This window comes from Mycobacterium sp. SMC-21, from assembly GCF_045310825.1.
Classification (GTDB): Bacteria; Actinomycetota; Actinomycetes; order Mycobacteriales; family Mycobacteriaceae; genus Mycobacterium.
The window spans coordinates 1-55,445 of sequence record NZ_JBJIAO010000034.1; the positions used below are offsets into that span (position 1 = coordinate 1).

Consider the following 55,445-nt stretch of genomic DNA (forward strand, 5'->3'; position numbering starts at 1 on the left):
CGCACCCTCCGGCGGGCCTCCTCCCGGCTGATCCGCAACCGCACATGCAACACCTCAGGCCAATCCTTGGCCCCGATGTCTTTGGCCGTGGCCTGGGTCTGTGCGGCCGCCAAAATTTGGTGATCGACGGCCTCGGCCGCACACCTCAACGTTTCCCGGCGGGACTGCAACTCCAACAATGTCGGCACATCCAGACCGGTGTAGTCCAAGGCCGCGAGCCGCGCATGCGCCGCCTCGTAGGCGGCGTACGCCTCCTCGACAGCGGCCGGATCGGTCAATCCCATACATCGAACACTAGTTCGAATCACCGACAAGTTTCCGCAGTTTGGGACGCCTGTGCCGAAAGTGACCAATGAGGTCAAACATCTTGCCCAGCAAGGTGTTCCACCAGCCGCAACGACTCCGGAGTTACCGCGCGATCTTCAGTCCTCGTGAAAGCCGGGCACCCACTTGTCGACGATCTCGGCGTAGTTGATGGTCGCGTCCAGCTGTGCGGCAATCCCGAGTAGACCGCCGAGCACCCGGAACATCATCAGATAGTTGGGCGGCAGATTCAGCTGGCGGCTGGTCTTGAAAGTGGCGGCGAACTGCTCGCTGCGGATGTCCGCGGCGGTGGCGGCGATGCCCTGCAGCCATCTGCGGCTGAAGTGGAAGCTCTCGTGGCGCAACGGCTCGATGTACGGCAGCAGATAAGCGTTGATCTCTTCGTGCGAGACGGTGGCCCCGGCGGGGATGAAGCCTTCCTCGCGCAGATACGCCGTCATCTCCTCCCACTTCTCGTCGCGCGCGAGCCGCAGGATGGGGCCGGTCGCGCGCGGCAGACCGCCTTCGTGAACCGCAACGGCACCGAAGTCCATGACACCGAACCGGCCGTCGTCGAGCAGCATGAAATTGCCGGGATGGGTGTCCACGTGGAGCAGCCCGCAGCGGTACGGAGCACTGATGGTGACCTCCAGCAGCAGGTGCGCGCACCGGTTGCGTTCGTCTTCCGTGCCACCCGCGATGATCTCGGAGAGCTTGCGGCCCTCCATCCATTCGGTGATGACGACCTTCGGTGACGACGCGACGACCGCCGGGACGTAGAACTGCGGGTCCCCCGCGAAGGCCTTGGCGAACGCCCGCTGATAGTCCGCCTCGATGCGGTAGTTCAGTTCCTCCTCGGTGCGCTCGATGAGCTCGTCGATGATGCTCTTGACGTCGGCGCCCGGAACCACCTGCTTGAACAGTGTGGTCAGCATGCGCAGCGTCTTGAGGTCGGCGCGCACGGCCTCATCGGCGCCCGGATACTGCACCTTGACCGCAACGCGGCGGCCGTCGCTCCACACCGCGCTGTGCACCTGCCCGATGCTGGCGGAGGCGACGGGCGTGTCGTCGAACGACTGGAAACGCTCACGCCACTTGGTGCCCAGCTGGGCATCGAGCACGCGGTGCACCTTTTCGGCGGGCAGCGGCGGGGCGTCGCTCTGGAGCTTGGTCAGGGCCTCGCGGTAGGGCTCGGCATACGCCGGCGGGATCGCGGCCTCCATGACCGAAAGTGCTTGCCCCAGCTTCATGGCCGCGCCCTTGAGCTCCCCCAGCACCTGAAAGAGCTGTTCGGCGGCCTTCTCGACGAGCTCGGCGTTGACGTCCTCTTTCGACTTGCCGGCCATGCGCTTGCCGACGCCCAGGACGGCGCGGCCCGCGATCCCGGCAGGAAGGGTTGCCAGCTTGGCGGCACGTCCCGTGCGGCCACGGCGGATTTCAGCCATGGCCTCGATCTTGGCTTTCTTAGCCGATCTTGACAACAGCCCGCTACGAAACCGGGACAACCACCAGATCGTGCGGCCGGTTGTTCATCGACACACAGCCGTCGTCGGTGACGACGACGATGTCCTCGATCCGGGCGCCCCAGTGCCCGGCGAAGTACACACCGGGCTCGACGCTGAACGCCATGCCGGGCTCGAGCGGCAATGCGTTGCCCGCCACGATGTACGGCTCCTCGTGGACCGAAAGGCCGATGCCGTGACCGGTGCGGTGGACGAACACCTCGGCCAGCCCTTCGGCGGCCAGCACGTCGCGGGCCGCGGCGTCGATCTGCTCGGCCGTCATCCCGGGCCGGACCGCGGCCACCGCCGCGGCCTGCGCCCGCTGCAGCACCGAATACTGTTGTGCCACCGCGGGATCGGGCTCGCCGATGCTGTAGGTCCTGGTGCAGTCCGAGTTGTAGCCGGGCTCGACGGGCCCGCCGATGTCGACGACGACGATGTCCCCCACCTGCAATTCACGGTCCGAGCATTCATGGTGCGGGTCGGCACCGTTCGGTCCGGAGCCGACGATGATGAATGCCACCTCCGAATGCCCTTCGGCGACAATCGCTTCGGCGATGTCCGCGGCGACGTCGGCCTCGGTGCGGCCCGGCTTCAGGAATTCGGGCACCCGCGCGTGGACGCGGTCGATGGCTGCGCCCGCCTTCGTCAGGGCGTCGATCTCACTGGCGTCCTTGATCATTCGCAACTGCCGCAGCACGTCGGTGGCGAGTACCGGCACCGCGCCGAGCACCGATGCCAGCGGCAGCAGGTGCAGCGCGGGCATCGCGTCGGTCACCGCGACGGCACTGCCCGGCAGCGCCGCGGCGACCAGCGCGTAGGGGTCGTCGCCGTCGACCCAATCCTGCACCGCCAGGCCCAGTTCCAGGATCGCCGACTCCTTCAGCGACGCCAGTTCCAGCCGCGGCACCACGACCGTCGGCGTCGAACCGTCGGCGGGCACCACGAGTGCCGTCAACCGCTCGAATGTCTGCGCCCGCGACCCCACCAGATACCGGAGGTCGTACCCCGGGGTGATGACGAGTCCCGCCAGGCCGGCGGCCTGGGCGGCCGCGGCGGCCGAGCGCAGACGCGCGGCATAGACGTCGGTGTTGAATCGACCTGCTGTCACATTCCCCGTCACTTCGCTCGCCCGCATAGCAATAGGCTAGTGCGATGCCGACCGACATCCGCGACAGGCGGGCCTGAGCATGAACCAGCCGATCCTCCTGCTCGACGGAGCCAGCATGTGGTTCCGGTCGTACTTCGGGGTGCCGTCCTCGATCACCGCGCCGGACGGCCGCCCCGTCAACGCGGTCCGCGGCTTCATCGACAACATCGCGGCCCTGGTCACCCAGCACCGTCCCGGCCGCCTGGTGGTGTGCCTGGATCTGGATTGGCGGCCGCAGTGGCGCGTCGACCTGATCCCGTCCTACAAGGCGCACCGCGTGCTCGAGGAGAACCCGGACGGCGAGCCCGATATCGAGGAGGTGCCCGACGATCTGACACCCCAGGTCGCCGTGATCATGGAGCTGCTCGACGCTTTCGGCATCGCCACCGCGGGCGCACCAGGTTTCGAGGCGGACGACGTGCTGGGCACGCTGGCGACCCGGGAACAGACCGACCCCGCGATCGTGGTGAGCGGTGACCGCGACCTGCTGCAGCTGGCCAGTGATGACGGACCTGGAATCAGGGTGTTCTATATCGGCCGCGGCCTGGCCAAGGCGGTGCTGTACGGGCCTGCCGAGGTCGCCGGGACCTACGGCGTCCCGCTGGATCGCGCGGGCGCGGCATACGCCGAACTCGCCCTGATGCGCGGCGACGCGTCCGACGGTCTGCCGGGCGTCGCCGGCATCGGCGAGAAGACGGCGGCAACCCTGCTGCAGACCTACGGTTCACTGGCCGCCATCGAGGCGGCCGCCCAGGACCCGACCTCCAAAATGGCTGCGGCGCAACGCAAGAAAATCCTGGCCGCGGCGGACTACATCACGGCCGCGCTGCCCGTCGTCCTCGTCGCGACCGATGCGCCGGTGTCCCTGTCGACGGAGTCCGACGCCCTGCCGCTCGCGGCCCGCGACCCGCAGCGCGTGGCCGACCTGGCCGGAAAGTACGGCATCACCAATTCCATCGCGCGGCTGCAGAAGGCGCTCGACAAGCTGTAATCCGCCGGTTCATGCGACGAGTGTGCCGTCAGATCGCAGATCTGCTCGGTGGGGCGATCCAGCCGCACGCTCGACGGCGTAAACGACTCAGGCCGGAACCCTCGTGTCACATATGACGTAGAGGTTCCGGCCTGGGCCTGGTGAGAGTTGAGTGGAACTACTTCGGGCGGCCGACCTCGTAGGTGCCCTTGTCGTCCTTGAAGGTGACCTTGACGGTGCGCTTGGTGCCGTCGATGTTCACGTCGCAGTCGAACGTCTGCCCGGACTTGACCTCAGGGTCGGTGCCATTGTTGCACTTGACGTCCTTGACGTTCTTGGCGCCGTAGCCGTTGGTCTCGTCGGTCAGAATCTTCTGCACGCCCGACTGCGCGGCGTTGATGTCGAGCTTGGTGGTGACGAAGAAGCCCGGCCACAGGAAACCGAGGACACCGACGACCGCGACGACAACCGCGGCCACGACCCCACCGATGATCATCAGCGTCTTGCTGCTGGCCTTCTTGGCAGCCGGGGCGCCGAACTGCTGGTCGAACTGCTGACCCGCGGCACCCTCACCGAACTGCGGCTGGCCGTACTGACCCGGCTGGCCGTACTGGGGCTGACCGTACTGACCCGGCTGGCCGTACTGCGGCTGACCGTAGGCGCCCTGCTGCGGGTAACCCTGCTGCGGGTAACCGGGGTACTGCTGCTGGGGGTAGCCCGGAACCTGCTGTGCCCCAGGCTGCGCGGCGCCCGGCTGCACCGCCGGGTACTGCTGCTGGTACTGCTCCGGGTTGTAGGCCGGCTGCTGCCCCCACGCCGGGGCGGCAGTGGTCGGCTGCTCGGCGCCGGACGCCGGCTGACCCCAAGCGGGCTGCTGACCTTGCCACTGCTGTGACGGATCAGTTCCCTCTGGACCGCTCATCGTCTCTCCCTCGGTGCTCTACTGCCCGGACGTCATCCGAGCTGCTGGTCAACCACACTACCGGTGTCACCGTTCCTGGATGACCCGCACGCGGGGCGCGTGTCTGGGCATCACCTGGCACGGCCGGCCTTAGTCTCGCGGTATGACGGACCGAATCCGGCTCGGCAACGCCGTCTTGACGCGCGTCGCGGAAACCCAGGTGCAAATCCCCACCACGCTGTGGCCGTCGACACCGCCGGAGGCCTGGCACGCCGAGGCCGAGCTGCTGGCGCCGCGATTCTGGAACCCCGAGACCGACCTGTTCCGGATCGCGATCCAGAGCTGGGTGCTGCAGGTGGACGGGCTGACCATCGTCATCGACACCGGCGCGGGCAATGACCGGCACCGGCCGCACATGCTGCCGCTCGACCACCTCGACACGCCATTCCTCGACAACATGCGGGCCGCGGGCATCGACCCGGCCGACGTCGACGTCGTCCTCAACACGCACCTGCACACCGATCACGTCGGCTGGAACACCCAACTGGTCGACGGCGCCTGGGTGCCCACCTTCCCCAACGCCCGCTACCTGATGCCGGAGGCCGACTACCGGTTCTTCGCGCCCGACAACCCCGAGACCACCGACGAGATGCGAACGGTGTTCGAGGACAGCGTCATCCCGGTGGCCGACCAGACCGTGCAGTTCTCCGGCGACCATCAGCTGAGTGACTCGGTGTGGCTGCGCCCGGCCCCCGGCCACACGCCCGGATCGTCGGTGCTGTGGCTCGATGCCGGCAAGCCGGCGGTGTTCGTCGGCGACCTGACGCACTGTCCGATCCAGATTCCCCGGCCGGATGATCCGTGCGCTTTCGACGTCGACGCGGCCGAGGCGACCGTCACCCGCAAGCGGGTGTTCACCGAGGCATCGCGGCGCCGGGCGGCCGTGGTGCCGGCGCACTACGCCGGCCATGGCGGCGCCACCATCGTGGCGCGCGGCGACCGGTTCATGGTCGACGACTGGCTGGATCTCGGCCTGGCCTGAGGCGCGGCAGGTCACATGGTGTCGATGGCGACGACGCCGCGACGCACGGCCCCGATGGCACGTTTGGCCGTGACCCTCAGCTGCGGCGCCGGCGCAGCGAGCCGCACCTGGTCCAGCAGGTCCAGCACCTGACGGCACCACCGCACGAAATCACCTGCGGGAAGCGCATTTCCGTTGCCGTTGTCGGACATCAACAGCGCCGCGGTCAGGTCGCCATAGGTCGCCCAGCTGTACATCGCCGCGGCGAACCCGGCGTCGGGTTCCCTGCTGAACGGCAACCGGTGCCGGCGCTCGTCGCCCCGGATGTCGGTCCACAACCTGCGGGTCTTGGCCAGTGCCCGTCGCACCTCGTCGGTGACCTGCTCGGAGCCCGGCGGTACCGACGGGCCGTCACCGCGCGATTCGAACAGCACCGCCGAGACGACGGCAGCCAGTTCGGCAGGGTTCAGGTCATCCCACACCCCGCCGCGCAGGCATTCGGCGACCAGAAGGTCACTCTCGCTGTAGATCCGGGCCAGCAGCCGTCCGTCTTCGGTCACCGCCGGCTCGCCTTCGGCGCCTTCGATGAAGCCCCGCTCGCTCAACAGCGACACGATGCGGTCGAAGGTGCGGGCCAGGGAGTTGGTGGCCGCCGCGACCTTCTGCTGGGTCTGGTCGTTGTCGCGTTCGATGCGCAGGTAGCGCTCGGCGGCGCGCACTCTGGCCTCGCGGTCGGGCAGTTGGTGCGCGGGGTGACGGCGCATCTGTTCCCGCAGGCCGGCCAGCTCCGGGTCGATGTCCGGCGTCGCCTCGGCGGATCCGCGACTGCGCCGCACCGACGGCACGTCGAGCGCTTCGGCCGCCGACAGCAGGGCCGACGCCAGGTCACGGCGCACCTTGGGTTGCCGGTGTTCCACCCGCTTGGGCAGCGACATGCTGCCCAGGCGCTGCGACGTCCCCGCGTAGTCGGCCGCGGAAATCCTTCCCGCCCAACGGTGTTCGGTCAGCACCAGCGGGCGGGGATCGTCTGCGTCGTACGCCGGCTCCAGCACCACGGCCAGCCCGCTGCGGCGGCCCAGGCCGATGGCGATGACGTCGCCACGCTTCAGCGCGGCCAGCGCGTCGTTGATGCCCTTGCGCCGCGTCAGGCGACCGGCCCGGGATTGCGCCCGTTCGCGTTCGGTGATGCGCGCCCGCAGCCGGGCGTACTCGAGCACCGACTCCCAGTCGTCCCCCTGCTCGGCTGCGATCTCGGCGAGCATCCGCTCACCGCGCCTGATGCCGCGCACCAGCCCGGTGACCGACCGGTCGGCCTGGTACTGCGCGAACGACTGCTCGAGCAGCCGGTGCGCCGCAGCCGGCGTCATGTGCTGCACCAGGTTGATAGTCATGTTGTACGACGGCGCAAAGGAACTGCGCAGCGGGAACGTTCGGGTCGACGCCAGGCCGGCGACCTGGGCCGGATCGGCCATCTCGTCGGTGGCGTGCCACAGCACCACGGCGTGGCCCTCGACGTCGATGCCGCGGCGCCCGGCGCGGCCGGTCAGCTGCGTGTACTCCCCCGGCGTCAACGGGGCATGCTGCTCGCCGTTGTACTTGACCAGCCGTTCCAGCACCACGGTGCGGGCGGGCATGTTGATGCCCAAAGCCAGTGTCTCCGTGGCGAAGACGGCCTTCACCAGGCCGGCCGTGAACAGCTCCTCGACGGTGTGCCGGAACACCGGCAGCAAGCCGGCGTGGTGGGCAGCCAGGCCGCGCAGCAGGCCTTCGCGCCACTCGTGGTAGTCGAGCACCGCCAGATCGGACTCGGCCAGATCGGCGCAGCGCCGGTCGACGATCTCGGCGATCCGCTCGCGCTCGGCCTTGTTGGTCAGCCGCACCGCGGACCGCAGACACTGTTTGACCGCGGCGTCGCACCCGGCGCGGGAGAACACGAACGTGATGGCCGGCAGCAGGCCGGCCTGGTCGAGCGTGCCGATGACGTCGGGACGGCTCGGTGGCCGGTACATGGCAGGCCGGCCCCGGTGCCCGTCGCGGCCGCGCCCGCGGGGCTGCCAGTCCATCAGCCGGTCCGCCTCGCGGCGATGCGCGATGTGCCGCAACAACTCCGGGTCGACGCGCGCCTTGCCCTTGGCTCCCGATGTCCCCTTCGACAGGTCGAACAGATCGAACAGCCGCTTGCCGACGAGCATGTGCTGCCACAGCGGCACCGGGCGGTGTTCGTCGACGACGACGGTCGTGTCACCGCGAACCGTCTGAATCCAGCCGCCGAACTCCTCGGCGTTGCTCACGGTCGCCGACAGGCTGACCAGCCGGACCTCGTCGGGCAGGTGCAGGATCACTTCCTCCCACACCGCGCCGCGCATGCGGTCGGCCAGGAAGTGGACCTCGTCCATCACGACGTACGCCAGGCCGTGCAGCGCGTGCGAATCGGCGTACAGCATGTTGCGCAGCACTTCGGTGGTCATCACGACGATGTCGGCGTCACCGTTGATCGCCTGGTCACCGGTGAGCAGGCCGATACGTTCGGCGCCGTAGCGGGCCACGAGATCGTTGTGCTTCTGGTTGCTCAGCGCCTTGATCGGGGTGGTGTAGAAGCACTTGCGCCCGGCCGCCAGCGCCAGATGTACCGCGAATTCGCCGACGACGGTCTTGCCGGCGCCGGTCGGGGCGCACACCAGGACGCCGCGCCCGTTCTCGAGCGCCACGCAGGCCTCGGTCTGGAACGGGTCAAGCGTGAACGACAGACCGGCGGCGAAGTCGCGGAGCTGTGGCCCCGGTTCGGCCGGAGTCACGTCCTGCGGGTCAGGTGGCGTCGTCATCGATGGTCAGCCGGGTCGGGGTGGGCACGGCAGCCGGCGCATCGATGGGCTCGACCGACCCGATCGGGGCGGCCTCGTCGTCGGGAACGGCCTGGGCTTCGAGCTCGGCCTCGCGCCGGGCCTTGCGCCGGTCGTGCAGCCGCGCCACCTGGATCGACATCTCCAGCAGCACGGTGAGCGCGAGCGACAGTGCCAGCATCGAGAACGGATCGGAGCCGGGCGTCACGAACGCCGCGAACACGAACAGGCCGAAGATCAGCCCGCGGCGCCAGGCCTTGAGCTTCTCGTAGGTGAGCACCCCGACCAGGTTCAGCATGATGATCAGCAGCGGGAACTCGAAGCTGATGCCGAACACGATCAGCAGGTTGATCAGGAAGCCGAAGTACTGCTCACCGGACAGCGCGGTGATCTGTACGTCGCTGCCGACGGTCAACAGGAACGACAGGGCCGTGGACAGCACCACGTAGGCCAAGATCGAACCGGACACGAACAGCAGCGCGCCGACGCCGACGAACAACGACGCGAAGCGCCGTTCCTTCTTGTAGAGGCCCGGGGTGATGAACGCCCAGATCTGGTAGAGCCACACCGGGCAGGCCAGGATGATGCCCGCCGCCATACCGACCTTCAGACGCAGCATGAACTGGTCGAAGGGCGCGGTGGCCAACAGCCGGCACTCCCCGTCCGGCGCAATGGATGCCCGCGACGACGCCGGCAGCGAGCAGTACGGGCCGCGCAGCCAGTCACCGAGGCTGGGGAATCCGAAGAAGCTGTGGCCGTACCAGAGAAAGCCGACGACGGTCGTCAACAGGACCGCGATGACCGCGATCAGCAGCCGGGTCCGGAGCTCCTCGAGGTGATCGACGAGCGACATGGTGCCGTCAGGATTGACCCGCGACCGTCGGCGGCGCGGGTCGAGCTTTCGGAAAATTGCGGTTACTGGCACGTGAGTGTGAAAGACGCCGACCGCCGCGTGCGCTGGGCCCGCGGCGGGATCACGGCAAAGGTCAGGCCGGGTGCTTGTCCGCGGCGTCCGGCGCCGCCTGCGGTGCGGGTGCCGGGTTCTCGACGCGCTCAGCAGTGATGGGACGCGGCGCAGGCTGCTGCTCCGTCGTACCGTCCGACTGCATCTCCTTCAACTCGGACTTGAAGATGCGCATCGACTTACCGAGCGAACGCGCGGCGTCCGGCAGCTTCTTCGCGCCGAAGAGCAGCACGAACACCGCGATGACGATCAACCAGTGCCACGGTTGCAAACCGCCCAATTTGGGTCACCTCCAGAAGTTGAGGCCGAGTCTACTCGCCAGGGCCGGGTTCATACGCCGCCAGCGCCGCTACCGCGGACTCCCGCACGCGGTCGGCGAGTTCGGGCGGGTCCAGCACGCGGACCGCCGAACCGAAACCGAGGACGAACCGGGCCATCCAGTCGGTCGACGCGTAACTCATGGTGGCTTCCCAGCTGCCGTCGGGAATCTCGCGCTGCACCGCCAGCGGGTAGTAGTCGAACATCCACGCCGCGGACTCGTCGATCAGCAGCGTCGCCACCGGGAGTGTCGGGTCCGCGGTCTCCGCGGAGAACAGCGACGTGTCCGGTCCGGCCTGCACCGCGGGTGCCGGCGGCGCGGCGGGTTCGTCCAGCGCGGTGGCGTCGACGACGCGGTCGAAGCGGAACAGCCGCACCCCCTCGGCGGTGCGGCACCACGCCTCGAGGTAGCTGTGGTCACCGATCAGGGCCACCCGGATCGGGTCGACGACGCGCTGCGAGACGGTGTCGTGCGAAGCGGAGTAGTACTCGAGGGACAACGCCCGCTTGTCGCGCACCGCGGCCCGCACCGTCGCCGTCGCCTTGTTCTCGACGTCGCCGGTGACGTCCGGGGCCGGCACCGCCGCGGCCGTCGCGCCGGCGGTCCCGGCAGCGGCCTCGATCTTGGCGATCACGCTGCGCGCCACGTCGGGATCCACCACACCGGGTACGTCGACCAGCGCGCGCAGCGCCATCAGCACACCGGTGGCCTCCGGCGACGTCAGCCGCAGTGCGCGGTCCATGCCCGCGGAAAAGATCACCTCGATGGTGTCGCCCTCGAAGTCGAGGTCGATCAGTTCCCCGGGGCCTCCGCCGGGCAGCCCGCAGACGAACAGCTGCCAGAGGTCGGCTTCCAGCTGCTTGCGTGTCACGCCCAGATCAGCGGCGGCCTTGGTGTGGCTGACCCGCGGATTGGCCTGGAAATACGGGACCATGTTCAACAGCCGCACGAGGCGGGTGGATACGTTGCTCACTTGTGAAGGCTCTCCCCCGCCTGCGCACGCAACCGTCCGATCACGTTGTCCCGCAAAGATTTCGGCTCCAGCGCGACCGCGTCGGCGCCGTAGCCGGCGATCTCCCGGGCCAGCCGGTCGACCATGCCGATGTCGACGACGATCTCGTCGCCGCTGCGCCCGCCGCGCGTGCTGGGTGAGGAGCTGACGGCCTGCCGGCGCAACGCCGTCGCCCGCCCCTCGGCGACCCAGATCCGGGCCTGCTCGCCGGCCGGCCACTCGGAGACCGCACGGTGCACGATGTCCCGCAGGTTGACGCCCTCGGGCCGGGTGACGGCGTGGTCGGGTCCGACGGCGCGCACCTCACCGGCGATGCGCGACACCCGGAAGGTGCGCGCGTCGTTGCGGTCGCGGTCGTGACCGACGACGTACCACCGGCCGCGGTAGGTGACCACGCCCCAGGGCTCGAGGGTGCGGTCGACGTACGGCGAACTCCGATTGGGACGGTGCGCGAACTGCACGGCACGGCCGGAGTCGATGGCCGACAACAGAATTCCCAGGGCCTCCTCGGAACCGCGCAGCCCCTGCGTGGTTCCGGTGGTGATCGCGACGCCCGCGTCGGGCGCGTCGACGTCCACGCCCGCGGCCCGCAGCTTGAGCAGCGCGCTCTGCGTGGCGGTGACCATCTCCTGCGATTCCCACAGCTGGGTGGCGATCGCGACGACGGCGCGCTCGTCGCCCGTCAGCTCGACGGGCGGCAGCTCGTAGGCGGTGCGGTTGATGCGGTAGCCGTCATTGACGTCCATCATCGAGGCGCGCCCGGTCTCCAGTGGGATGCCGAGGTCGCGCAGCTCGTTCTTGTCGCGCTCAAACATCCGGGAGAACGCCTCGTCGGTCGGCGGGTCCTGGTAGCCCGTGACGTTGGCCCGGATCTGCTCTGCGGACAGGTAGCTACGGGTGGACAGGAGCGCAATGACGAGGTTCATCAACCGCTCAACCTTGGACGTCGCCACGTCCAACAGACTAAGTGGTTGCTGTGCGCCACCCGGTTACCGGCGCGCCCGCGGTGACGGACGCGCCCGTCACATGCTGGCGATCAGCCGGTTCACCCGCTCGTCGACCGACCGGAACGGGTCCTTGCAGAGCACCGTGCGTTGCGCCTGGTCGTTGAGCTTCAGGTGCACCCAGTCGACGGTGAAGTCGCGCCCGGCTTCCTGTGCGGCGGTGATGAATTCGCCGCGCAGCTTGGCCCGGGTGGTTTGCGGCGGGGTGTTGACCGCCGCGTCGATCTCCTCGTCGGTGGTGACGCGGGCGGCCAGGCCCTTGCGCTGCAACAGATCGAACACGCCGCGTCCGCGCTTGATGTCGTGGTAGGCCAGGTCCAGCTGCGCGATCTTGGGGTCGGACAGCTCCATGCTGTAGCGATCCTGGTAGCGCTGGAACAACTTCCGCTTGATCACCCAGTCGATCTCGGTGTCGACCTTGGCGAAGTCCTGGCTCTCGACGGCGTCGAGCTGGCGGCCCCACAGGTCGACGACCTGCTCGAGCTGCACGTTGGGCTCGCGGGTCTGCAGGTAATCGACGGCGCGCGAATGGTATTCGCGCTGGATGTCCAGCGCCGAGGCCTGCCGCCCGCCCGCCAGCCGCACGGCGCGCCGGCCGGTCAGGTCATGGCTGACCTCACGGATGGCCCGGATCGGGTTGTCCAGCGAGAAGTCCCGGAACGGCACGCCCGCCTCGATCATCTCCAGCACCAGCGAGGCGCTGCCCACCTTGAGCATGGTGGTGGACTCGCACATGTTGGAGTCGCCGACGATGACGTGCAACCGGCGGTACTTCTCGGCGTCGGCGTGCGGCTCGTCGCGGGTGTTGATGATGGGCCGTGACCTGGTGGTCGCGCTGGAGACACCCTCCCAGATGTGCTCGGCGCGCTGGCTCAGACAGAACGTCGCGGCCTTCGGCGTCTGCAGCACCTTGCCCGCGCCGCAGATCAGCTGGCGGGTGACCAGGAACGGCAACAGCACGTCCGAAATCCGGGAGAACTCCCCGGCCCGCACGATCAGGTAGTTCTCGTGGCAGCCGTAGGAGTTGCCCGCCGAGTCGGTGTTGTTCTTGAACAGGTAGATGTCGCCGCCGATGCCCTCGTCGGCGAGCCGCTGCTCGGCGTCGACCAGCAGATCTTCGAGCACGCGCTCACCCGCGCGATCGTGGGTGACCAGCTGCGCGAGGTTGTCGCATTCGGCGGTCGCGTACTCGGGGTGGCTGCCCACATCGAGGTACAGGCGTGCACCGTTTCGCAAGAAGACGTTGGAACTGCGGCCCCACGACACCACTCGCCGGAACAGATACCGCGCTACCTCGTCAGGGCTGAGCCGGCGGTGACCATGAAAAGTGCAGGTCACGCCAAACTCGGTCTCGATTCCCATGATCCGTCGCTGCACACAATCGAGCTTACGGGTTGGGCATGGGTATTAGGTGGGCAACAGGCCGCGCATCACCGAGAGATACCCGCGGCCTGCCGGGCGGCCCGGACGAAGGCGGTCTGGGTCGAGTCGATTCCGTCGAGGTATCCGCCGACCAGCGCGGCGTCCCGCAGCAGCACGAGCGATGCCGCGACCTGCTCGGCGTCGTCGCAAGCGCCGGCCGCGTCCTGCAGCGCACCGCGAAACCAGTTGCGGTGCCGGGCGATGAGTTGCCGCACCGGACTGTCCGGCGCGGGGTACTCGGCGGCGGCGTTGATGAACGGACAACCGCGGGTGTGGTACCTCGCGATGTCTTCGGCGATGCCGTCGATCACCAGCTCGAGCATGTCGGCATCCGGGCCGGCGGTGGCCGCGGCGTCGCGGAAGTAGCCGCGGATGGTCTCGTCCTCGAGCCCGAGGTACGCCTCGACGAGCCCTTCCTTGCCCTTGAAGTGGCGGTACATGGTGGCGCGCGTGACGCCCGCCGCGGCGAGTATCCGGTCGACGCCGACGGCGTGGATTCCTTCGCGATAGAACAGCTCCGCCGCGACCCGCAGCAGCCGCTCGCGTGGTCGCAGAGCCGCTTCGGCACTGTCCATGACCCCAGCGTACTCGCGAGCTAGAACGTTCTTTCTGATTTCGGGAACACATCCCGCGCGTCGCCGGTTACAGAGGCAGAACGACCGTTCTTTCTACTTTGAGGAGACGCCATGACCATCACCCGGACCGAACAGGCCGACATCGACCGCGCCAACCGCACCGGACGGCAGCCCGTCGTGTTCGTACACGGCCTGTGGCTGCTGCCGAACAGCTGGGACAGCTGGCGGACGTTGTTCGAGGAACAGGGTTTCGTGACCCTCGCCCCCGGTTGGCCCGACGATCCGGCGACAGTGGAGGACGCCCGTCGCGATCCGTCGGTGTTCGCCCGCAAGAGCATCGGTGACATCACGCAGCACTACGTCGACGTCATCGGCGCACTCGACCGCAAGCCGATCGTCATCGGCCACTCGTTCGGCGGATTGATCACCCAGAAGCTGGCGGGCCTCGGCCTGGCCAAGGTCGCGGTCGCGATCGATCCCGCGCCGTTCCGCGGCGTGCTGCCGCTGCCGATCGCGGCCCTGCGCTCGGCGTTCCCCGTCCTCGGCAACCCGCTCAACCGTGACCGCGCGGTCGCCTTGACCCCCAAGCAGTTCCGGTTCGGGTTCGGCAATGCCGTGTCCGAAGAGGAGTCGGCAAAGCTGTACGAGAACTACTCGGTCGCCGGCTCGGGCCTGCCGCTGTTCCAGGCCGCCACCGCCAACTTCCATTCGAGCACCGAGGCCAAGGTCGACACCCGGAATCCGGAACGTGGTCCGCTGCTGATCATCTCGGGCGAGAAGGACCACACCGTGCCGTGGGCCATCGCCAACGCGTCGTACAAGCGGCAGCAGAAGAACCCGAACGTCACCGAGATCGTCGAAATCCCGGGACGCGGCCACTCCCTCGTCATCGACAGTGGGTGGCGCGACGTCGCCGCCACCGCACTGGATTTCGTCCGGCGCTTCTGACACATCCAGAAACGGCTCCGTCCGCCACCCGAGGTGGGTGGCGGACGGAGCCGTGCCGGTTCGGCGGGGATCAGAACGACGTATCCAGGTAGCCGGCGCTCTGGTTGGCCTCGTCATGGTTGGAGAAGTGCTCGCCCAACACGTACGACGAGTGCGGGTCGGTTCCGTTGGGGATCAGCGGATCGGTGTCGGCGCTGGCGATCGGCGCCAGCAGGAGGGCACCGGCAATACCGGCCACGGCCATTGCGGGAGCGATGAACTTGATCGGGTTCTTCATGATCGGTGCGCTTTCTGTCGAAGGGCTCGTCCGCTTTCGGACTGCCTCAATCGTCGGCCCTGACCAGGCAAAAGTCGCTACCGCAGGCATCAATTCCGTATTGCAGCCAGCAGGAAGACGCGGTTGGGTGCCAGCGCTGACGACAACGGCCCGGACGCCGGTGAATCTGTCCACATGATGATCAATCGACGGACGATGCTCGGCGGTGCGGGCGCAGTCGGGGTTGCGGCGATCGCCGGCGCCGGCGCCGACCGCGCGTTCTCAACCCCTCTGCCCCGCAAGGAAACTCAGGAAAACACCATGACCGACAACGCCGCCCGGTTCGGCAACCCGCGCATCCCGGCCGAGCTGAACACGGCACAGCCGCACATGTTCCACCTCGGCGCCCTGGCGCCCACCCAGTTCGAGGGCGGCACGCTGCGCCAAGCCTACGAAGGCAATTGGCCGATACTCACCGGACAGGAAGCCAGCGTGGTGATGGTCACCCTGGAGCCCGGTGGCATCCGGGAACCGCACTGGCACCCCAGCGCCTGGGAGATCAATGTCATCACCAGCGGTGTGGCGACCTGGACCCTGCTCGATCCGATGGGGCACTCCGAGCAGTTCGAGGCCAACGTCGGCGACGTGGTGTTCGCGCCGCAGGGCTCACTGCACTACTTCGAGAACAAGGGCACCCAGAATCTGAGTCTGCTGATCGTGTTCAACGCCAGCACCCAGGAGGGCGAAGACGACATCGGCATCGGAGCGTCCATCAGCAAGCTGCCGCCCGATGTTCTCGGCGCCGTGTTCGGCGTTCCCGCAGACACTTTCACCAAGTTCAAGAAGATCGACCAGTCGCTCACCATCATCAAGCGGCCGGCCCACTGAGCCGGCCTCACGCCAGCGACAGGAACAGCTTCTCCAACTCGGCCTCGGTCATCGGGTCACGGCCCTCCGCGGCGTTGCCGGCCAGGCACTCGCGGAGGCCCGTGGCGACGATCTTGAATCCCGCCCGGTCGAGTGCCTTCGACACCGCCGCGAGCTGCGTGACGATGTCCTTGCATTCGCGGCCCTGCTCGATCATCGAGATGACACCGGCCAGCTGTCCCTGCGCGCGGCGCAACCGGGCCAGAACGGCGGCCATGGCCTCTTCATCGCCGACCATGTCGCACCTGCCTTTCCTTGGTTCACGGTCCGAGCCCGCTATACCCCTCAGGGTATCAGCGGCCGGCCGGGACGGCAGCGCGCTCCCACAGCGCCCGCCACTCGTTCTCTTCGGTCTGCTTGTCGCGGTGGAGCAGTTCGGACGGCTCGGTCAGATGGATCGTCGGGTGCGGCGTCGCAAAGAAGTTGCCCTTGCCCTGCGCCGAGACATGGCCGCCGACGTCGATGTAGCAGTAGCCCTCGCCCGACATCGCCGCACCGTCGCCGACCCGCCCGAGGTAGCGCAGCGCGTTGCGGGCCGCCGCCCTCGCCCCGTTCTTCGCGAAGATCGCCGCCTTGGGCAGCGGTCGCCCCGACTCGGCGGTCACGGCGGCCGCGTCACCGATGGCGAAGATGCCCGGGTACCCGGTGGCCATCTCGGCGTCGACGGTGATCCAACCCGCGCCGTCGATCGTCACGGCCGGCTCGTGGGGCGGGACGAACACCAGGAGATCGAACTCGGTGGCGGTGCCGTCGGCGAAGTGGATCACCTTGTGCTCGGCGTCGATGCGCTCGACGGCATGCTCGCCATGGAAGCCGATGTCGTTGGCGCCCAGCATCTCCACCAGTTCCAGCCCGGCGTACGGCCCTGCCGAGGGCATGGGCTGCTTCTCCGGGGTGTACACCGCGATGTCGGTGGCCTCCCGGTGACCGTTGTCCCGCAACAGGTCCGCGGCCAGCAGCGCACCCTCGTAGGGGGCGACCGGACAGCGGTACGGCAACGAGGTGACCAGGAAGACGAGCCTGCCACCGGAGAACTGCTGCAACGCGGCGTGCGCGGCCGCGGCAGCCTCGGCGCTGTAGTAGTGCACAGCGGACCCGGCATCGACGGAATCACGCAGCCCCGGCACCTTGTCGATGACGTTGCGGGCACCGGTGGCGATGATCAATGCGTCGAACCCGATCTCGTCGCCGTCGGCCAGCGTCACGACGCGAGCCGAATGATCGATGTCGGCAACGGTCCCGGTGACGGTGTTGACGCCGCGCAGGGCGGAGACCGTGGGCTCGATGGGCACGCTGCCCTCCTCGCGCCAACCGCGCAGTACCCAGGGCAGGGTGAAGCCTAGGAAGTGCGAGAAGTCCTCGTCGACGATGGTCAGGTCGAGATCGTCAAGGGCCACTCCGGATTCGGCGAGTTCCTTGATGACCGACAGACCGCCGATACCGGCGCCGAGGATGACGAGCTTCGTGTCTTTCACGTTCCTACCTCCAGAACTTCATGCGGGACGGTCGATCGGATTTGGGGTGCCCGTCGCACCACTGGCCGGCGGGTACCGTGGCCTTGACGGCGTCGACGTGCATCCCACAGCCCGACCAGGTGGTCTTGCCGCATTGCGAACAACGCTTGGCCTGGCACATGATTCACTCCCTCCGGTGGCCGCGCGGATGATCGAGCCGGTGAGCCATGTTGTGCTCCTTGGCGATTCGATCCGATCAGGCTCTCCGCCGCGGCTCGTACCATTCCTTCATAGCATGCCCCCTGGGGTATGCGCCAACGAACTTGTCGGAGATCTCACACTGACAGCCATACCCTAGGGGGTATGGTACGTTTGGCTTGATTCAATACCCCGAGGGGTATCGCATATTGCGCGTCCACGGGCTACAGCCTGCGTCGTGCGCTGTGAGGGGAGACAACGATGCCACCTGTCCTGGCGAGAATCTGGGTGCCTGCGGTGACCGTGGTCGCCGTCGCGCTGGGCGCGACGGCAGTCACGCAACTGCGCGGCGCGTTCGGCTCCGAACCGATCTTCACCGCCACCGGCCGCACTGCCGAGCCACTCGAGCCGACGCATGTCAAGCATGTGGTCTATGAGGTTTTCGGCCCCACCGGCACCGCGGGCAGCGTCAACTACCTCGATGAGAACGCCCAGCCGGTGCAGGCAAGTTTCGCCGCCCTGCCGTGGACCGTGGAGATCACCACGACCGCACCGGCGACGATCGCGAGCATCGTCGCGCAGGGCGACGGCGACCGGCTCGGATGTCGTATCACCGTGGATGGCGAGGCCCGCCAGGAGCAGTCCGCCCTCGGGCGTGATGCCCAGACCTCGTGTCTGGTCAAGAACGCATGAGCGCCAACAACAGTGACCACGACACCCGCCCGGCGTACATGCGATTCATCCGGCGGTTCGCCTGGCCCATCGTCATCGGCTGGCTGCTGCTCACCGTCGCCCTGAATGTCCTTGTGCCACAGATCGAGTCGGTGGCCCGCGAACACGCGGTGACGATGTCGCCGCAGGACGCCCCGGCTTTGATCGCCGCCAAGAAGATCGGTGCGACGTACCGCGAGTCGGATTCCGACAGCATCGCAATGGTCATCCTCGAAAGCGACGAGAAACTCGGCGACGAGGCCCACCGCTTCTACGACGGCCTGGTGCGGGCGCTGCGGGCCGATTCCGCGCACGTACAACACGTGCAGGACGTCTGGGGCGACCCGCTGACCTCCGCGGGCGTGCAGAGCCGCGACGGCAAGGCGGCGTACGTCCAGCTGAATCTCGCCGGCGACCAGGGCAGCACGCTGGGTAATGAATCGGTCGACCGCGTGCGGGAGATCGTCGAGCGGCAGACGCCGCCCCCGGGGCTGAAGGTCTACGTGACGGGGCCGGCGCCACTGACCACCGACATGAACGAGGCCGCCGACAAGAGCATGCTCACGATGATGGGCGTCACAGGCGTCGTGATCATCATCATGCTGGCCGTGGCCTACCGCTCCGCGAGCACTGTCGCGCTCGTGCTGGTGATGGTCGGTTTCGAGATGGGCACCGCAAGGGGCCTGGTCGCGCTGCTCGGCGACCACGGTCTGCTGAGCTTCTCGACATTCGTGGTCGCCATGCTGTCCTCGCTGGCCATCGCCGCGGGAACCGACTACGCCATATTCCTGGTGGGCCGCTACCACGAGGCCCGCCAAGCCGGACAGACCCCGGAAGCCGCCTACTACACCATGTTTCGCGGCACCGCCCACATCATCCTGGGTTCCGGCCTGACCATCGCCGGCGCGACGCTCTGCCTGCACCTGGCACGGCTGTCGTACTTCAAGGCGCTGGGCATCCCCTCCGCCCTGGGGCTCGTCGTGGTCGTTGCGGGCGCGTTGACCGCGGCGCCGGCCGTGGTGGCCGTCGCCACCCGCCGCGGCCTGCTCGAACCGAAACGGATGACCAAGACCACGGGCTGGCGACGCATCGGCACCGCCACCGTCCGCTGGCCGGCGCCGATCTTCGTCGCGTCCCTACTGGTCGCGCTCGTCGGAATCATGTTCATGCCCAGCATGAAACTGAGCTTCGACGACCGCTTCTACATCCCTCGCGACCTGCCGTCGAACGTCGGATACGACGCCGCCGAGCGCCACTTCAGCGCTGCCACGATGAATCCCGACATCCTGATGGTCGAGACGGATCACGACATGCGCAACAGCGCCGACATGATCATCCTGGACAAGCTGGCCAAGGACATCTTCAAGTTGCCCGGAATCGCGATGGTGCAGAGCATCACTCGCCCGTTCGGCGGGCCGACCGAACACACCTCCATCCCCTTCCAGGTCAGCGCCCAGTCCATCCCGATCCAGCAGAACCTCCGGATCATGAAAGACCGGATGGGCGACATCCTGAAGATGAGTGACGACCTAGGCGGCCTGATCGGACCGATGAAGCGCCTGCAGGCGTTGGTGGACCAGATGAGTGGCGCCACGGGGCACCTGGCGACGGACGTGCACGAAATGCACATCACCATGGGCGAACTGCGCGACCATCTGGCGGACTTCGATGACTTCGCCCGGCCGCTGCGCAACTACTTCTACTGGGAGCAGCACTGCAGCGACATCCCGGTCTGCGCGGCAACCAGATCGGTCTTCGACGCCATCGACAACGTCGACACGTTCAGTTCGGACATGGCCGCACTGGGCACCGACATGGACAGCACGGTCGCGCTGTTGCCACAGATGAGGGCCCAGTTCCCGCCCATGATCGCGACGGTGGAGTCCATGCGCGGCACGCTGCTCACATTGCACAGCAGCTTCTCCGGGCTGATCACCCAGATGTCCGCAATGACCGACACCGCCGGCGCCATGGGCCAGGCCTTCGACGCGTCCCGCAGTGGCGACTACTTCTACCTGCCACCGGAAGCCTTTGCCAATGCGGACTTTCAGCGCGGCCTCAAGCTGTTCCTGTCCCCCGACGGCAAGGCCGCGCGCTTCATCATCACGCACGCCGAAGATCCGGCCACCCCGGACGGCATCGCCGCGGTCCTGCCGACGCTCGAGACCGCGCATCAATCGGTGAAGGGATCGGCCCTCACCGGTGCCAAGTTCTACCTCGCCGGCACCGCCGCGATCTATCGAGACATCCAGTCGGGCTCGCAGTACGACCTGCTGATCGTCGGCACCGCCGCACTGACCCTGATCTTCGTCGTCATGCTGCTCATCACGCGGGCGCTGGTCGCATCGCTGGTCATCGTCGGCACCGTGCTGCTGTCCCTCGGTGCGGCGTTCGGACTCTCGGTGCTGGTGTGGCAGAACCTGTTGGGCCTCGAGTTGAACTGGATCGCACCGGTTTTCGGCCTGATCATCCTGCTGGCGGTCGGCTCCGACTACAACCTGCTGCTGGTCTCCCGGTTCCAGGAGGAAATCGGCGCCGGACTGAAAACCGGCATCATCCGCTCGATGGGCGAGACCGGCAGTGTCGTGACCACAGCCGGCCTGGTGTTCGCCTTCACCATGATGTCGATGGCCGCCAGCGATCTGAGCTCCATCGGTCAGGCCGGCACGACCATCGGACTCGGATTGTTGTTCGACACCTTGATCGTTCGGTCATTGATGACGCCGTCCGTCGCGGCGCTCCTCGGCCGGTGGTTCTGGTGGCCGCTGCGGCCCCGCCGCACGGCGGCGGCAACCGAGCAGCACTCCCCTGCGCCGGTGGGCTGATCAGTCGCCCGGCGTCCGCGCCAGGATCGCCAGCAGCAGTTCGGCGCGGACCCGGGCGATCGCGAGGTCGACGCCGAGCAGCGCCTCGGCGGTCTCGATGCGCTTGCGCATGGTGTGCCGATGCACGCCGACGGCCGCGGCCGCGGATTCCCAGTGGCCGTTGGCTTCCAGGAATGCACGCAGCGAGGTGAGCAATCCCGAACCGAACTCGGCGTCGTGGTCGAGGACCGGAGTCAGTACCGCCGCGCCGAGGGCAACCAGCACGTCGCGACTCTCCCCGAATGCCAGCAGCGCGCTGCCGGCCAGCGCCGAGAATTCGAGCGGAGGCCGGCCGCATTCGGCGACGGAGGCCGCCAACCGGGCGTTGTCGACGGCCTCGGCGAGCTTGGCCAGCGGCTGAATTCCGCTGAGCCCCAGGCGGATGGTCCGGCGCAACGACGCATCGATCCGGGACACCAGGGCAGCGGCGATCTCCTCGGCCTCCGCTCCCGGCAACAGCACCGCGAGCCACGTGTCGGCGCCGTGCACGAATGCGGGTTGACCCGCCTGGTCCAACTGCTCATGGATCGCCGCGCTCACCTTCTTGAGCAGGTTGGCGGTGTCGGCGTCGGCGTTCGTGTCCGAGTCCGCCTGCGCGACCAGCACCCTGATCCGGCCCCGGTGATCGGCGGCCTGCGACAGTTGCGCCCAGGCCGGTTCCAGGTTGGCCTCACCGGTGAGGATGAGGCCGAGCGCCTGCTCGTTGAGCCGCTGCTGCGCCTCCTTCAAGCGCACCGGTTTCTCGAAATCCAAGGCGAGCAACGAGTTTGCGTGGCCCAACAGCACCTGATCGACCGGACTCAATGCCGTTTCACTGACCACGCCGAGCACCCCGTGTGAACGGCCGCCGACGCGGATGGACTGCTGCGCGACGGTGACACCTTCGGCCAGCACCGCGACGGCCGACGCGGCCCCGGGCTCGATGGCATCACGCACCAGGTTGACCGTGGTGACGTTGAGATTGCGCGGGTGGGAAGCGATCACCGTGCCGGACGGATCCAGCACCACCACGCTGGCGCGCAGCGCTCGCCCCAGTTCGGCGGCAACCTCTTGCGGGCCACCACTGACGACAGCCCGGGTGATTCGCGGCTGTGCGCGGGACGCCCGCAGCACCGCGTCGTACTGCAGTGCCGCGATACGCGAGCTGACCCGCTGCACGACGGCCGCGAACGGCGTCCGCAGCGGAATCTCCAGCAGCGGCAGCCCCAACTCCTCCGCGGCGGACACCAGTTCTTCCGGCACCTCGTCGAAGGTCAGCCCGATACCGAATCCCACACCGGCGACGCCACTTTCGTGGAGGCGGCGGAGGTAGTCCCGCCGGTCGGCAGACGCCGGCGGCAGACTGATCCCGGTGGTCAGCACCAGCTCACCACCGGACAGCCATTTGGCCGGGTCGGCCAACTCGGTGGTCAGGACCAGACTGATCTCACCACCGACGCCGACGGCGCCGCCACGCAGCCGGATCCGCAGATCAGCTTGGTCCAGCACCCATCGCACCGGAACAGTCACCGCCTGAATGTACAGAATGTCGAAAAACTCCGCCGAAAATCCCCGGATTGTCCGATGCTGAGGGGTGTGTCCTGGCGCACACTAAGGCCGCCAGACACTTCTGAACTTCACGAGAGAGCGGCGGTACGAGATGCCCGACGGCCTACTGCAGAACTACATCGACGGCCAGTTCGTCGAATCGTCATCGTCGGAGACCATCGACCTGATCAGCCCCGTCGACGGCTCGGTGGTCGGGCAGGCTCCGGTATCGAACCGCGCCGACGTAGACGCCGCAGTGGCCGCCGCTGAGCGGGCCTTCGCCACCTGGGGCCGCACCACGCCCAGCGTGCGTCAGCAGGCACTGCTCAAGCTCGCGGACGCGATCGAGGCGCACAGTGACGAGATCGTCGAGGCACAGTGCCGCAACACGGGCCAACTCAAGTCGATGATCGCCGCCGAGGAAGTCGCCGTCAGTGCCGACCAGGTGCGATTCTTCGCGGGCGCCGCACGCATGGTCGAAGGGCTGTCCGCCGGCGAGTACCTGGAGGGCTTCACCTCCTACGTGCGGCGCGAGCCGATCGGCGTCGTGGGTCAGGTGACGCCGTGGAATTACCCGTTCATGATGGCGATCTGGAAGATCTGTCCGGCCCTGGCCACCGGCAACACCGTCGTCCTCAAGCCCAGCGACACCACCCCGGAGAGCACCTTGGTGCTGGCCCGCATCAGCAAGGGCATCCTGCCCGACGGCGTGTTCAACGTCGTCCTGGGCACCGGTGCGACGGGCGCCGAGTTGGTCGACCATCCGGCCATCGGACTGGTCTCCATCACGGGCTCGGTCCGCGCCGGCATCGCCGTGGCCTCGGCAGCCGCCCAGCAGCTCAAGCGCAGCCACCTCGAACTCGGCGGCAAGGCGCCCGCGGTGGTGTTCGGCGACGTCGACATCAAGAAGGCCGCAACGGGAATCGCCCAGGCCGCCTTCTTCAACGCCGGGCAGGACTGCACCGCGGCCACCCGCGCGATCGTCCACGAGTCCATCCACGACCAGTTCGTCGACGCCCTGGTCGAGGCCGCGCAGACGCTGCGCCCGGGCCTGCCCGATGACGCCGACGCGTTCTACGGGCCGCTGAACAACGTCAACCACTTCACGGCGGTCAGCCAGAAGATCGCCGCGCTGCCGGACCACGCCACCATCGTCACCGGCGGAAAGCAGCTGGGCGACAAGGGCTTCTATTTCGAACCGACCGTGATCACCGGCGTGCGCCAGGACGACCCCATCGTCCAGGACGAGACTTTCGGCCCCATCCTCACCGTGCAGTCGTTCAGCACCGACGAGGAGGCCATCGACTACGCGAACGACGTGCGCTACGCCCTGGCCTCGAGCGTGTGGACCAAGGACCACGCGACTGCGGAAAAGTTCAGCCGCGCACTTGATTTCGGTGCCGTGTGGATCAACTGCCACATCCCACTGGTGGCCGAGATGCCCCACGGCGGCTTCAAGTACTCCGGCTACGGCAAGGACCTGTCGATCTACGGCGTCGAGGACTACACCCGGATCAAGCACGTCATGAGCGCCCACGACTGATCCGTCTTCCCCCTCTTTTCACCCCACCGACTCGACCCGTGCCGACAGGAGTTGCACCGATGCCCGACACCTTCCACCCCCTCGACCCACTGACCGCAGCCGAATTCACCAAGGTCGCCGAGATTCTCGCGGCGGCGCACGGCGTCGGGGACGGCTGGCGGTACACCTCCGTCGAGATGATCGAACCCGCCAAGGCCGAGGTGGCCGCATTCGACGCCACCGGCGCCAAGCCGGACCGGCGTGCGCTGGCGACGCTGCTCGACACCGCGAACAACCGCACCTACAAGAGCGTGGTGTCGCTGACCGACGAATCGGTGCTGTCGTGGGACCACATCCCGGGCGTGCAGCCGAACTTCACCGTCGACGAATGGGAAGAGGCCGACGAGGTGCTGCGCAAGCACCCGGATGTCATTGCGGCCCTGGCGAAGCGCGGCATCACCGACATGGACCTGGTGTTCATGGACACCTGGACCTACGGCGACGTCGTGATGCCGGAGCAGTACAAGGACCGCCGCCTGGGCTGGACCGACACCTGGGTGCGGGCCGCCGACGGCGCGAACCCCTACGCCGGCCCCGTCAACGGATTCCACTGTGTCATCGACATGAACACCATGGAACTGCTGGAGATCGAGGACACCTTCACCGTCGATCGGCCGGACATGATGGGTGAGTATGTGCCGCAGCACATTCCCGAACGCATCCGCAATGTGGGCACCCGGGAGCCGCTGCAGCCGCTGAACATCACTCAGCCCGAAGGCGTTTCGTTCACCCTCGAGGGCAATCTGCTGAAGTGGCAGAACTGGTCGCTGCGCGTCGGGTTCAACTACCGCGAGGGCATGACGCTGCACGCGGTGAGCTACAACGACAACGGCAACGTGCGGTCGGTGGCCAACCGGATGTCGTTCGCCGAGATGATGGTCCCCTACCGCGACCACTGCACCGACCATTACCGCCGAACGGCTTTCGACATCGGCGAGTGGGGCATCGGCTTCATGACCACCTCATTGGAGCTGGGCTGTGACTGTCTCGGCGAGATCCGGTACCTGGACGCCGTGCTGCACAACAGCAAGGGCGAGCCCTACACCATCAAGAACGCCATCTGCATCCACGAAGAAGACAACGCCGTGCTGTGGAAGCACGTCGACCACCACCACGGCGCCGAGGTGCGCCGCATGCGCCGGCTCACGGTGTCGTTCCACGTCACCGTCGCCAACTACGAGTACCTCACCTACTGGCGGTTCTACCAGGACGGCAACATCGAATGCGAGGTCCGCGCAACGGGAATCATGGTGGTGAGCAACTTCCCGGAGGGCCAGGCCCACCCCCACGGCACGCTGGTCGACAACCGCACCTATGCGCCGTACCACCAGCACTTCCTCGTCGCCCGGCTCGACCTCGACATCGACGGCACCGAGAACACGGTGTACGCCAGCGAGACCGAGATCGAACCGATGGGACCGGACAATCCCTACGGACTGTCGCTGCGGCAGCGCAACACCCCGCTGCGCACCGAGGCCGAGGGCAAGCAGAACATGAACTTCCAGACCCAACGGGCATGGAAGGTCGTCAACGACAACGTCCGCAACGGCATCGGAACCCCACCGGCGTACAAGCTGGTGCCCGGCGGCGCCTTCCCCGCCATGTTCGATCCGAACTCCCCGGTTCTGGCACGCTGCCGCGCCATCGAGCACACCGTGTGGGTCACCCCCAACTCTCCCGAAGAGCGTTGGCCCGCGGGTGAATTCGTCACACAGAGCAAGGAAGACACCGGCCTGCCGATGTGGACCGAGGCGAACCGCTCGATCGAGAACACCGACGTGGTGCTGTGGTACGTGTTCGGCATCCACCACATCACCCGGCCGGAAGACTGGCCGATCATGCCGGTCGACACCGTCAACTTCTGGCTCAAGCCCGTCGGCTTCTTCGATCGCAACCCGTCGATCGACGTCGCACCGACGCCGCCGAAGGCCTGCCACATGTCCTCCAACTGCGAAGAAGGCTGAGCCGTGACCACTCCGCGAATCGCCGTCGCGTATCTCGCGACACCCGGCGGTGACGACGCCGTCGCCGTCGGCGAGCAGATCGCCCGCACCCTCGGCGCCGAGATCGACCTGTGCATGGTGCTGCCCAGCGACCGGTCGGCGCTGGCCACCACGCCCGGCGGCATCCTGCAGCGCGAAGCCGAAAGTTGGCTCGCCGCAGCCGCGGCCGGCGTCCCCAGCGATCTCAAGGTGACGACCCATCTGAGCTTCGACGAGTCCAGCACGGCGGGCCTGATCGCGGCCGCCGAAGCGGCCGGAGCCGAGGCCCTGGTGGTCGGCGGCGCCGGTGGCGGTATCGCCGGCTCGCTGTCGCTCGGGTCGGTGGTCAACGATCTGGTGCACGCATCGCCGATTCCGGTGGTCATCGCACCGCGTGGCGCCCGCCTGAAGCGCGACGAACGGATCCGTGAAGTCACGTGCGCCGTCGGAACCCGGCCGGGCGCCAAGCTGCTGTTGGATGCCGTGCTGCGGCTGTGCCGGGACACCGGGACACCGCTGCGCCTGGTGTCGCTGGTCGCCGTCGACGACGCCGACGACCTGGAACTGGCCCAGCAGCACGCACAGAAGGCCCTCGACCAAGCGAAAGCATTTCTGCCGGAAGGCATTCCGGTCAGCTCGCGCGTGGCCACCGGCGCCGGTGTCGAGGACGCCGTCAACAAGCTCGGCTGGCATGACGGCGACGTGATCATGGTCGGGTCCAGCCGGCTCGCACAGCCCCGCCGGCTCTTCCTGGGATCGACCGCGGCCAAGATGCTGCGCGTCCTGCAGGTCCCCATGATCGTGGTTCCGAAAGCTGAAGGGGCTGATAATGACTGAACAACTGGCCGATTCCGACCTCGCTCGTGTAGAGCGGGAAGAAGGCCTCGTCGCCAAGGGCCTCGCCGCAGGCAGAATCGGCACCATCACCGGGGCAATCCTCGGTATCTCGACCGTGGCGCCCGGCTACACGCTCACGGCCAGCATCGGGCTGATCGTCGCGGCGGTCGGGCTGAAGATGCCGGCCATCCTGATCGCCGGCTTCATCCCGATGTTCCTGACCGCCTACGCGTACCGCGAACTCAACTCGCGGGCACCCGACTGCGGCGCATCGTTCACCTGGTCCACCAAGGCTTTCGGCCCGTATGTCGGCTGGATGTGTGGCTGGGGCATGGTGATCGCCACCATCATCGTGCTGTCCAATCTCGCCTCGATCGGCGTCCAGTTCGGCTACGAATTCCTGGGCAGCGTGCTGCACAACCAGAAGCTCGCCACGCTCTCGGCCGACAACGTCTGGATCAACATCGGGTCCACCGTCGCGCTGCTGGCCATCGCCACCTACATCTCGTGCCGTGGCATCACGACCAGCGAGAAGGTGCAGTACGTGCTGGTCGGCTTCCAGATGATCGTGCTCATCACGTTCTCGATCGTCGCGATCGTGCGGTCCGGCGGGGCCGAAGGGCACCTGAGCTTCGATATCGATTGGTTCGACCCGTTCACCGGACTCACCATGAGCGCCTTCGTGATCGGGCTCATCGGCTCCATCTTCGCGTTCTGGGGCTGGGACACCTGTCTGACCCTCGGTGAGGAATGCAAGGACCCCACCAAGGTGCCCGGCCGTGCCGGATTGCTCTGCGTCCTGTCGATCCTGCTGACGTACCTCCTGGTCGCAGTCGCCGTGATGATGTATGCCGGGATCGGCGACACCGGCCTCGGACTGGGCAACAAGGACAACGCGGCCAACGTCTTCGGCGCGCTGGCCTATCCGGTCCTCGGCGAATGGGGCGGGCCGCTGCTCCTGCTGGCGGTGTTCGCCTCGTCGATCGCCAGCCTGCAGACCACCGTGCTGCCGGCCGCCCGCACCATGCTGGCCATGGGCACCTACGGGGCCTTCCCCAAGCGGTTCGCCAGTGTCAGCCCGCGCACCCTGTCGCCGGTGTACAGCACCGTCGTCGCCGGCGTGGTGACCGCCGCGTTCTACACCATCGTGACGCTGCTGTCCGAACGCACGCTGCTGGATACCATTGCCGCCCTTGGCATCATGATCTGCTGGTACTACGGCATCACGGCGTTCGCCTGTGTCTGGTTCTTCCGCAAGGAACTGTTCCTCAACGCGCACAACGTGATCTACAAGTTGGTGTTCCCCCTGCTCGGTGGCATCATGCTGCTGTCCGTGTTCGTCAAATCGGTGCTCGTCAGCATGGATCCGACGGCCAGCGGCAGCGGCGCGGAGATCGGCGGCATCGGCCTCGTGTTCTATCTGGGCTTCGGCATCCTGATCTTCGGCGCGGTGCTGATGCTCGTGATGCGCGCGTCCCAGCCGGCGTTCTTCCGCGGTGAGACGCTGACGATGGACACGCCCCCGCTGCCCTGAGGCGGCTCGATCTGACGCGCCCCGTCACGCTTCGGCGTGGCGGGGCGCTTCTCTTTTGGCCGGCCAATTGCCCTGTGCCGGTTGACTCTGCGGTCTGGGCGGGGATTGTCGAGTAGCCATGTGCGTAGACGCAGAGTCAACGCCCGGGCCGAGCATGCCCCTGTTGACCCTGCAACCTGGGCGCGAATTGCCGAGTAAGCGTGTACGTAGGCGCGGGATCAACGCCATCCGACGTTCACCCTGCAACCTGGGCGCGAATTGTCGAGTAACCATGTGCCAGGGTGCAGAGTCGACGCCCAGGCCGAGCATGCCCCTGTTGACCCTGCAACCTGGGCGCGAATTGCCGAGTAACCATGTACGTAGGCGCAGGATCAACGCCCAGGCCGGCGCGAAACCGGCCAGACAAGTACCCGGTCAGCCGTCGTAGTCGACCGACACCGTCGGGCTGGTCGGATGTGACTGGCAGGTGAGGATGTAGCCGGCGTCGAGGTCGTTGCACCCGAGGGCGAAGTTCTGGTCCATCTCGACCGTGCCGCCAAGCAGTTTGGCCCGGCAGGTGCCGCACGCACCACCCATGCACGAGTAGGGCGCGCCAATTCCCGCCTGCAGTGCGCTTTCCAGGATCGTGTCGCCGGCGGCGAGACCGAAAGTCTGCTTCTTTCCGGATAATTGGACGGTGACGGTGGCCGACTGGTGGTCGCGCACAGGCGCGTCGCCGCGGTCGAAGCCGGTGAACAATTCCAGATGGATCCGCTCGGGTTCGACGCCACCCTCGATCAGCATCTCGCGCGCACCGGTGGACATCGCGGCCGGGCCGCACAGGAACCACTCGTCCACGCTCTCGGGATGAAGGTCGCCCGTGAGCCAGTGGGCCAAGCGTTGCGCATCGATGCGGCCGGACAGCTCCGGGGTATGCCGCGGCTCGGCCGACAACACGTGCCGGATTTCGAGGCGGTCGGCATAGCGGGATTCGAGACGGTCGAGTTCGGCGCGGAACATCGTCGACTCTTTGGTGCGGTTGCCGTAAATGAGCGTGAACCGGCTCTCGGTTTCGAGCTCCATGACGGTCGCCAGGATCGACAGCACCGGGGTGATGCCGCTGCCGGCCACCAGCCCGACGTAATGCTTGCGGTGCAGCGGATGCAGGGCAGAGCTGAAGCTGCCGGCCGGGGTCATCACCTCCAGGACGTCGCCGGCCCTGAGGTGCTCGGCCACGAATCCCGAGAATGTCCCTCCCGGAATGTGTTTCACCGCGATCCGCAGCTGGGCCCGCGTGGCCGGCGCGCAGATCGAATAGCTGCGGCGCACGCCCTCGCCCCCCAGGTCGGTGCGCACCGAGACGTGCTGGCCGGGTTCGAACCGGAACTGGTCCTGCAGTGCCTCGGGAACGGCGAAGGTCACCAATGTGCTGTCTGCGGTGATCGGGTCGACCGCGGCCACCGGGATCCGGTGGAACACCGCGTGCGATGAACTCGAGCGCGCCGGCATCCGCACCGGCAGCAGCCGACCGAGCTTGCCGTTCAGTTGCTTCCACTCCCGGAATTCGCCGGAGTCGAGCCCCTGCCCGAACACCGTGGAGATCGCGGCGTTCCGGTCCAGGTAGGCCTCCTCGTTGCGGCGCCAGGTCTTGGTATAGCGGTAGAACGGCACCGACGGGTGCAGGTGGTGCACCAGGTGGTAGTTCTGCGACAGCATCAACGGGGTGTAGAGCCACTCCATCCCCACGCGGGTTCTGGTCGCCCGGTAGCGGTCACTGCGTTGAGTGTCCGCCAACCCGTGGTGCGGCATCCAGTCGAACCACCACGCCAAGACGACCACCGCGATGCGCTGCGGAATGACGAAGACGACGGCCAGCGTCCAGAAGTGGCCCGACATGATCGCGACGATCAACCCGGCCACCGAAATGGCCACGCATGCCAGGGTTTCAGCGACCTCGGCCTTGGGACGACCGCGAACCTTGCGGATCAGATAAGTGCCGTACGAAACGTCGAGTACGGCCCAGCGGAACGGCAGTTGCCACGCCGGCCCATGGGAGGCGAAGGTGTCCGGATCGTTCTCGTCGTCGTTCGAATGCCGGTGGTGCTCAATGTGAATGAACCCGAACGAGGGGAACGAGATCAGCGGCTGGACGAACGGCACAGCCAGCCGTCCGAACAAGCCGTTGACCCAGCGCGTCGAGCTGATGGCATAGTGCACGGCGTCGTGGACGACGGTGAACATCGTGAAGGTCACCACCGCGTTGACCACGATGGGCACCCACATCGGAGCGGCGCCGCCCAGATAAGCGACGGTCGACGTGACGAATGCCGCGGCGCCCGCGAGAAACAGCGCGACAGTCGGCCATGCCAACTTCGGCACCTGCTCGCCCGGATCGGGCAACGCCGTTCGCGCGGCGGGTTGGCTTTCTGCCCGGTCGGCCACTTCGACTGACGACATTCGACACTCCGTCTTTCGGGCAACCCTCGTTGGTTGCGTCTGCCGAAAAACGCTACGGACGGGGCCGACGCGACTGAATGTTCCAACGGGACGTTGATTTGGTATTTTCGGACAGTGGGAATGGCCCCGGTCTGGGCGGTGCCGCGGGGCACCGAAGGCGTCCGCATCATGGTGCAGGGCGCCATCGCGCATGGGATGACAGCCGCCGAATGTCTGGCAGGTAGCGGACTGACCGAAGCCGACCTGGACGACGAGAACGCCGAAATCTGGGCGCATCAGGAATTCGACGTCATCCGCAATCTCATTGCGGGACTTGGCGACAGACCGGGTGTCGGCATCGAGGTGGGAGTGCACTCCACCCTGGGACGGGCCGGCTTGCTCGGGTTCCTGATCCTGGCCAGCCCCAATCTCCGACAGGGGGTCGAACTGATCCTGCCTTATCTCGCGCTGTCCCCCACGCACCTGCGGTTCTCGGTGGAGACCGACGACCAGTACGGATACCTCGTCGCCGACGACAGCGAATTACCCACGGATGTCAGGGCGTTCATCGTCGAGCGGGACCTCGCCGGATTCGTCGCCGCGACACAGGGCGCCAACCTGGCGCTGACACCGGCGTGGGCGGACACGACACTCGATGCCGCTCGCGCCGAGAAGCTCGCCGAACTGTGGGGGCTTCCGGTATCCGCTGTACGTTCCGGCCAGTGCACCAACCGAATCGCCGCCACCCACGAAGTATTGGAGATGCCGTCGCCGCTCGCCGACGCCAATACGGCGCGCAAGATCGAGCAGCAATGCCGGGACCTGCTCGAGCGCAGGCTCTCTCGCGTCGGCGTGGCGGGCCAGGTTCGGAGCCGGCTGCTGCACAACCCCGGCGAACTGCCGTCGATGCCGACCATCGCCGACGAATTGCACATCGACCAGCGCACGCTGCGCCGTCGGCTCGCTGCCGAGGGCACCTCCTACCGCGCGTTGCTCGACGAGGTCCGCCGCCAGCTGGCCCTCGAGCTGCTCCAACAGGACCTTTCGGTCGAGGAGATCTCCCGGCACCTGGGGTACGCCGAAACGGCCAATTTCACCCACGCTTTCAAGCGCTGGGAAGGCACGGCACCGAGCTACTTCCGCAGGCCGCGTTAGCCCCGCTCTGGTCGGCTTCCGCAAGCGCTCGTACCCCACGACAAAATGGTGTGCTTGATGCGCTCGAAATCGACAAAGTGGACATAGTTATCCGCGCCACAACCGCAGAGAATCAGCAGTACACAAGCCGTTCGATCACCAGGAGCAACCGATGACCGACATCACCTATCGACTGGCGCAGAAGCGCAACATCGTCACCGCGCTGCCCGGTCCGCGATCGGCCGAGATGTCGGCGCGCCGCCAGGCCGCGGTGGCGGGTGGCGTCAGCTCGTCGGCACCGGTCTACGCCGCGGACGCCGACGGCGGCGTCATCGTCGACATCGACGGCAATTCGCTGATCGACCTGGGTTCGGGCATCGCCGTCACCAGCGTCGGCGCATCGCACCCCGGTGTCGCCGCGGCAGTGGCCCAGCAGGCCGCCCGCTTCACGCACACCTGTTTCATGATCACCCCGTACGAGGGCTACGTGGAGCTCGCCGAGCGGCTCAACGCCATGACCCCCGGCGATCACGAGAAGCGCACCGCATTCTTCAACTCGGGCTCCGAAGCCGTCGAGAACGCGGTCAAGGTCGCGCGGCTGGCCACCGGCCGGCAGGCCGTCGTCGCCTTCGACCACGCCTACCACGGCCGCACCAACATGACCATGGCCCTGACCGCCAAGGCCATGCCCTACAAGACGCAGTTCGGTCCGTTCGCGCCCGAGATCTACCGCATGCCCGCGTCGTACCCGTACCGCGATGGCCTGACCGGCGAGGCCGCCGCCAAGGCCGCCATCAGCCGCATCGAGACCCAGATCGGCGCCGCGTCGCTCGCCGCGGTCATCATCGAGCCCATCCAGGGTGAGGGCGGTTTCATCGTGCCCGCGCCGGGATTCCTTGCCACCCTTGTCGATTGGTGCAAGGCAAACGGCGTCGTGTTCATCGCCGACGAGGTGCAGACGGGCTTCGCCCGTACCGGATCGTGGTTCGCCTCCGAGCACGACGGCATCGTCCCCGACATCATCACCATGGCCAAGGGCATCGCCGGCGGCATGCCGCTGGCCGCCATCACCGGCCGGTCCGACCTGCTCGACGCCGTGCACCCCGGTGGCCTGGGTGGCACCTACGGCGGTAACCCCGTCGCCTGCGCCGCGGCCCTCGCCACGCTCGACGCCATGGCCGAGATGGACCTGCCTGCCCGCGCCCGCGCCATCGAAACCGCGGTCGTGCCCAAGCTGCAGGCCCTGACCGACACCGGAGTGATCGGTGACGTCCGTGGCCGCGGCGCCATGCTGGCCATCGAGATCGTCAAACCGGGTACCAATGAGCCGAATCCGGTTCTCACGAAAGCCATTGCGGCAGAGGCCTTCAAGCGCGGCGTCATCCTTCTGACCTGCGGCTCGTACGGAAACATCATCCGCCTGCTCCCGCCGCTGGTCATCAGCGACGAGCTGCTCGACGAGGGCATCGCCGTCCTGGCCGACATCGTGCGCGAAATGGCGGCAGCCCGATGATCGACCGCACCACGCTGCTGGAGTCCATGCCCACCGAGCTGTGGCTCGGCGGCCTGCAGGTCCCCGCGTCCACCGGAGCCCGCTTCGCCGTGCACGACCCGGCCACGGACGCCGTGCTCATCGAGGTCGCCGACGCCTCGCCCACCGACGGTGCCCGCGCCCTCGACGACGCGGTCGCCGCGCAGGCGTCGTGGGCCGCCACCCCGGCCCGGGAACGTGCCGAAATCCTGCGCCGCGCTTGGGAACTGGTCATGGAGCGTCGCGACGTCTTCGCCCTGACCATGACCCTCGAGATGGGCAAGCCCCTGGCCGAGAGCCAGGGTGAGGTCAACTACGGCGGCGAGTTCCTGCGCTGGTTCGCCGAAGAAGCGGTGCGGATCAACGGCCGCTACACGCAGTCGCCCACCGGCACCGGCCGCATCCTGGTCACCAAGCAGCCCGTCGGCCCGACCCTCGCCATCACACCGTGGAACTTCCCGCTGGCCATGGGCACCCGCAAGATCGGCCCGGCGCTGGCTGCCGGTTGCACCATGATCGTCAAGCCCGCAGCCGAGACCCCGCTGACCATGCTGCTGCTGGGCCAGGTGTTCGCCGACGCCGGCCTGCCCGCCGGCGTGCTGTCGATCCTGCCGACCACCGATGCCGCCGGTCTGACCGGCCCGCTGCTGACGGACCCGCGGCTGCGCAAGCTGACGTTCACCGGCTCCACCGGTGTCGGACGAAAGCTGTTGGCACAGTCCGCAGACCGGGTGCTGCGCACCTCGATGGAACTCGGCGGCAACGCCCCGTTCGTGGTGTTCGACGACGCCGATCTGGACGCCGCGGTCGACGGTGCCATGGCCGCCAAGATGCGCAACATGGGTGAGGCATGTACCGCCGCCAACCGCATCCACGTCGACAACGCGGTCCGTGCCGAGTTCACCGAGAAGCTCGCCGCCCGCATGGCGGCACTGGCCACCGGCCCGGGCGACCAGGCGGGCAGCCAGGTCGGTCCGCTGATCACCGCCAAGCAGCGGGCGACGGTCGACGAGCTGGTGCAGGACGCCGTCAACAAGGGCGCGACGGTGGCCACCGGCGGCAAACCCGTTGAAGGCGAAGGCTTCTTCTACCCGCCGACGGTGCTCGCCGACGTGTCGGCCGATGCCCGCCTCCTGCGTGAGGAGATCTTCGGACCGGTCGCCGCGATCATCGGATTCGACGGCGAACAGGCCGGCATCGATGCCGCCAACGACACCGAATACGGCCTGGCCGCGTACGTCTACACGCAAGGCCTGGACCGGGCACTGCGGGTCGCCGAGGCAGTCGAGGCCGGCATGGTGGGCGTCAACCGCGGCGTCATCTCCGATGTGGCCGCGCCGTTCGGCGGCATCAAGGAGTCCGGCATCGGGCGTGAAGCCGGCAGCGAGGGCATCGAGGAGTACCTCGAGACCAAGTACATCGCCCTTCAGTAATTGCGCCGCAACAACTTTCCCCTCTCCCTCCACACACAGACATCCAAGTAAATAGACCGGAGTAGTCCTCCCATGCAGAATTCCGCTGCCCGGGTGTCTTTCGACGCCGACGGGCTGAACAACCACGCCCAAATCCAGTGGCCCGGGCATCCGCCGTTCCTGGCCGACGTCTGCGCGATGTTCGAGTCCTTCGGCCTGCGCGTCGCCTCGTACCACCACTCCGACGATGCCGGGCACTGCTACGAGTTCGGCGATCTCTCGCTGTCCGAGGCGACACGTGACCTGGTCGCGCAGGCCTGTGAGGCCGCCATCGCGGGGCGCTGGAGCGTCGACCGGTACGCGATGCTCATCGTCGCGGCCGGCATCGACTGGCGCCGCGCGGTGCTGATCCGCGCGGCGTGCCGGTTCCTCCGGCAGACGGGCCTGGGATTCTCCGAGGACTACATCATCGAATCCCTGGTCGCCGCACCCGGTTTCGTGAACGCATTGCTGGCGCTGTTCGACGCCCGGTTCAACCCGGACGCCACCGCTGACGTCGAGCAGGCGGATCGAGAGGTCGCCGGTCTCGTGGATGCCGCCACCTCGCTGGACGACGACCGGATCCGGCGGGCACTGCACGCCTTCGTGGCGGCGACACTGCGCACCAACTGGTTCCAGGTCGGCGTCGACGGCCTACCCAAGGACTACGTGTCGTTCAAGATCGACTCGGCGCGCCTGTCGATCACCGGACCTGTTGTGCCCTACCGCGAAATCTTCGTGCACTCCGACACCGTCGAGGGTGTGCATCTGCGCAGCGGCGCGATCGCCCGCGGCGGCCTGCGCTGGTCCAACCGGGCCGAGGACTTCCGTACCGAGGTCATGGGCCTGATGAAGACGCAGGCCGTGAAGAACGCCCCGATCGTGCCGACCGGCGCCAAGGGCGCCTTCGTCTTGCGTTCTGCCACTGTCGATCCCGCGGACGGCTACCGCACCTTCATCCGCGGCCTGCTCGACGTCACCGACAACATCGTCGACGGCACCATCCGCCATCCCGACCGCACCGTGTGCCCCGACGGCGACGACGCCTATCTCGTCGTGGCCGCCGACAAGGGCACCGCCACGTTCTCGGACCTGGCCAATTCCATTGCCGCCGAATACGACTTCTGGCTGGGCGACGCCTTTGCCTCGGGCGGGTCGGCCGGGTACGACCACAAGGCCATGGGCATCACCGCCCGCGGCGCGTGGCTGTCGGTACGGCGGCACTTCGCCGAGGCCGGCCATGACATCGACGCCGAACCGTTCACCGTCGCCGGCATCGGCGACATGTCGGGTGATGTGTTCGGCAACGGAATGCTACTGTCCCGCAACATCAAACTGGTCGCCGCGTTCGACCACCGGCACATCTTCCTGGATCCGAATCCGGATACGGAGACCTCGTACGCCGAGCGCGAGCGCCTCTTCCGGCTCCCCCGATCCAGCTGGCAGGACTACGACCCGGCGCTGATCTCGTCGGGCGGCGGCGTGTGGTCACGCACCGCCAAGTCGATTCCGCTGTCGGATCAGGTCCGGGCCCGCCTGGGCATCACAGCCGCCGAATGCACGCCCGACGAGCTGATCAGCGCGGTGCTGCGGGCACCGGTCGACCTGCTGTGGAACGGCGGCGTCGGCACGTATGTCCGCGCCGACGACGAGACCGACGCCGACGCCCAGGACAAGGCGAACGACCGCGTACGGGTCACCGCATCGCAGTTGCGCTGCAAGGTGATCGGCGAGGGCGGCAACCTCGGGCTGACGCAACAGGCCCGGATCGCGTTCGCGCTTCGCGGCGGCCGGGTCAACGCCGACTTCATCGACAACGCCGCCGGGGTCGCCACCTCCGACCTCGAGGTCAACCTCAAGATCGCACTGGACTCCGGCACCATCGCCACCGCCCGACGCAATGCGCTGCTCGCCGGTGCCACCGACGACGTCGCCGCACGGGTCCTGGCCGACAACGCCGACCAGATCCTCGCGATCAGCATGGCTGCCGCCGAGGCCGGCTCGCTGTTGGAGCGGCACGTCCGGCTCATCGGCAACCTGCAGGACGTGGCCGGCGTCGACCCCGATGTCGAGGGGCTGCCGTCGAAGCAGGAACTGGATCGCCGCCGGCTCGTCGGACTCGGACTCACCCGCCCCGAAATCGCGGTGCTGCTGGCGCAATCCAAGAACCTGGTGTCGCAGGAGCTGTTGGCCTCCGGCGTTCCGGATCACGAGATGTTCGTCGGCCGCCTGGAGCAGTACTTCCCGGCCACCATCGCCGAGCAGGCGCGCGCCGAGATCGCGAACCATCCACTCCGCCGCGAGATCGTCGCGACCTCGGTCGCCGGTGAGCTGATCAACCGCGTCGGTCCCGGCACGATCTACCGTATGCAGGAGCGACTGTCGGTGAGTACGGCCGACGTGGCGATGGCGTACGCGACGGTGCGCGACATCCTCGATCTCGACAACCTGTGGTCCGAGGTGCTGACCGGTAAGACCGATGAGAGCGGGCGCATCCAGGCGCTGCTGGAGATCCGGGAACTGCTCGAGCACCTGACGTCGTGGGTGGTGCGCAACGGCGCGGGCAACCGCGACCGGGTGAGCGCCGCGGTCAGCCGGTTGATGGCGGTCAGCTCTTCTTGAGCTCCTCGGCGAGCATCACGATGATGCCGCTGGGCCCACGGACATACGTGAGCTTGTAGATGTCTTCGTAGGTCGCCACGCCGCGCAGCGGATGGCAGCCGTGCCGCGCGGCGATCTCGAGGGCAGCGTCGATGTCGTCGACCGAGAACGCGACGCGGTGCATGCCGATGACGTTGGGGCGGGTGGGCCCCGACTCGATGGCCTCGGGATGGATGTACTCGAAGAGCTCGATGCGGCCGTGACCGCCCGGCGTCTCGAGCATCGCGATGTTGGCGTGGTTACCGTCGAGACCCACCGCGGTTTCGGTCCATTCGCCGCTGACCGTGGCACGGCCGACCACCGTCAGCCCCAGGTCGGTAAAGAACGCGATGGTCGCGTCGAGATCGCGCACGGCGATGCCGACGTTCTCGAGTTTGATGGCCATGCGGACGATGGTACCGAGTCGGACCGAGCCTCACCGGTCGGCTTCTAGCCCGTGACCCTGCCCTTGCACTGCTCGTCACGCCAGTTCTGCCAGAGCACGTTGGCAATGGTCGGAGGACCAGCCATGAATCTCATGGTGATGAATTCATCGGTTCCGGGCTTGATCCATGAGTACGGGCCGCCGGTGTAAATGGTGCACTGCTGCCATCCTTTACGCAGCAGACCGCCATCGGCCACCGCAAATATCGTGTTTCGGATCGGGATGTCTTTCCGCGAGTCCAGGCGGTCGCCCTTGTAGCCCCATGCCTCACGTGACGAGGTCTTGCTGTAGCTGCTCTGAACTAGCCAGGTAGCCGCCGGCATGTCGATCCCGAGCAACTTCGACTTGTTGTCCCGGGTGGTGGTCGTCGGGGTCGATGACGCCGACCGCCGTTTCTCCAGATTCTCACGAACCGTTTCGCTGGCGATCCGGTCGGTCTCCACGACACAGCCCGTCAGCACCACGGGGCCGACGATGGCGGCCAAAGCGAGTGCAGCAAAGCGACTCTTGATGGCTCCTCCTGACGTAGGTGACTGAATCAAGAGGTTAGGAGCAAATCTTGCCGATGGGAAGGGGCACCAACAGGGCTGCTACTCGCCCATCGCCGCCGGCTGGTGCTGCGTGATGCAGTGGATGCCGCCGCCGCGCTCGAACAGCGGCCGCGCGTCGACGCTGACCACGCGCCGGCCGGGATACTGCTCGGCCAGGATCGCCGCCGCGTCGGCGTCGCGCGGATCACCGAACGCGCACGCGATGACGCCGCCGTTGACCACCAGGTGGTTGATGTAGCTGTAGTCGACGTAGCCCTCGGCATCGGTCAGCAGGTCCGGTGCGGGAAGTTCGATGATCTCCCACGGCCGGCCCGCGGCGTCACAGGTCTCGGCGAGGGCCTCGCGAATCTCCTTGCACACCAGGTGGTCCGGATGCACATCGGAGCGCTGCGCATGCAGCAGCAGGCGCCCCGGTGACGTGATGGCCGCGACGATGTCGACGTGTCCGCGGGTGCCGAAGCGCTCCGAGTCGCGTGTCAGACCACGCGGCAACCACACGGCGTGGGTGGCGCCGAGGGTGCGGGCCAGTTCGGCCTCGATGTCGGCCTTGGTGGCGCCGGGATTGCGGCCGGGGTCGAGTTGGACGGTCTCGGTGACCAGCACCGTGCCCTGCCCGTCGACCTGGATACCGCCGCCCTCGTTGACCAACGCCGAACTGATCACCGGAACGCCGGCCCAACCAGCCACGGCGGCACCGATTTTCGCGTCACGATCCCAGCGTGCCCAGTCCTGGCCGCCCCAGCCGTTGAACACCCAGTCCACCGCGGCCACCGAACCGTCGGCGGCGTGCACGAAGGTCGGGCCGATGTCGCGCATCCAGGCGTCGTTGAGCGGCGCCTCGACGATGTCGACCTCGGCGGACAGATACCGCCGCGCGGCAGCCGTCTCCGCGGGGTCAACCACGACGGTCACCGGCTCGAACTCCAGCACCGCGTGGGCCACGGCAGCCCATGTCGAGCGCGCCTCGTGGTGTTCGGTTTCGTTGTCCCCCAAGGAATATCCTTCGGACGGGAACGCCATCCACACCCGGTCCTGTGGTGCACTCTCCGCAGGCATCACGTAGTTCGTCATTTCACCACCGCGGTGGCCTCGTGGCCGGCGCCGTACGGACGTTGCGCGTCGACCGGTGCGGTCAGCGCGCCGTAGCTCTCGGGCCGGCGGGTCAGCAGGAACGGGAACAGCTCCAGCCAGTCGCGGCGCTGGTCGAGGTCCAGATCGGCGACCAGCACCGCCTCCTCGTCGCGCGGCGCCTGCACCAGCACCCGGCCATAGGGGTCGGAGATGAACGACGAGCCGTAGAAGGTCACGGTGCCCTCGTCGCCAATTCGGTTGGGCACCACCATGAAAAGGCCGCTGTTGATGCCGTTGGCGACGATGACCTGCTGCCACAGCGGCTGCGTGTCGAACGCCGGGAAGACCGGTTCGGATCCGATGGCCGTCGGGTAGACGACGATCTCCGCACCGCCGAGCGAGTAGTTGCGAGCCACCTCGGGGAACCATTCGTCCCAGCACGTCGGCATTCCGAGCTTGGCGCCGAGTCCCTCCGGCTCGTAGACCGGGTACGGGTTGCCCTCGGCAGGACCGGCCCGGAAGTAGGTGTCCTCGTAGTAGCCCGCCGAGATCGGGATGTGCATCTTGCGGGTCCGGCCGGCGAGCTCGCCCGACGGGGAGACCAGGATCGCCGTGTTGAAGCCCAAACCGTCTGCCGCCGGCGACTTTTCGTAAAGCGACGCGTGCACGAAGATGCCGTTGGCGCGGGCCGCCTCGGCGGCGAGTGCGAACGTCGGTCCGTCGAGGAGATCTTCGGCGGTATCCCCCGGGTTCGGGCCGGCCGGGGTGTCGGCGGGATACCGCAGCAGGGTGATCTCCGGCAGGCAGACCAGCGCGGCGCCCTCTCCGGCCGCGCGGTCGATGCCGTCACGCAGCACCTTGGCGAGCTCATCGGCATCGGGACGCCAGCGGTGCTGCACCAGGCCGACCCGCACCGGCGGGCGCGTCGACTCGGTGCTGCGGGACAGCGACTCGGGTGCGGTGGCGGTCAGGGTGATCATCAGCTGGACTCCTAAAACGAATTTGATTCGTTTTATTGTGACCCCACTTACCCCCGGTTGTAAAGAGGTAGTAGACATATGCCATGGGCCGACCTTCCAAACCGCTGCTTTCGACGGATCGCATCGCCAGCGCAGCAATGGATTTGGTCAACAAGACCGGCGGCTTCACCGTGCCGGAACTGGCCCGGGCCCTCAAGGTCAGCCCGTCATCGCTGTACAACCACGTCGCGGGACGTGAACAGATCGTCGAGCTGCTGCGCGAACGGGCGATGTCCGACGTCGCGCTGCCCGCCGACGACCCGCAGCGGCCGTGGACCGACGTCGTCGCCGACATCATGCGGTCCTACCGCCAGAGCTATGCCCGCTACCCGCGGCTCATTCCCCTACTGACCTCGCACGCGGTGAACAGCGACCACGCCCTCACCATGTACAACGTGCTGGCCGTCGCGTTCGACCGGGCCGGGTTCGATCCCGCGGACACGTTGCGGGCCATCACCCTGATCGACTCGTTCGTGCTGGGCTCGGCGCTCGATGTCGCCGCGCCCGACGAACCGTGGCAGGCGGGCGCCGATGTCGCACCGGAATTCGCGGCCGCACTGGCCACCGGCACCACCAAACCCGAACGCGCCGATGACGCCTTCGAATTCGGCGTCAGAGTGCTACTCCGCGGACTGGCGGCGGTCCCGTCGGCCGAGTGATTACTCGGCCGCGTCGCCCTCGGGCTTGCTCTCGCCGTCGGTGGCCTTGTCCCCGTCCTCAGCTTCCGCCTCGGTCTTCGGCAGAACCGCATCCAGCGCCGCACCGGTGATCCGGCGGAACGCGCGGCGCGGCTTCTTGGCGTCGAGGATCGCGACCTCGAGCGTCGCTGCCCCCAGCACGCGATCGCCGGCCCCGGCGTGCAGCGCGTCGACGGCGATCTTCACCGCGTCGGCCAGGCTCGCGTTCTCCTGGTAGGAGTCGTTGAGCGCGGCGATGATCGGCTCGGTCGTACCACCCATGACGACGAAATGCGGCTCGTCGGCGATCGACCCGTCGTAGGTGATCCGGTACAGCTCAGGAGCTTTCGTCTCGCCGTGATGCGCGACCTCGGCGACACACAGCTCGACCTCGTAGGGCTTGGCCTGCTCGGTGAAGATGGTGCCGAGGGTCTGGGCGTAGACGTTGGCCAACTGGCGGCCGGTGACGTCGCGCCGGTCGTAGGCGTAGCCACGGGTGTCGGCGAACTGGATGCCGCCGCGACGCAGGTTGTCGAACTCGTTGAACCGGCCGACCGCCGCGAAACCGACGCGGTCATACAGCTCGCTGACCTTCTGGAGCGAGCGCGACGGGTTCTCCGCCACGAACAGCACGCCCCCGTCGTAAGCCAGGACAACCACGCTGCGACCCCGCGAAATGCCTTTGCGCGCAAGCTCGGAACGTTCCCGCATCGCCTGTTCGGGCGAGATGAAATACGGAAAGCTCATCAGGCATTACCTCTCGCGCGGGTCCGGTTGGCGATGACTTCCCGGGCCAGCGCGGCGATACGCTCCTCGGTGACCTCTTCGGCGCCCTCGGCACCGATCAGTACCGCGGTCGGATAGATGCCACGTGTCAGATCCGGTCCGCCGGTGGCCGAATCGTCGTCGGCAGCGTCGTACAGCGACTCGATGGCGACCTTGAGCGCCGAATCGGCGTCGGTCACATGCGAATACAGCTTCTTGATCGACGACTTGGCGAACAGCGAGCCCGAGCCCACCGACTGGTAGCCCTCTTCCTCGATGTTCCAGCCGCCGGCGGCGTCGAACGAGACGATGCGGCCCGCATTGCCCGGGTCGGAGTCGTCGAGGTCGTAACCCACCAGCAGCGGCAGCGCCACGAAGCCCTGCAGGGCCGCGCCGAGATTGCCGCGCACCATGATGGCCAGCCGGTTGACCTTGCCGCGGAACGTCAGCGGCACGCCTTCGAGCTTCTCGTAGTGCTCCAGTTCGACGGCGTACAGCCGCGCGAACTCCACCGCGATGGCCGCGGTGCCGGCGATACCGGTCGCGGTGTAGTCGTCGGCGATGTGCACCTTCTGCACGTCACGGCTGGCGATCATGTTGCCCTGCGTGGCGCGCCGGTCACCCGCGATCAGCACGCCGCCGGGGTACTTGATCGCGACGATGGTCGTGCCGTGGGGCAGGTCGGCACCGGATCGAGGATCACCCGCTGAAGCCCGATTGCCCGTCACGTCTCCCACCGGCAGCAGGTGGGGCGCCTGCCGGCTGAGAAAGTCCGAAAACGAGGACAGGTTCAGGTGGGGTGAGGTGACATCCAGTCGATCAGAGAAAGGCCCGAACGCTGCCGTCACTGGCCGCCCTTTTGGACGTATGCGCGCACGAAGTCCTCAGCGTTCTCTTCCAGCACGTCGTCGATCTCGTCGAGCAGGTCGTCGGTGTCCTCAGCGAGCTTCTCGCGACGTTCCTGACCTGCGGCAGACGGGCCGGAGAGGTCGTCGTCCTCGCCGCCGCCGCCACCGCGCTTGGTCTGTTCCTGAGCCATCGCCGCCTCCTGATTGCTCGATTCTCTGACTTCACACTACCGGTCCGCGCCCGGGTTCCCCGGGAACACAAGCAGTTACGTCGTGAGCTGCTCCACCAACTCGACCGCGCTGTCCACTGAATCGAGCAACGCACCGACGTGGGCCTTGCTTCCGCGCAGCGGTTCCAGCGTCGGAATCCGCACCAGCGACTCGCCGCCGAGGTCGAAAATCACCGAGTCCCAGCTGGCCGCGGCGATGTCCGCCCCGAACCGGCGCAGGCACTCGCCACGGAAGTAGGCCCGGGTGTCGGTGGGCGGGTTCTCCACCGCGTCCAGCACCTGCTGCTCGGTGACCAGCCGCTTCATCGAGCCGCGCGCCACCAGGCGGTTGTACAGACCCTTGTCCAGCCGCACATCGGAGTACTGCAGGTCCACGAGGTGCAGGCGCGGGGCGTTCCAGCTCAGGTTCTCCCGCTGGCGGAAGCCCTCCAGCAAGCGCAGCTTGGCCGGCCAGTCGAGGAGGTCGGCGCATTCCATCGGATCACGCTCCAGCAGGTCCAGCACGTGCGCCCAGGTCTCGAGGACGTGGTCGGCGCGCGGATCGGGGTCGCGCCGCTCCTGCAGCTTGGCCACCCGGTCCAGGTAGATGCGTTGCAAGGCAAGGGCCGTCAGCTCGCGGCCGTCGGCCAGCGCCACGGTCGCGCGCAGCGACGGGTCCCGGCTGATGACGTGCACCGCGTGCACCGGCCGCGCCAGCGCCAGGTCGGACAGGTCGATGCCCTCGGCCGGCCCGAACTCGATGAGGTCGAGCACCAGCGACGTGGTGCCCACCTTGAGGTACGTCGAGGTCTCGGCCAGGTTGGCGTCACCGATGATGACGTGCAGCCGGCGGTACTTGTCGGCGTCGGCGTGCGGCTCGTCGCGGGTGTTGATGATGCCGCGCTTGAGCGTCGTCTCGAGTCCGACCTCGACCTCGATGTAGTCGGCACGCTGCGTCAGCTGGAATCCCGGCTCATCCCCCGACTGCCCGATGCCGACCCGGCCGGAACCCGTCACGACCTGACGCGACACGAAGAACGGCGTCAGCCCGGCGATCACCGAGTTGAACGGCGTCTGCCGGCTCATCAGATAGTTCTCGTGCGTGCCGTACGACGCGCCCTTGCCGTCGACGTTGTTCTTGTACAGCTGCAGCCTGGCCGCGCCCGGGACGCTGGCGACATAGCGGGCCGCGGCCTCCATGACGCGTTCGCCGGCCTTGTCCCAGATGACCGCGTCCATCGGGTCGGTGACCTCGGGAGCGGAGTACTCCGGGTGGGCGTGGTCGACGTACAGGCGGGCGCCGTTGGTGAGGATCATGTTGGCCGCGCCGATCTCGTCGGCGTCGACGATCGGGGCCGGGCCCGTGGAGCGGCTCAGGTCGAAGCCACGCGCGTCGCGCAGCGGAGACTCGACCTCGTAGTCCCACCGCGTGCGCTTGGCCCGCTGGATGCCGCTCGCGGCCGCGTACGCCAGCACCGCCTGGGTGGACGTGAGGATCGGGTTCGCGGTCGGATCAGACGGCGACGAAATGCCGTATTCGACCTCTGTTCCGATGATCCGTTGCATGCCGCCAAGACTAGACGGCTGTCGATACGCGACGATTAGCCGCATGACCACATCACCGGCAGACCGGGTCGCCGCCGAGACCTGGTTTCTGCGGCGCGGGCTGCCCGCGGTGCTGCGTCCAGGGGCGCTGGTGCGACGGCTGTGGCAACGCTCGGCCCCGGCGCTGGCCGCGTTCGCGGTGTTCATGGCCAACTCGATCCTCGTCACCGCCGTCACCGGCAAACACACCATCAACATCGAGGCGCAGCCCACCCGGACCGAGTGGTTCGTCCTGGCGTTACTCCTGCTGGTGGCGCCGGTGGCCGCATTGGCGGGCTGGCTGGTGTCGCGCATCGCGTCGTGGCGCAATCGTGCCGGCGTGGCCGCGGTATCGGTGGCCGTGTGTGCCGTCGGCACGGTGCTCGGCGGTCCCGGTCCGAAAGTCGGCGGCAACCTGATCTACGTCGGCGTGATCGTCGCCGTCATCCTGGTCTGTACCGCGACCGGAATCGGCTCGATCCTCGGCTGGGCCCTGGACACCACGGCGCACAACCTGACGCTCGTGGGCAGCCTCTTCGTGCGGGCCCTGCCGATCATGCTGCTGACGGTGCTGGTGTTCTTCAACACCTACGTCTGGCTGATGGCGGCCATCGTCAGCCGGGCCCGGCTGTGGTCCGCGCTGGGCTTCCTGGCGCTGATCGCCGTGGCGTTCGTCATCGCGACCACCATCGACCGGGTCCGGCCGATCCTGACGGCGGCGGCGCCCGACGCGCCCGAGACCCAGAACGCGGTACTGGCCGACACGCCGTTCGTTCACCTACCCGCGCCCGAGCACCGAATCCCGTTGTCGCGCATCGAACGTGTCAACGTGGTGTTCGTCCTGGCCATGTCGCAGGTGCTGCAGCTGCTGATCGTCGCGCTGGTGACGGCCTTCATCTTCCTGGTGCTCGGCCTGATCCTGATCAGCCCGAAGCTGCTGGCGGAATGGACGCGGGGCAACGGCTCGCCCGACGGCACCATCTTCGGCATGACGCTGCCCATTCCGGAGTCGCTGATCCAGACGACGCTCTTCCTGGGCGCCCTGACCTTCATGTACATCACCGCGCGCACCACGACCGATGCCGAGTACCGCGCGGAGTTCGTCGACCCACAGGTCGACAGCCTGCGCCGCCGGCTCGACGCACGGGACCGCTACCTCGCCGACCTCAGACATGCGTGAGGGCCGTGTGCGCAATTCCGGAGTATTGCGCGCACGGCCCCCACACCTGCTGTCCTGTTACAGGTACTGCCCCAGGTTGCTCTCGGTATCGATGGCCCGGCTGGCCGACGAACTCTTGCCGGTGACCAGCGTGCGGATGTAGACGATCCGCTCGCCCTTCTTACCTGAAATCCGTGCCCAGTCATCGGGATTGGTGGTGTTGGGCAGGTCCTCGTTCTCGGCGAACTCGTCGACGATGGAGTCCAGCAGATGCTGCACCCGCAGACCGCGCTGCCCGGTTTCCAGCACCGACTTGATGGCGTACTTCTTGGCCCGGTCCACGACGTTCTGGATCATGGCACCGGAGTTGAAGTCCTTGAAGTACATGACCTCCTTGTCGCCGTTGGCGTAGGTGACCTCGAGGAAGCGGTTGTCGTCGATCTCGGCGTACATCCGGTCCACGATCTTCTCGATCATGGCCTTGATGGTCAGCGCGCGATCGCCGTTGAACTCGGCGAGGTCGTCGGCGTGCACCGGCAGTTCCTCGGTGAGGTACTTGCTGAAGATGTCCTGCGCCGCTTCGGCGTCCGGCCGCTCGATCTTGATCTTCACGTCCAGGCGGCCGGGCCGCAGGATGGCCGGGTCGATCATGTCCTCGCGGTTGGAGGCGCCGATGACGATGACGTTCTCCAGGCCTTCGACACCGTCAATCTCACTGAGAAGCTGTGGCACCACGGTGGTTTCGACGTCGGAGCTGACGCCGGTGCCACGGGTACGGAAGATCGAGTCCATCTCGTCGAAGAACACGATCACCGGGGTGCCCTCGGAGGCCTTCTCGCGAGCGCGCTGGAAGATCAGGCGGATGTGCCGCTCGGTCTCGCCGACGAACTTGTTGAGCAGCTCGGGACCCTTGATGTTCAGGAAGTAACTCTTCGCTTCCCGGGCGTCGTCGCCGCGCAGCTCGGCCATCTTCTTCGCCAGCGAGTTGGCGACGGCCTTTGCGATGAGCGTCTTGCCGCAACCAGGAGGGCCGTACAGCAGCACGCCCTTCGGCGGCCGCAGCGCGTACTCCCGGTACAGGTCCTTGTGCAGGAACGGCAGCTCGACGGCGTCGCGGATCAACTCGATCTGCCGCGTCAGGCCACCGATGTCGCTGTAGGCGACGTCGGGCACCTCTTCGAGGACCAGGTCCTCGACCTCGGCCTTGGGGATGCGCTCGAAGGCGTACCCGGCCTTGCTGTCGACCAGCAGCGAGTCGCCCGGGCGGAGCTTGCGCGCCCGCTCGTCGGCCAGGTCGTCGACGCCCTCGAGCACCTCGGCGACCTCGGGGTCGAGGAATTCGAGCGCGATCAGCGGCTCGGCGAGCCAGACGATGCGCTCCTCGTCGGCATGGCCGACGACGAGGGCACGCTTCCCGTCGTTCAGGATTTCGCGCAGGGTGCTGATCTCGCCGACCGACTCGAACGACCCGGCCTCGACCACTGTCAGCGCCTCGTTGAGGCGGACGGTCTGGCCCTGCTTGAGTTCGGACACCTCGATGTTCGGCGACACCGACAGCCGCATCTTGCGGCCGGAGGTGAAGACGTCGACGGTGTCGTCGTCGTGGGTGAGCAGCAGGACGCCGTACCCGCTGGGCGGCTGCCCCAGCCGATCGACTTCCTCACGGAGCGCCAGCAACTGCTGCCGCGCCTCTTTGAGCGTGTCCATCAACTTGCCGTTGCGGGTCGTCAGCGAATCGATGCGGGCTTCGAGTTGCTGCACGTCACGCGGTCCGCGATGCGTCGCAGCCGCGTTCGTGAGCTGCTCTCGCAGCGCCGCCGTCTCGCTGCGAAGCCGCGCCAACTCGGCGGCATCGGTGCTGGACATGGGGTTCTGACGAGATGTGCCCGGGCTGCCGAAGGCGTCCGGGCGATCCATTTCAGACATCTTGCTGCTCCTTTCCCACACCGGAAGTTGGTGCGGCGGATACCTCAACGCTACCGGCGATCTGCCGATCGTGGGCGTCGAAGGAATTGCGACACACGGGTGTCCCTCTGACCGCGCTGTTAACCTCATACCCGAGTCGGGCTCATCGAAAGGACCGCAGTGATCGTCAAATCCCTCGTCACCGGCATCGCAGCCACCGCCCTCGTCGGCGCCGCAGCAGTCGGTACGACCGTGGCTTCGCAGACGACCATCCCGACCACCGGCACGTCGACCGCGGTCGCGCCGGTCGTCCGCCAGGTCCCGCTGCCGCAGGCGCCCGCGCCGGGCCTGCAGTCGTCGCTGGTCTCGACGCTCAACGGGCTGACGGCCGCCGGGAGCTTCGCCGGGTCCAAGGGCAGCTACATCCAGGGCGGCGTGGGGCGGCTCGAGGCCATCACCGCCGACCGGGCCTACAGCAACGCCGTGAAGCAGGGCGTGTTCCCCATGAGCTTCGCCGTTGCCGACATCGATGACCTCGGAGACGGCACCGCGACGGCCAACGTCACCGCCACCGCTGCCACCGGCGCCACCGCAGCCCAGCCGCTGACCTTCGTCGCCGGCCCCAGCCCCACCGGCTGGCAACTGTCCAAGGGCTCGGCCATGGCCCTGCTGTCGTCGGTTAAGTAGGCGCCAGGACCAGCCCGGTGAATCCGACCCGAGGGACCTTGATCGCCGTCGTCGCGGCGGCGATCGGGTTGGCCGGGTGCAGTGAGCATGTCGAGCCGCCGGCCGACCCGATGCCCCGTTCACTGCTGACCACCGACGCCAAGGCGCCCGAGGCGGCGCCGCTGCCGTCACCCGACGCGATCACCGCGGTGCTGTACAAGATCGCGGACCCCGCGGTGCCGTCGGCACAAAAGATCGGGCTGATCCAATACGGCACCGCCGAGGACCAGGCCGGGCTCGACAACTTCACCAGGGCGCTTCGCGACAACGGCTTCAACCCGATGAACGTCACGGCGACCGACCTGCTGTGGTCGGCCGGGCAGCCGGGCGACATCATCGCCACGATCACCATCAGTTCGGTCGCCGCGCCGGACAACAAGTTCACGTTCCCCATGGAATTCAGCCCCATCCGGGACGCCTGGCAGCTGAACCGGCAAACCGCCAACCTGCTGCTCAAGCTGGGACAACCCGGCGGACCGGGCGCGTCGGGCGCGGCACCGACGCCTGGTCGCTGAGCTGTCGAATGTGGGTCGGGTGGCTGGAATTCGACCTGTTGCTGGGCGATGTGCACTCACTCAAAGAGAAGCGCTCGGTGATCCGGCCGATCATCGCCGAACTGCAGCGCAAGTTCTACGTGTCCGCAGCCGAGAGCGGAAATCAGGATCTGCACCGCCGGGCGGCCATCGGGGTGTCGGTCGTGGCGGCTGACCGCCATCACGTCGTCGAGGTGCTCGATGCCGCCGAACGTCAGGTTGCGGGACGCCCGGAGATCGAGCTGCTGTCCGCGCGGCGCGGCCTCGTCAGCAGCGAGGACTAGATGTTGCGCTTGCGCCGCAGCGGCTGCGGCGTCACCGCCCCCGGCGCGAGGCGGCGCGCGCTGATCAGGAACGCGGTGTGGCCCCGCATCGAATGCTGCGGGCGCACCGCGAGTCCGACGACGTCCCAGCCGCGCTGCAGCGACTCCCACGACCGCGGCTCGGTCCAGCACTGCTGCTCACGCAGCGCCTCGACCGTCTTCGACAGCTGCGTGACGGTCGCGACGTAGACGATCAGGACGCCGCCCGGGACCAGCGCCTTCGACACCGTCTCCAGCACGTCCCACGGCGCGAGCATGTCGAGCACCACCCGATCGACCTCGCCACCGTCGTGGTCATTGAGGTCGGCGATGACCAGGTTCCAGTTCTCCGGCCGTTCGCCGAAGAAGGTCTCGACGTTGCGCACCGCGTGCACCGCATGGTCGTCGCGCACTTCGTAGGACGTCACAGAGCCGCCCGGGCCGACGGCGCGCAGCAGCGAACACGTCAACGCGCCGGAACCCGCGCCGGCTTCCAAAACCCTTGCACCCGGGAAGATGTCGCCCTCGTGCACGATCTGCGCGGCGTCCTTGGGGTAGATCACCTGCGCGCCGCGCGGCATCGAGAGGACGTAGTCGATCAGCAGCGGACGCAGCACCAGGAACGGGTCGCCGTTGGTGGATTTCACGACGCTGCCCTCGGGCTGGTCGATCACCGAATCGTGGGCGATGATGCCGCGATGGGTGTGGAATTCCCCACCTGTCGCCAGCACCATCGTGTAGTGCCGGCCTTTGGCGTCGGTCAGTTGGACGCGGTCGCCGACGGTGAAGGGTCCGGTGATTCTCACCGGGCCAGCCTGCCAGCCGACCCGCCCGGGCGGACGGCCGGGGTTCGGCAACTTTGTCGTTGCCCCCACTTAAGCTGCTGGCATGACCACCCCCACTGCGCCCACCCGGCGGCCGGCGCTGTCGCCGTCGCGGGCCGGTGACTTCAAACAGTGCCCGCTGCTGTACCGGTTCCGGGCCATCGACCGGCTGCCGGAGCCGCCGTCGACCGCGCAGTTGCGCGGCTCGGTGGTGCACGCCGCGTTGGAGCAGCTGTACGCGCTGCCTGCCACCGACCGCGTGCCGGAGACCGCGTTGTCCCTGGTGACACCGGCGTGGGACGCCGTGGTGGCAGAGAAGCCCGAGTTGGCCGAGGAGATCGCGCCCGAGCTGCGGGAGACGCTGCTGAAGGAAGCGCGGGCCCTGCTGTCGGGTTACTACCGGCTCGAGGATCCGACGCGCTTCGACCCGCAGAGCTGCGAACAACGCGTCGAGGTCGAGTTGTCCGACGGCACCCTGCTGCGCGGTTTCGTCGACCGGATCGACGTCGCGCCGACCGGCGAGCTCCGCGTGGTCGACTACAAGACCGGGAAGGCCCCTCCGGAAGCGCGGGCACTGGCCGAGTTCAAGGCCATGTTCCAGATGAAGTTCTACGCGGTGGCGCTGCTCCGGCTGCGGGGCGTGGTGCCGGCGCGGCTGCGGCTGCTGTACCTCGCCGACAGTCAGGTGCTGGACTACAGCCCTGATCTGGCCGAGTTGGAAAGGTTCGAGAAGACCCTGATGGCCATCTGGCACGCCATCCAGAAGTCGGGCGAGACCGGTGATTTCCGGCCCAACCCGTCCAAGCTGTGTTCGTGGTGCACGCACCAGGATCTGTGCCCCGCCTTCGGCGGCACTCCCCCGCCGTACCCCGGCTGGCCCGAGAACTTCGGGGCCGCATGATCGACTGTTACTACCGTCGGCTGGACGCCGACGGCGATCTGCAGCGCTTCGAATCGACCGAAGGCACCGGCAGCAACTGGGACGAGAGCATCCAGCACGGGTCACCGCCGCTGGCACTGCTGACCAAGTCCATCGAAGAACTGGCTGCCGGCAGCGGCATGCAGGTGGGCCGGCTGACCCTCGACATCCTCGGCGCCATTCCCGTTGCGCCCGTTGCGGTTCGGGCCTGGGTGTCGCGGCCGGGCTCGCGCATCTGCATGATGACCGCGGAGATGACGGCCGCGCAGCGTGACGGCTCCGAACGCGCGGTGGCGCGGATGTCGGCGTGGCTTCTTGCGGTGACCGATACGCGCGACGCGGTCCTGGATCGGTACCCGCCGATGCCCCGGGTGCCCGACACCGGTTTCCGGCATCACTGGCAGGGCCGGCCCGGCTATCTGGAGACCGTCACCTGGGTGCCGCAGCCCGACGACGCCAACGCGTCGGTGGTGTGGATGCGGCCGCTGATATCGCTGGTCGATGACGAGAAGACGACTGACCTGCAGCAGCTGGCGATGGTCGTCGATTCCGCGAATGGCGTTGGCGCGGCGCTGGATCCGAACGAATTCATGTTCATGAACACCGACACCACGGTGCACCTGCACCGCGCCCCCGTCGGCCCGGAGTTCTGTCTCCGGGCCCGCGGCTCGATCGGCCCCGACGGCCTCGGCTCGACGACGGCCGAGCTGTTCGACGAACAGGGCTTCTTCGGGACGTCAGCGCAGACGCTGTTGGTCCAGCGGCGCTGACGTCCCGCGATCACTTCGCGACGTCGACGGCGGACGTGGGCGCGTCGAAGAAGACGCGCAACGCCGCGAGGTCGCCGGTGATGTCGACGAGCGGGGCGACGTCGTCAAGGGCGAGCAAGCCTGCCGCGAGCCCGAGAACGATCTGCGCCTCGGCCGTCAGCACGGCGTCGAGCTTGCGCCCGTCGGGCCAGCCCACGTCGATGCCGGCCTCGGCCGCGCTCAGTTGGACGGTGACGCCGTCCACCACGATTCCCACCACGGTCGACGAGTCGCCGGGGACGCGCCCGGCGAACAGCGCCGGAAGCGCCAGGAGAAGCCCGTCGGCGCGGAAGCTGTCGCCTTCTGGACCGCGGATCATCAGCGGCGGCGACCAGCGGATCATGGCGTAGATCGGCTCGCGAAGTTGGGCGCCCCAGTCGGTGAGGGCGTAGGTGATCGCGTTGGCCCCGTCCGACAGGCGCCGTTCCACCACGCCGGCGGATTCGAGATCGCGGAGCCGGTCGGTCAGCAGGTTCGTCGCGATCCCCGGCAGCCCCTCACGTAGCTCACCGAAGCGCGCCGGCCCGATCAGGAGCTGACGGACTATCAACAGGTTCCACCTGTCACCCACCACGTCCAACGCCCTGGCGAGTCCGCAGTACTGGCCGTAATCTTTACTCATCATCACTCACTTGATTTTTTAAAGTACACCTGATTATATCAACTACCGAGCGGAGGTTGCCATGACAATCCCAGACCGACAAAACGACCCGCGCCGCAAGGCGGGCATTCTGACTGCCGTCTACGTAGCAGTCCTGGCCATCAATCTCGATGTGACGATCGTCAACGTCGCCTTGCCCAGCATCGCGACCCAACTGCACGCCGATACCCGCGGACTGCAATGGGTCGTCGACGGCTACACCCTGACCTTCGCGGCCCTCGTCTTGGCAGCAGGCAGCTTGTCGGACCGCTACGGCCGCCGGCCGGCGCTGCTGATCGGCCTTCTCGGATTCGCTGTCACCAGTGGGATGGGCGCACTGGCCACCAGCACCGGGTCCCTCGTCGCGGCGCGGTTCGGCATGGGAGTTTTCGCCGCGCTGATCTTCCCCACCACCCTGTCGATCATCACCAACACCTTCTCTGACCGACGCCAACGCGCCGCGGCACTGGGCGGCTGGGGCGCGGTGGTCGGCGTCGGTGTCGCCGCCGGCCCGGTCACGGGAGGCCTTCTGCTCGAACACTTCTCGTGGAGCAGCGTGTTCTGGGCACTCATCCCGTTGGCCCTGCTGGCAGTCGTTCTCGGGTTTTTCCTCGTCCCGGAATCACGCGACCCGGGCGTGCCACCGCTCGACATCCGGGGCTTGATCACCTCGACCGCATTGCTCGGAGTGCTCGTCTACACCATCATCGAAGCCCCTGCCCGAGGCTGGCACAGCCCCGCGACACTGTTCGGCTTTGTCGCCGCGGCAGCGCTGACGCTGGCGTTCGTGACGATCGAGCAGTCAGCAGAGCACCCCATGCTCGATGTCCGGTTGTTCGCCGACCGCAGATTCAGCGCCGCCAGCGCGTCGGTGGCCGTCACCTTCTTCGCGTTGTCCGGCTTCATCTTTCTGATCACGCAGTACTTTCAGGTGCTGCGCGGGTTCAGCCCCTTCTCGACCGGCGCCCGCATCCTGCCCGTCGCCGGCTCCATCGCGATCGGTTCCATCGCCGGCGGCTTGCTCGCCCCACGCATCGGCACCCGCGCCGTGGTGGTCAGCGGACTGGCGTCCTTCGGCACTGCGATGGCCTGGATTGCCGGGAGCATCGACACCGATACCCCCTACTGGGCCACCATCGTTGCGCAGATGGTTCTCATGGGCCTGGGCATCGGCCTGGTCTCCACTCCCGCAACAGAATCCATCATGCTCGTGCTGCCGCCGGCCCGGGCCGGTATCGGTTCGGCGGTCAACGACGCCACGCGCGAGCTGGGTGCCACACTCGGCGTGGCCATCGTCGGCTCACTCTTTTCCTCGATCTTCAGTGCCCGCCTCGCCGACAGCGCGTTCGCCGCAACCGGAAAGGCCAGCGAGGCCGGCAACTCCGTACCGACCGCGTTCGGCATTGCCACTGCGCACCCCGAACTGCTTGTTGCCGTGCAACATTCGTTCCTCAGCGGCATCACCACGGCGTGCACGGTCGTCGCGGCACTGTGCTACGCGGCGGCTGCCGCCGGTGTCATTGCGCTACCCGGCCAACGGTTTCAGCCGCCGGCCGTCGCGACGGGCACCGCACACGAGCCGGATTCACGCGCTCCGGTGGCACAGCAGGCATAGGTTGCCGATCTCCTTTCCACCGCCCGGGTCTAGCAGTGGCGAACGGAGTTCGCGGCGAGCCAGTCGGCGAAGCGTGTCGTGCAGATGGTGGCATTGCCGCCTGGCGCGAGCGAGAGATCATCGATCACTGCCCCGAAGTACGGCGCGCGGGCGTCGGTCACGATCCGGCGAGGATCGCCGGCCGCCGCGAGACCCGTGCGGACAAAGTCGTCCATCCCAATCGCTTCCGGACCGACAACCTCCACCACCCCGTTGGTGGGGCTGCCAACAGCGGCACCGGCCACGGCGGCCGCCACATCGTCGGCGGCGATCGGGCGAAACGCGGCGTGCGGCAAGGTCACAACGTCCCCATCGGTGGCCGAGTCGGCCAGGCCGCCCACGAATTCGTAGAACGGCGTAGCGCGAACGATCGAGTACGGCTGGCCGGAATCCTGGATCCGGTTTTCCTGGGCTCCTTTGGCAGTGTTGTAGCCGCTATCAGGCGTCGTGTGCGCCCCGACGACCGACAGTGCCACGTGGTGTCCTACGCCGGCTGCACGTTCGGCTGCCAGGAGATTCGTGGTCGTTGTGGTGAAGAAGTGCATCACCGCCTCGTCTTCGAACAATGGCGAGTCGGAAACATCGATGACGACATCCGCGCCTGCCAGCGCGTCGGCGAGACCCTCACCGGTGAGTGCGTCGATACCCGACCGGCGGGACGCGGTAACCACATCGTGGCCCTGCGCGGTGAGGATGGTCGATACCTTGGCGCCGATGAGCCCACGGCCGCCGATGACAACAATTTTCATGATGGTCCTTAAGTTCGTAGTTGCAGTTACTTCGTATTGCTGAGCGTTACGTTGGGCTGTGACCCGGGTGGGTCGGGTATGG

Annotated in this window: 49 protein-coding genes and 1 pseudogene; 22 read left to right on the top strand and 28 right to left on the bottom strand. The window is 67.5% G+C overall.

The genetic code is table 11. The features are described from left to right. The 3 genes and pseudogenes from ACJH6H_RS23585 to ACJH6H_RS23595 form a co-directional block, all read right to left on the bottom strand. Positions 1-284: pseudogene (locus ACJH6H_RS23585) on the bottom strand (HNH endonuclease); the annotation flags it as partial. A gap of 138 nt (positions 285-422) precedes the next feature. Next, on the bottom strand, positions 423-1,748 hold the full coding sequence (locus tag ACJH6H_RS23590; protein ID WP_212811962.1) for an AarF/ABC1/UbiB kinase family protein: 1,326 nt from the start codon (positions 1,746-1,748) through the stop codon (positions 423-425). Positions 1,749-1,791: 43 nt separating this feature from the next. Next, entirely contained in the window at positions 1,792-2,943 is a 1,152-nt protein-coding gene (locus tag ACJH6H_RS23595; RefSeq protein ID WP_406775933.1) for a M24 family metallopeptidase, read from the bottom strand. A gap of 52 nt (positions 2,944-2,995) precedes the next feature. Here ACJH6H_RS23595 and ACJH6H_RS23600 point away from each other — a divergent pair, with 52 nt between their 5' ends. Next, entirely contained in the window at positions 2,996-3,946 is a 951-nt protein-coding gene (locus tag ACJH6H_RS23600) for a 5'-3' exonuclease (protein ID WP_212811963.1), read from the top strand. Positions 3,947-4,103: 157 nt separating this feature from the next. Here ACJH6H_RS23600 and ACJH6H_RS23605 read toward each other — a convergent pair whose 3' ends face one another. Further along, positions 4,104-4,847 (bottom strand): DUF4333 domain-containing protein, encoded by a 744-nt coding sequence (locus ACJH6H_RS23605; protein WP_212811964.1) that lies wholly within the window; start codon positions 4,845-4,847, stop codon positions 4,104-4,106. Positions 4,848-4,989: 142 nt separating this feature from the next. On the opposite strand from ACJH6H_RS23605, the gene ACJH6H_RS23610 reads away from it, so the two are divergent. Continuing rightward, complete coding sequence (locus ACJH6H_RS23610) at positions 4,990-5,868, top strand: MBL fold metallo-hydrolase (protein WP_318985930.1); 879 nt, start codon at positions 4,990-4,992, stop codon at positions 5,866-5,868. A gap of 11 nt (positions 5,869-5,879) precedes the next feature. Here the strand turns inward: ACJH6H_RS23610 and ACJH6H_RS23615 are convergent, their stop codons facing one another. The 7 genes from ACJH6H_RS23615 to ACJH6H_RS23645 form a co-directional block, all read right to left on the bottom strand. Further along, positions 5,880-8,669, bottom strand: a complete 2,790-nt coding sequence (locus ACJH6H_RS23615; RefSeq protein WP_346415711.1) for an RNA helicase — start codon at positions 8,667-8,669, stop codon at positions 5,880-5,882. Further along, on the bottom strand, positions 8,653-9,540 hold the full coding sequence (gene tatC / locus ACJH6H_RS23620) for a twin-arginine translocase subunit TatC (protein ID WP_244872591.1): 888 nt from the start codon (positions 9,538-9,540) through the stop codon (positions 8,653-8,655). Before tatC ends, ACJH6H_RS23615 begins: the two co-directional genes overlap by 17 nt. 133 nt (positions 9,541-9,673) lie before the next feature. Continuing rightward, entirely contained in the window at positions 9,674-9,931 is a 258-nt protein-coding gene (gene tatA / locus ACJH6H_RS23625) for a Sec-independent protein translocase subunit TatA (protein ID WP_020100720.1), read from the bottom strand. Positions 9,932-9,962: 31 nt separating this feature from the next. Further along, positions 9,963-10,943: a YafY family protein gene (locus ACJH6H_RS23630; RefSeq protein WP_212811968.1), complete on the bottom strand. Its 981-nt coding sequence runs from the start codon at positions 10,941-10,943 to the stop codon at positions 9,963-9,965. Further along, positions 10,940-11,935: a YafY family protein gene (locus tag ACJH6H_RS23635; RefSeq protein WP_212811969.1), complete on the bottom strand. Its 996-nt coding sequence runs from the start codon at positions 11,933-11,935 to the stop codon at positions 10,940-10,942. The genes ACJH6H_RS23630 and ACJH6H_RS23635 overlap by 4 nt, the downstream gene beginning before the upstream one ends. 69 nt (positions 11,936-12,004) lie before the next feature. Continuing rightward, positions 12,005-13,363, bottom strand: coding sequence for a Pup--protein ligase (gene pafA, locus ACJH6H_RS23640; RefSeq protein WP_212811970.1), 1,359 nt, complete (start codon positions 13,361-13,363; stop codon positions 12,005-12,007). A gap of 53 nt (positions 13,364-13,416) precedes the next feature. Next, on the bottom strand, positions 13,417-13,983 hold the full coding sequence (locus ACJH6H_RS23645) for a TetR/AcrR family transcriptional regulator (RefSeq protein WP_212811971.1): 567 nt from the start codon (positions 13,981-13,983) through the stop codon (positions 13,417-13,419). Positions 13,984-14,094: 111 nt separating this feature from the next. Here ACJH6H_RS23645 and ACJH6H_RS23650 point away from each other — a divergent pair, with 111 nt between their 5' ends. Continuing rightward, a complete protein-coding gene (locus ACJH6H_RS23650; protein WP_212811972.1) occupies positions 14,095-14,931 on the top strand; it encodes an alpha/beta hydrolase in 837 nt (278 codons plus the stop codon). 70 nt (positions 14,932-15,001) lie between these two features. Here ACJH6H_RS23650 and ACJH6H_RS23655 read toward each other — a convergent pair whose 3' ends face one another. Further along, positions 15,002-15,208, bottom strand: a complete 207-nt coding sequence (locus tag ACJH6H_RS23655) for a hypothetical protein (protein ID WP_212811973.1) — start codon at positions 15,206-15,208, stop codon at positions 15,002-15,004. 174 nt (positions 15,209-15,382) lie between these two features. Here ACJH6H_RS23655 and ACJH6H_RS23660 point away from each other — a divergent pair, with 174 nt between their 5' ends. Beyond that, the gene (locus tag ACJH6H_RS23660) at positions 15,383-16,075 is read left to right on the top strand and encodes a cupin domain-containing protein (RefSeq protein WP_212811974.1); all 693 of its coding nucleotides are present in this window, start codon (positions 15,383-15,385) and stop codon (positions 16,073-16,075) included. A 7-nt stretch (positions 16,076-16,082) separates the two neighbouring features. Here the strand turns inward: ACJH6H_RS23660 and ACJH6H_RS23665 are convergent, their stop codons facing one another. Further along, on the bottom strand, positions 16,083-16,352 hold the full coding sequence (locus ACJH6H_RS23665) for a metal-sensitive transcriptional regulator (RefSeq protein WP_212811975.1): 270 nt from the start codon (positions 16,350-16,352) through the stop codon (positions 16,083-16,085). Positions 16,353-16,407: 55 nt separating this feature from the next. Continuing rightward, positions 16,408-17,589 (bottom strand): NAD(P)/FAD-dependent oxidoreductase, encoded by a 1,182-nt coding sequence (locus ACJH6H_RS23670; protein ID WP_212811976.1) that lies wholly within the window; start codon positions 17,587-17,589, stop codon positions 16,408-16,410. A gap of 438 nt (positions 17,590-18,027) precedes the next feature. On the opposite strand from ACJH6H_RS23670, the gene ACJH6H_RS23675 reads away from it, so the two are divergent. Together ACJH6H_RS23675 and ACJH6H_RS23680 are read left to right on the top strand one after the other, a co-directional pair. Beyond that, on the top strand, positions 18,028-18,459 hold the full coding sequence (locus ACJH6H_RS23675; protein WP_212811977.1) for an MmpS family transport accessory protein: 432 nt from the start codon (positions 18,028-18,030) through the stop codon (positions 18,457-18,459). Beyond that, entirely contained in the window at positions 18,456-21,302 is a 2,847-nt protein-coding gene (locus ACJH6H_RS23680; protein ID WP_212811978.1) for an RND family transporter, read from the top strand. The genes ACJH6H_RS23675 and ACJH6H_RS23680 overlap by 4 nt, the downstream gene beginning before the upstream one ends. Here ACJH6H_RS23680 and ACJH6H_RS23685 read toward each other — a convergent pair whose 3' ends face one another. Continuing rightward, a complete protein-coding gene (locus ACJH6H_RS23685; protein WP_212814859.1) occupies positions 21,303-22,838 on the bottom strand; it encodes a PucR family transcriptional regulator in 1,536 nt (511 codons plus the stop codon). A 142-nt stretch (positions 22,839-22,980) separates the two neighbouring features. On the opposite strand from ACJH6H_RS23685, the gene ACJH6H_RS23690 reads away from it, so the two are divergent. The 4 genes from ACJH6H_RS23690 to ACJH6H_RS23705 are packed head-to-tail and all read left to right on the top strand — an operon-like array spanning position 22,981 to position 28,803. Next, entirely contained in the window at positions 22,981-24,411 is a 1,431-nt protein-coding gene (locus tag ACJH6H_RS23690; protein ID WP_212811979.1) for an aminobutyraldehyde dehydrogenase, read from the top strand. Positions 24,412-24,470: 59 nt separating this feature from the next. Then, positions 24,471-26,414, top strand: a complete 1,944-nt coding sequence (locus ACJH6H_RS23695) for a primary-amine oxidase (RefSeq protein WP_212811980.1) — start codon at positions 24,471-24,473, stop codon at positions 26,412-26,414. 3 nt (positions 26,415-26,417) lie between these two features. Continuing rightward, complete coding sequence (locus ACJH6H_RS23700) at positions 26,418-27,269, top strand: universal stress protein (protein WP_406775934.1); 852 nt, start codon at positions 26,418-26,420, stop codon at positions 27,267-27,269. Continuing rightward, complete coding sequence (locus tag ACJH6H_RS23705) at positions 27,262-28,803, top strand: APC family permease (RefSeq protein WP_406775935.1); 1,542 nt, start codon at positions 27,262-27,264, stop codon at positions 28,801-28,803. The genes ACJH6H_RS23700 and ACJH6H_RS23705 overlap by 8 nt, the downstream gene beginning before the upstream one ends. A gap of 414 nt (positions 28,804-29,217) precedes the next feature. Here the strand turns inward: ACJH6H_RS23705 and ACJH6H_RS23710 are convergent, their stop codons facing one another. Beyond that, positions 29,218-31,239 (bottom strand): fatty acid desaturase, encoded by a 2,022-nt coding sequence (locus ACJH6H_RS23710; protein WP_064861085.1) that lies wholly within the window; start codon positions 31,237-31,239, stop codon positions 29,218-29,220. A 120-nt stretch (positions 31,240-31,359) separates the two neighbouring features. Between ACJH6H_RS23710 and ACJH6H_RS23715 the strand changes: the two genes are divergently transcribed. From ACJH6H_RS23715 to ACJH6H_RS23730, 4 genes are all read left to right on the top strand, one after another. Next, positions 31,360-32,373 (top strand): AraC family transcriptional regulator, encoded by a 1,014-nt coding sequence (locus ACJH6H_RS23715; protein WP_064861084.1) that lies wholly within the window; start codon positions 31,360-31,362, stop codon positions 32,371-32,373. Between the two features lie 151 nt (positions 32,374-32,524). Further along, positions 32,525-33,865, top strand: a complete 1,341-nt coding sequence (gene gabT, locus ACJH6H_RS23720) for a 4-aminobutyrate--2-oxoglutarate transaminase (RefSeq protein ID WP_406775936.1) — start codon at positions 32,525-32,527, stop codon at positions 33,863-33,865. Next, entirely contained in the window at positions 33,862-35,316 is a 1,455-nt protein-coding gene (locus ACJH6H_RS23725; protein WP_406775937.1) for an NAD-dependent succinate-semialdehyde dehydrogenase, read from the top strand. The genes gabT and ACJH6H_RS23725 overlap by 4 nt, the downstream gene beginning before the upstream one ends. Positions 35,317-35,388: 72 nt before the next feature. Then, complete coding sequence (locus ACJH6H_RS23730; RefSeq protein WP_406775938.1) at positions 35,389-37,956, top strand: NAD-glutamate dehydrogenase domain-containing protein; 2,568 nt, start codon at positions 35,389-35,391, stop codon at positions 37,954-37,956. Here the strand turns inward: ACJH6H_RS23730 and ACJH6H_RS23735 are convergent. From ACJH6H_RS23735 to ACJH6H_RS23750, 4 genes are all read right to left on the bottom strand, one after another. Beyond that, positions 37,943-38,380 carry a VOC family protein gene (locus ACJH6H_RS23735; RefSeq protein WP_406775939.1) on the bottom strand — a complete coding sequence of 146 codons (438 nt, stop codon included), beginning with the start codon at positions 38,378-38,380 and terminating at the stop codon, positions 37,943-37,945. The genes ACJH6H_RS23730 and ACJH6H_RS23735 overlap by 14 nt on opposite strands. A 44-nt stretch (positions 38,381-38,424) precedes the next feature. Further along, the gene (locus tag ACJH6H_RS23740) at positions 38,425-38,904 is read right to left on the bottom strand and encodes a hypothetical protein (protein WP_061001609.1); all 480 of its coding nucleotides are present in this window, start codon (positions 38,902-38,904) and stop codon (positions 38,425-38,427) included. Between the two features lie 105 nt (positions 38,905-39,009). Beyond that, complete coding sequence (locus tag ACJH6H_RS23745; RefSeq protein ID WP_061001610.1) at positions 39,010-40,041, bottom strand: agmatine/peptidylarginine deiminase; 1,032 nt, start codon at positions 40,039-40,041, stop codon at positions 39,010-39,012. Beyond that, positions 40,038-41,021, bottom strand: a complete 984-nt coding sequence (locus tag ACJH6H_RS23750; protein ID WP_053853861.1) for a nitrilase-related carbon-nitrogen hydrolase — start codon at positions 41,019-41,021, stop codon at positions 40,038-40,040. The genes ACJH6H_RS23745 and ACJH6H_RS23750 overlap by 4 nt, the downstream gene beginning before the upstream one ends. A gap of 83 nt (positions 41,022-41,104) precedes the next feature. Between ACJH6H_RS23750 and ACJH6H_RS23755 the strand changes: the two genes are divergently transcribed. Further along, positions 41,105-41,719 (top strand): TetR/AcrR family transcriptional regulator C-terminal domain-containing protein, encoded by a 615-nt coding sequence (locus ACJH6H_RS23755; RefSeq protein ID WP_406775940.1) that lies wholly within the window; start codon positions 41,105-41,107, stop codon positions 41,717-41,719. On the opposite strand, the gene prcA is transcribed toward ACJH6H_RS23755, so the two are convergent. From prcA to dop, 4 genes are all read right to left on the bottom strand, one after another. Further along, the gene (gene prcA, locus ACJH6H_RS23760) at positions 41,720-42,484 is read right to left on the bottom strand and encodes a proteasome subunit alpha (RefSeq protein ID WP_293021213.1); all 765 of its coding nucleotides are present in this window, start codon (positions 42,482-42,484) and stop codon (positions 41,720-41,722) included. Continuing rightward, a complete protein-coding gene (gene prcB, locus ACJH6H_RS23765; protein WP_406775941.1) occupies positions 42,484-43,350 on the bottom strand; it encodes a proteasome subunit beta in 867 nt (288 codons plus the stop codon). Before prcB ends, prcA begins: the two co-directional genes overlap by 1 nt. Further along, positions 43,347-43,541: a ubiquitin-like protein Pup gene (locus ACJH6H_RS23770; protein WP_064986355.1), complete on the bottom strand. Its 195-nt coding sequence runs from the start codon at positions 43,539-43,541 to the stop codon at positions 43,347-43,349. Before ACJH6H_RS23770 ends, prcB begins: the two co-directional genes overlap by 4 nt. A gap of 75 nt (positions 43,542-43,616) precedes the next feature. Then, positions 43,617-45,125: a depupylase/deamidase Dop gene (dop, locus tag ACJH6H_RS23775; protein WP_406775942.1), complete on the bottom strand. Its 1,509-nt coding sequence runs from the start codon at positions 45,123-45,125 to the stop codon at positions 43,617-43,619. Between the two features lie 43 nt (positions 45,126-45,168). Between dop and ACJH6H_RS23780 the strand changes: the two genes are divergently transcribed. Continuing rightward, positions 45,169-46,323, top strand: coding sequence for a hypothetical protein (locus ACJH6H_RS23780; RefSeq protein ID WP_406775943.1), 1,155 nt, complete (start codon positions 45,169-45,171; stop codon positions 46,321-46,323). Between the two features lie 57 nt (positions 46,324-46,380). Here ACJH6H_RS23780 and arc read toward each other — a convergent pair whose 3' ends face one another. Beyond that, complete coding sequence (arc, locus tag ACJH6H_RS23785; RefSeq protein ID WP_374704280.1) at positions 46,381-48,219, bottom strand: proteasome ATPase; 1,839 nt, start codon at positions 48,217-48,219, stop codon at positions 46,381-46,383. Between the two features lie 168 nt (positions 48,220-48,387). Between arc and ACJH6H_RS23790 the strand changes: the two genes are divergently transcribed. Genes ACJH6H_RS23790 through ACJH6H_RS23800 form a run of 3 tightly spaced genes read left to right on the top strand, consistent with a single transcriptional unit; the run spans position 48,388 to position 49,750 of the window. Then, on the top strand, positions 48,388-48,894 hold the full coding sequence (locus ACJH6H_RS23790) for a hypothetical protein (protein ID WP_406775944.1): 507 nt from the start codon (positions 48,388-48,390) through the stop codon (positions 48,892-48,894). Positions 48,895-48,911: 17 nt separating this feature from the next. Next, the gene (locus ACJH6H_RS23795) at positions 48,912-49,448 is read left to right on the top strand and encodes a hypothetical protein (RefSeq protein WP_061001619.1); all 537 of its coding nucleotides are present in this window, start codon (positions 48,912-48,914) and stop codon (positions 49,446-49,448) included. A gap of 8 nt (positions 49,449-49,456) precedes the next feature. Next, positions 49,457-49,750: a DUF503 domain-containing protein gene (locus tag ACJH6H_RS23800; protein ID WP_138248709.1), complete on the top strand. Its 294-nt coding sequence runs from the start codon at positions 49,457-49,459 to the stop codon at positions 49,748-49,750. Here ACJH6H_RS23800 and ACJH6H_RS23805 read toward each other — a convergent pair. Beyond that, entirely contained in the window at positions 49,747-50,574 is an 828-nt protein-coding gene (locus tag ACJH6H_RS23805; protein ID WP_406775945.1) for a tRNA (adenine-N1)-methyltransferase, read from the bottom strand. The genes ACJH6H_RS23800 and ACJH6H_RS23805 overlap by 4 nt on opposite strands. Positions 50,575-50,656: 82 nt before the next feature. On the opposite strand from ACJH6H_RS23805, the gene ACJH6H_RS23810 reads away from it, so the two are divergent. Then, on the top strand, positions 50,657-51,493 hold the full coding sequence (locus tag ACJH6H_RS23810) for a RecB family exonuclease (RefSeq protein WP_061001621.1): 837 nt from the start codon (positions 50,657-50,659) through the stop codon (positions 51,491-51,493). Beyond that, complete coding sequence (locus ACJH6H_RS23815) at positions 51,490-52,281, top strand: thioesterase family protein (RefSeq protein ID WP_293021198.1); 792 nt, start codon at positions 51,490-51,492, stop codon at positions 52,279-52,281. The genes ACJH6H_RS23810 and ACJH6H_RS23815 overlap by 4 nt, the downstream gene beginning before the upstream one ends. A 10-nt stretch (positions 52,282-52,291) precedes the next feature. On the opposite strand, the gene ACJH6H_RS23820 is transcribed toward ACJH6H_RS23815, so the two are convergent. Further along, positions 52,292-52,942: a helix-turn-helix domain-containing protein gene (locus ACJH6H_RS23820; RefSeq protein WP_267325016.1), complete on the bottom strand. Its 651-nt coding sequence runs from the start codon at positions 52,940-52,942 to the stop codon at positions 52,292-52,294. A gap of 61 nt (positions 52,943-53,003) precedes the next feature. On the opposite strand from ACJH6H_RS23820, the gene ACJH6H_RS23825 reads away from it, so the two are divergent. Beyond that, positions 53,004-54,575 carry an MFS transporter gene (locus ACJH6H_RS23825; RefSeq protein WP_406775946.1) on the top strand — a complete coding sequence of 524 codons (1,572 nt, stop codon included), beginning with the start codon at positions 53,004-53,006 and terminating at the stop codon, positions 54,573-54,575. A 29-nt stretch (positions 54,576-54,604) separates the two neighbouring features. On the opposite strand, the gene ACJH6H_RS23830 is transcribed toward ACJH6H_RS23825, so the two are convergent. Then, positions 54,605-55,363 (bottom strand): SDR family oxidoreductase, encoded by a 759-nt coding sequence (locus ACJH6H_RS23830; RefSeq protein WP_061001624.1) that lies wholly within the window; start codon positions 55,361-55,363, stop codon positions 54,605-54,607. Positions 55,364-55,445 lie beyond the last annotated feature (82 nt).

What these genes read in the sequence shown, in the direction of transcription:
- ACJH6H_RS23695 (WP_212811980.1), top strand. Translation starts at nt 24,471, where the DNA reads ATGCCCGACACCTTCCACCCCCTCGACCCACTGACCGCAGCCGAATTC.
- ACJH6H_RS23725 (WP_406775937.1), top strand. Translation starts at nt 33,862, where the DNA reads ATGATCGACCGCACCACGCTGCTGGAGTCCATGCCCACCGAGCTGTGG.
- gabT (WP_406775936.1), top strand. Translation starts at nt 32,525, where the DNA reads ATGACCGACATCACCTATCGACTGGCGCAGAAGCGCAACATCGTCACC.
- ACJH6H_RS23715 (WP_064861084.1), top strand. Translation starts at nt 31,360, where the DNA reads ATGGCCCCGGTCTGGGCGGTGCCGCGGGGCACCGAAGGCGTCCGCATC.
- prcA (WP_293021213.1), bottom strand. Translation starts at nt 42,484, where the DNA reads ATGAGCTTTCCGTATTTCATCTCGCCCGAACAGGCGATGCGGGAACGT.
- ACJH6H_RS23815 (WP_293021198.1), top strand. Translation starts at nt 51,490, where the DNA reads ATGATCGACTGTTACTACCGTCGGCTGGACGCCGACGGCGATCTGCAG.
- ACJH6H_RS23750 (WP_053853861.1), bottom strand. Translation starts at nt 41,021, where the DNA reads ATGATCACCCTGACCGCCACCGCACCCGAGTCGCTGTCCCGCAGCACC.
- ACJH6H_RS23665 (WP_212811975.1), bottom strand. Translation starts at nt 16,352, where the DNA reads ATGGTCGGCGATGAAGAGGCCATGGCCGCCGTTCTGGCCCGGTTGCGC.
- ACJH6H_RS23820 (WP_267325016.1), bottom strand. Translation starts at nt 52,942, where the DNA reads ATGAGTAAAGATTACGGCCAGTACTGCGGACTCGCCAGGGCGTTGGAC.
- ACJH6H_RS23675 (WP_212811977.1), top strand. Translation starts at nt 18,028, where the DNA reads ATGCCACCTGTCCTGGCGAGAATCTGGGTGCCTGCGGTGACCGTGGTC.
- ACJH6H_RS23745 (WP_061001610.1), bottom strand. Translation starts at nt 40,041, where the DNA reads ATGACGAACTACGTGATGCCTGCGGAGAGTGCACCACAGGACCGGGTG.
- ACJH6H_RS23595 (WP_406775933.1), bottom strand. Translation starts at nt 2,943, where the DNA reads ATGCGGGCGAGCGAAGTGACGGGGAATGTGACAGCAGGTCGATTCAAC.
- ACJH6H_RS23770 (WP_064986355.1), bottom strand. Translation starts at nt 43,541, where the DNA reads ATGGCTCAGGAACAGACCAAGCGCGGTGGCGGCGGCGGCGAGGACGAC.
- ACJH6H_RS23590 (WP_212811962.1), bottom strand. Translation starts at nt 1,748, where the DNA reads ATGGCTGAAATCCGCCGTGGCCGCACGGGACGTGCCGCCAAGCTGGCA.
- ACJH6H_RS23705 (WP_406775935.1), top strand. Translation starts at nt 27,262, where the DNA reads ATGACTGAACAACTGGCCGATTCCGACCTCGCTCGTGTAGAGCGGGAA.
- ACJH6H_RS23755 (WP_406775940.1), top strand. Translation starts at nt 41,105, where the DNA reads ATGGGCCGACCTTCCAAACCGCTGCTTTCGACGGATCGCATCGCCAGC.
- ACJH6H_RS23690 (WP_212811979.1), top strand. Translation starts at nt 22,981, where the DNA reads ATGCCCGACGGCCTACTGCAGAACTACATCGACGGCCAGTTCGTCGAA.
- arc (WP_374704280.1), bottom strand. Translation starts at nt 48,219, where the DNA reads ATGGATCGCCCGGACGCCTTCGGCAGCCCGGGCACATCTCGTCAGAAC.
- ACJH6H_RS23655 (WP_212811973.1), bottom strand. Translation starts at nt 15,208, where the DNA reads ATGAAGAACCCGATCAAGTTCATCGCTCCCGCAATGGCCGTGGCCGGT.
- ACJH6H_RS23830 (WP_061001624.1), bottom strand. Translation starts at nt 55,363, where the DNA reads ATGAAAATTGTTGTCATCGGCGGCCGTGGGCTCATCGGCGCCAAGGTA.
- ACJH6H_RS23645 (WP_212811971.1), bottom strand. Translation starts at nt 13,983, where the DNA reads ATGGACAGTGCCGAAGCGGCTCTGCGACCACGCGAGCGGCTGCTGCGG.
- ACJH6H_RS23605 (WP_212811964.1), bottom strand. Translation starts at nt 4,847, where the DNA reads ATGAGCGGTCCAGAGGGAACTGATCCGTCACAGCAGTGGCAAGGTCAG.
- ACJH6H_RS23780 (WP_406775943.1), top strand. Translation starts at nt 45,169, where the DNA reads ATGACCACATCACCGGCAGACCGGGTCGCCGCCGAGACCTGGTTTCTG.
- dop (WP_406775942.1), bottom strand. Translation starts at nt 45,125, where the DNA reads ATGCAACGGATCATCGGAACAGAGGTCGAATACGGCATTTCGTCGCCG.
- ACJH6H_RS23710 (WP_064861085.1), bottom strand. Translation starts at nt 31,239, where the DNA reads ATGTCGTCAGTCGAAGTGGCCGACCGGGCAGAAAGCCAACCCGCCGCG.
- ACJH6H_RS23650 (WP_212811972.1), top strand. Translation starts at nt 14,095, where the DNA reads ATGACCATCACCCGGACCGAACAGGCCGACATCGACCGCGCCAACCGC.
- ACJH6H_RS23730 (WP_406775938.1), top strand. Translation starts at nt 35,389, where the DNA reads ATGCAGAATTCCGCTGCCCGGGTGTCTTTCGACGCCGACGGGCTGAAC.
- tatC (WP_244872591.1), bottom strand. Translation starts at nt 9,540, where the DNA reads ATGTCGCTCGTCGATCACCTCGAGGAGCTCCGGACCCGGCTGCTGATC.
- ACJH6H_RS23610 (WP_318985930.1), top strand. Translation starts at nt 4,990, where the DNA reads ATGACGGACCGAATCCGGCTCGGCAACGCCGTCTTGACGCGCGTCGCG.
- ACJH6H_RS23615 (WP_346415711.1), bottom strand. Translation starts at nt 8,669, where the DNA reads ATGACGACGCCACCTGACCCGCAGGACGTGACTCCGGCCGAACCGGGG.
- ACJH6H_RS23800 (WP_138248709.1), top strand. Translation starts at nt 49,457, where the DNA reads ATGTGGGTCGGGTGGCTGGAATTCGACCTGTTGCTGGGCGATGTGCAC.
- ACJH6H_RS23680 (WP_212811978.1), top strand. Translation starts at nt 18,456, where the DNA reads ATGAGCGCCAACAACAGTGACCACGACACCCGCCCGGCGTACATGCGA.
- ACJH6H_RS23735 (WP_406775939.1), bottom strand. Translation starts at nt 38,380, where the DNA reads ATGGCCATCAAACTCGAGAACGTCGGCATCGCCGTGCGCGATCTCGAC.
- ACJH6H_RS23825 (WP_406775946.1), top strand. Translation starts at nt 53,004, where the DNA reads ATGACAATCCCAGACCGACAAAACGACCCGCGCCGCAAGGCGGGCATT.
- ACJH6H_RS23810 (WP_061001621.1), top strand. Translation starts at nt 50,657, where the DNA reads ATGACCACCCCCACTGCGCCCACCCGGCGGCCGGCGCTGTCGCCGTCG.
- ACJH6H_RS23600 (WP_212811963.1), top strand. Translation starts at nt 2,996, where the DNA reads ATGAACCAGCCGATCCTCCTGCTCGACGGAGCCAGCATGTGGTTCCGG.
- ACJH6H_RS23660 (WP_212811974.1), top strand. Translation starts at nt 15,383, where the DNA reads ATGATGATCAATCGACGGACGATGCTCGGCGGTGCGGGCGCAGTCGGG.